The organism is Isoptericola sp. NPDC057391, assembly GCF_042668085.1.
Taxonomy (GTDB): domain Bacteria; phylum Actinomycetota; class Actinomycetes; order Actinomycetales; family Cellulomonadaceae; genus Isoptericola.
Window position 1 is genome coordinate 1 of sequence record NZ_JBHVBO010000013.1, and the last position, 50,183, is coordinate 50,183.

Below are 50,183 nucleotides of genomic sequence, written 5' to 3' on the forward strand. Positions count from 1 at the left end.
CCGGCCGGGCGTGGGGGTGGCCTCCCGCCGGGCCCCCTACCTCTGCTGTCGCCCCCGCCGCTGGCGGCCGCACGGCCGTCAGGCGACCGTCGCGTCGACGGTGACGTCGACGTTGCCCCGCGTGGCGTTCGAGTACGGGCAGACCTGGTGCGCGGCGGCGACGAGGGCGTCGGCGGTCGCCTGGTCGACGCCGCCGAGCTCGGCGTGCAGCGCGACCGCCAGCCCGAACCCGCCCTCGGGCGTCGGGTGCAGCGAGACCTCGGCCACGACCGCGGAGTCGCTCACGGCGGCCTTCTCCCGCCGCGCGACGAGCTTCAGCGCGGAGTGGAAGCAGGCGGCGTACCCCGCGGCGAAGAGTTGCTCGGGGTTCGTCGCGCCACCCGCGCCGCCCATCTCCTTGGGGATCGCGAGGTCGACGTCGAGCAGCCCGTCGTCGGAGCGTGACCGCCCGTCCCGTCCCTCGCCGGTCGCGGTGGCGACCGCCGTGTAGATCGCGCCCATGGTGGATCCTCTCGTCGAGCCTGGATAGTAGAGTTACTAGTTCGTCTACTAGATCACGCGGCGACGGTCGCCGCAAGCAAGGGCCCGGCGGAGGGCCCGGTCGTGAGAGGTTGGGCAGATGGAGACCAGCGCGCCGGAGCAGGCGGCCCCGGGGCCGGGTGGGCAGCAGGCCGAGCGGGGCCGCGGGCGCGTGCGCGAGCGGATCCTCGCGGCGGGGAGCGGGCTCTTCTACGCGGAGGGCGTCCGCGCCGTGAGCGCGGACAAGGTCATCGCCGCGGCCGGGGTGTCCAAGGTCACCTTCTACCGGCACTTCCCGACGAAGGACGACCTGGTCGTCGCCTACCTGGACGAGCTCGCGGCGGCCGAGCGGGCGCGGCTGGAGGCGATCCGGTCGCAGCACGCGGGCGACGCGGCGGCGACCCTCGCGGCGCTCGCCGACGCCCTCGGCGAGGTGGCGCGGAGCGAGCGGTTCCGCGGCTGCGCGTTCGTCAACGCCGGCGCCGAGTTCGCCGACCCTGCGCACCCGGTGCGCCGCGCGGTAGCCGACCATCGTGCCTGGTACACGGACTTCCTCGCCGGCGTCGCGCGCGACGCCGGAGCGGACGAGCCCGCGGCCGCGGCCGCCGAGCTGATGATGCTGCGCGACGGGGCGATGGTGTGCGGGGACGTCGACGACGCCCGCGTCGTGGCGCCGCGCCTCGCCGCGGGCTTCGCGGCCGTCCTGGCCGCCCACCGGGGGTGACGACCGGAGCGCTGCGCCGCCTGTGCCCAGCGGGTGCGCCGGAGGGTGCGCCGGCGGGCGTGTCGAGCAGGTTCGGAGGGACCTGAGAGAATCGGGCACCATGAGCACCGAACGCCGCGGCGGGAGCCGCCGCACCAGCCGCCCCCAGGGACCCGCCGCGCGGCGTCCGCAGCGCCAGCGCCAGGCCCCGCCCCGTCGCCCCGCCCCTCGCTCCGGCGAGCCGGACCGCGACGTGCACGTCGCCGACGGCGTCCGTCTGCAGAAGGTGCTCGCGCAGGCGGGGCTGGGCTCGCGCCGCAAGTGCGAGGAGCTCATCGCCGAGGGGCACGTCGAGGTGGACGGCGTCCTCGTCACGGAGCTCGGCCTCCGGGTCGACCCCGCCACCGCCGTCGTGCACGTCGACGGCATGCGCGTGCAGCTCGACACCTCGAAGATCACCATCGCCCTGAACAAGCCGCTCGGCGTGGTCTCCACGATGAGCGACCCGGAGGGCCGGCCCACGCTCGCCGACCTGGTCAAGGACCGGCCGGAGCGGCTGTTCCACGTCGGCCGGCTCGACGCCGACAGCGAGGGGCTGCTGCTCCTCACCAACGACGGCGAGCTCGCGAACCGGCTCGCGCACCCGCGGTACGAGATCCGCAAGACGTACCTCGTCACCGTGACGGGCGGCGAGTTCTACCCGCGTCACGCCAAGCAGCTCACCGACGGCGTCGAGCTCGAGGACGGCCTCGCGCGCGCCGACAAGGTCCGCGTGGTGGACTCCGTGCCGGGCGAGACCATGATCGAGGTGGTGCTGCACGAGGGCCGCAACCGGATCGTGCGCCGGATGCTCGACGCCGTCGGGTTCCCGGTGACGCGCCTGGTGCGGACCCGGATCGGCCCCATCGCGCTCGGTGACCTGCGGGCCGGGCGCTCGCGGGTGCTCGGGCGCACCGAGCTCGGCACCCTCATGCGCGACGTCGACATGTGACGCCGTCGCGCCCGTCCCTCGTCCCCGCAGCCAGCAGCACCGCACGTCCCGCAGTCCCGCGCGACAACCCGCGCGACAACAGAAGGTGAGCACACGTGGTCGTCATCGCCGTCGACGGTCCCTCCGGGTCCGGCAAGTCCAGCGTCTCCAAGGCGGTGGCGGCCCGGCTGGGGCTCGCCTACCTCGACACCGGCGCGATGTACCGGGCGGCGACGCTGTGGTGCGTCGACGGGGGCACGGACCTCGCAGACCGGGCCGCGGTGGCCGACGCCGTGCGCGCCATGCCGCTGGAGATGGGCCTCGACCCCGCCGCCCCGACCGTGCACCTCGGCGGTCGCGACGTGGCCGCGGCGATCCGCACCACGGAGGTCTCCACCGCCGTCTCGCAGGTGGCCACCAACCTCGACGTCCGCGCCGAGCTCCGCCGCCGGCAGCGTGCCGTGATCGAGACCGAGAGCGCCCCGGGCGGCTTCTCGGGCGGCAAGGGCATCGTCGCCGAGGGCCGCGACATCACGACCGTCGTCGCCCCCGACGCGGACGCCCGCGTGCTGCTCACCGCGAGCGAGGAGGCCCGCCTGCGCCGGCGGTCGCTCGAGGTGCACGGCGCGGCCGACGCGTCGGCCGTCGAGGCGACCCGCGACCAGGTGCTGCGCCGCGACCGCGACGACTCCACCGTCAGCCAGTTCCAGGTCGCCGCCGACGGCGTGGTCACCGTCGACTCCTCCGACCTCGACTTCGACCAGACGGTCGACGCCGTCCTCGCGGTCGTCGCCCAGGTCACCGCCTGACACCACCTCGCTCACCAGCTCACGCGCCGCCGCGCGTCACCGCGCCGGCCCGGTGACGCGGGTCTCGTTCGTGACACGCCGCTCGGCCTGGGAGAATGGTGCGCATGACCACTCCCGCCGACGGCTCCGTGCCCGCTGCCGAGCCCACCGACGAGCCCATCGCCGCGCCTGCCGAGGACGCGGGCCGCGACGCCGTCGCGGAGGTGCTGGAGTCCGACGGCGACGACGAGGCGCGCGAGCGTGCCCTGCGCGCCGGGCTCGAGGACTTCGAGCTCGACGAGGCCGACCGCGCCCTGCTGGACGCCGAGTGGGACGAGGAGGGCTTCGGCCCGGGCGAGGCACCGCTGCCGGTGCTCGCCGTCGTCGGGCGCCCGAACGTCGGCAAGTCGACGCTCGTCAACCGCATCCTCGGCCGCCGGGAGGCCGTCGTCGAGGACACGCCGGGCGTCACTCGCGACCGTGTGAGCTACCCCGGCGAGTGGTCGGGGCGCGAGTTCACGCTCGTGGACACCGGCGGCTGGGAGGTCGACGTCGCGGGCATCGAGTCGAAGGTCGCCGAGCAGGCGGAGGTCGCGGTCGAGCTGGCCGACGCCGTGATCTTCGTCGTCGACTCCACCGTGGGCGCGACGTCGACCGACGAGCGGGTCGTGGAGCTGCTGCGCCGCTCGGGCAAGCCGGTCGTGCTGTGCGCCAACAAGGTCGACGGCCCGTCGGGCGAGGCGGACGCCGCCTACCTCTGGTCGCTCGGCCTCGGCGAGCCGCACCCCGTCTCCGCCCTGCACGGCCGCGGCACCGGGGACCTGCTGGACGCGGCGATGAAGGTGCTGCCCGAGGTCTCCGAGCACGGGGAGCTGCGGCCCGCGGGCCCGCGCCGCGTGGCCCTCGTGGGCCGCCCGAACGTCGGCAAGTCCTCGCTGCTGAACAAGATCGCCGGGGCGGACCGCGTCGTCGTCGACGAGACCGCGGGCACCACGCGCGACCCGGTCGACGAGCTCGTGGAGATCAAGGGCGTGCCGTACTGGTTCGTCGACACCGCGGGCATCCGCCGCCGCGTCCACCAGACGCGGGGCGCCGACTTCTACGCGTCCCTGCGCACGCAGGCGGCGATCGAGAAGGCCGAGGTCGCCGTCGTGCTCGTCGACGCCTCGCAGCCGATGACCGAGCAGGACACCCGCGTCATCTCGCAGGCCGTCGACGCCGGTCGCGCGCTCGTCATCGCGTACAACAAGTGGGACCTCATGGACGACGACCGTCGCCCGTACCTCGAGCGCGAGATCGAGCGGGACCTCGTGCAGGTGCAGTGGGCGCCGCGCGTCAACGTCTCGGCCCGCACGGGCTGGCACACCGACAAGCTGACGCGCGCGCTCGAGACGTCGCTCGAGTCGTGGGACACCCGCATCCCGACCGGCCGCCTCAACGCCTTCCTCGGCGAGCTCGTGGCCGCCCACCCGCACCCGCTGCGCGGCGGCAAGCAGCCGCGGATCCTGTTCGGCACGCAGGCCTCGACGCGCCCGCCGCGGTTCGTCATCTTCGCCACCGGCTTCCTGGAGGCCGGCTACCGCCGCTTCATCGAGCGCCGCCTGCGCGAGACCTTCGGCTTCGAGGGCTCGCCGATCGAGATCAGCGTGCGCGTGCGGGAGAAGCGGCGCCGCTGAGCCGGTGACGAGCCGATGAGCAGCCGATGAGCCGCCCCGTGCGCGAGGCCCCCCTGGCCCGCCGTGGTCGCCTGCTGCGCCTGGGCGCGGCGCGCGACACGTCCGCGGTGCGGCACCTGGTGACGTTCCTCGTCGTCACCGTGGCGACGGTGCTCGTGACGCGGTTCCTCCTCGCGGCCTCGGGGTACCCGCAGGTGGGTGGCGGCGGCCTGCACGTGGCGCACGTCCTGTGGGGCGGCCTCGGCATGGCGCTCGCGGTGGTCGTGCTGCTCTCGTGGGTCGGCCCCGCGCTGCGGTCGCTGGGCGCCGTGCTCGGCGGCGTCGGCTTCGGCCTGTTCGTCGACGAGATCGGCAAGTTCGTCACGTCCGACAACGACTACTTCTACGAGCCGACGGCGGCGCTCATCTACGCCGTCGTCGTGGCCCTCGTGCTGCTCGTCGAGGCGTTGCACGGGCGCCGGGCGCACCACCCGGCGGAGTACCTCGCGGTGGCCACCGACCGCGCGGTCGCCGGCGTGGCGGGCGGGTTCACGGACGCCGAGCGCGAGGAGGCGCGCAGCCTCGTGGCACACGGGCGCGGGGAACCCGCCGACGAGGAGGTGGCGGCCCTCGTGGAGGCCGTGCCGCGCGACGACGTGGCCGTGCCGGACCCGGTGCGCGCCCTGGTGCGGCGCTCGTCGGCCTGGTTCGCCGAGGCGATGGAGCACCGCTGGGCGGCCACCGTCGTGGCGGTCGTCGTGCTCGGCACGGCCGCCGGGTCGCTCGTCGTGGGCGTGCGGGTGGTGACCGGCGGCGTCGACGTGCCCGGCTGGGTGGGCGCCGGGATCCTCGCCGCCGTGGCCGTCACGGTGTCGTGCGTCGCCGCGGGCGTCGTCGTCGGGCGCGGCGACCACCGCAGCGGAGCCGTGTGGGTGCGCCGCGGCGTGCTCGTGAGCCTGCTCGTGACACAGCTCCTGGCGTTCCGGGCCGTGCAGTGGGTGGCCGTCGCCGGGCTCGTCGTGGACCTCCTCGTGCTCGCGGCGCTGGGGGTCGCCCTCGGGCGGGACGACGAGCGGCGCACCGCCCGGCCGCGGACCGCGGACCGGCGTCGTGTGCGCGGGCGGGACGACCTGGGGTCGGCGGGATGATCACGCGCGACGAGCTGGACCGCCGTTCGGGCGCCTCCGCCGGGGGCGACGAACGCTGGCTCCCGCTGCTGACGCTGGCGGAGTTCTTCGACGGCAACGACGACGAGGAGTCCCTCGCTCCGAACCAGTGGGGCGACGGCCGCCTACCGCTCGCGGAGATCCGGCTCCGCCTGGAGCGCCTCGCGGCCTGGGAGGGCGTCGCGTGGGTGCGGGTCGAGCTGCACGAGGAGTCCGTCGAGGACGACGTGGACTGGATCGCCGCCGAGGCGGTCGCCGTGTGCACCGCGCTCGTCGCCGAGGAGGTCGAGGACATCGTCGGCGCGGACGAGCTCCGGTCCGACGGCGTGGTCGAGGGGTACGTGTACCCCGCCGACTGGTTCACGGACGTGCCCGACGTGCCCGAGGGCCACCGCGTGCTCTCCCTCGTGTGGGACTGACCCGGCCCGCGCCGCCACGGTCGGCACGTGAGACGTGTGCCACTCGCGCTTGCCAGGCGGTCGCGGAGCGTGGCACCGTCGGCGATGACGAGCGAATTGCTCGCGTGCTCTGGGGTCGGTGAAATTCCGAGCCGGCGGTGAAAGTCCGCGACCCGGTCACAGCCTGTGACCGGTTGACCAGGTGGAACTCCTGGACCGACGGTCAAAGTCCGGATGGGAAGCGCACGCGACGGCTCCCCGTCCGGTCCGTCCACCGGCCCCTCGCGGCCGGAACCGGCCGTCGTCCGTCGTGACGACCGCCCGTGACCGGCCGGCGCGAGCACGTCCGACCCCGCCTTCCGCCCCCGGGGTCCGCGACCGGACGACAGGGGCAGGACGGATGAGTGCCACCACGGCGGAGCGCGCCGCGATGCAGCGCGCGCTGGAGCTGGCCGCGCAGGTGCCGGCCCGCGGACCCAACCCGCGCGTCGGGTGCGTGCTCCTGGACGCCGACGGCGCGACGGTCGCCGAGGGCTTCCACCGCGGCGCGGGCACGCCGCACGCCGAGGTCGAGGCGCTGCACCGGGCGACCGGGTCCCGCGGCCCGGGCGCCGCGCGAGGCGCCACGGCCGTCGTCACCCTCGAGCCCTGCAACCACCACGGCCGCACCGGGCCGTGCGTCGACGCGCTGCTGGCCGCAGGCGTCGCGCGCGTCGTCCACGCCCAGCACGACCCCAACCCGGCCGCGTCGGGCGGCGCCGCGCGCCTGCGCGCCGCGGGCGTCGAGGTGGTCGGCGGGGTGCTGGCCGACGAGGCGCGAGCCCTCAACGCCACCTGGACGCGCGCGCTGGAGCTCGGGCGTCCCCTCGTCACCTGGAAGGTCGCCAGCACTCTCGACGGCCGCTCCGCCGCGGCCGACGGCACCTCGCGCTGGATCTCCGGCCGGGCCGCGCGGCACGACGTGCACCGCCTGCGCGCCGAGGTCGACGCCGTCGTCGTCGGCACCGGCACCGCGCTCGCGGACGACCCCGACCTCACCGTGCGCCACGCCCCGCTGACCGGCCCCCAGCCGGACCGCGTCGTCGTCGGCCTGCGGGACCTGCCCGCGTCGTCCCGGCTCGCGCGCGCGGCGGCCGCCGGCGAGGCCGTGATGCACCTGCGCACCCACGACCCGCACGAGGTGCTGGACCTGCTCTGGTACCGCGAGCACCGGCACGTGCTGCTCGAGGGCGGGCCCGCCCTGGCCGCCGCCTTCTGGCGCGCCGGGCTCGTGGACGACGTCGTCGCCTACGTCGCCCCCGTGCTGCTCGGCGTCGGTCCGAGCGCCGTCGCCGACCTCGGCATCGGCACCATCGCGGACGCCGCACGGCTCGACCTCCTCGACGTCGCCGTCCTGCCCCGGGACCCCGACGACCCCACCGACACCCCCACCGTGCGGCTCGCCCTGCGACCGCGGAAGGAGCGCTGACCATGTTCACCGGAATCGTGGAGGAGCTCGGCACCGTCGTCGACGTGCGCGAGCACGCCGACGGCGCCCGCCTCACCGTCGCGGCCGAGAGGGTGCTGGACGGCGTCCGGCTCGGCGACTCGATCGCGGTCGACGGCTGCTGCCTCACCGTCGCGGAGACCGGCGAGCGCGACGGCCGTGCCACCTGGACCGCCGACCTCATGGCCGAGACGCTGGCACGCACGAGCCTCGGCGGCCGGCGGCCCGGCGATCGGGTCAACCTCGAGCGGGCGCTCGCGGCCGACGGGCGTTTCGGCGGCCACGTCGTGCAGGGGCACGTCGACGGCGTCGGCACCGTGCTCGCGCGCACGCCGGGGACGCAGTGGGAGGTCGTGGAGATCGCGCTCCCCGGGGACCTCGCGCGGTACGTCGTGGCGCAGGGCTCGATCGCCGTCGACGGCGTGAGCCTTACCGTCGTGGACGCCCGGGACGACGCGTTCACCGTGAGCCTCATCCCCGAGACCCGGGCGCGCACGACGCTCGGCGCCAGGGCCGTGGGGGAGCGGGTCAACCTCGAGGTCGACGTGCTGAGCAAGTACGTGGAGCGGCACCTGGCGTCCGCCTCAGCGCAGCTCGCGGCGACCGGGGCCACGCGATGAGCGCCGTCGGACGGGTCGAGCGGGCGATCGCGGACGTCGGGGCCGGGCGCCCCGTCGTCGTCGCGGACGACGCCGACCGGGAGAACGAGGGCGACCTCGTCCTCGCCGCCGACGCCGCGACGCCGGAGCTCATGGGCTTCCTGGTGCGGCACACGAGCGGCCTCGTGTGCGTGGGGGTGGCGCCCGAGCAGCTGGACCGGCTCGGCCTGCCCCTCATGGTCGAGGCGAACCAGGACGCCTACCGCACGGCGTACACGGTGACGGTCGACGCCGCGTCGGGGGTTACCACCGGCATCTCGGGCGCCGACCGGGCCCGCACGGCGCGGGTGCTCGCCGACCCGGCGGCGGCACCGGCCGACCTCACCCGGCCCGGGCACGTGCTCCCGCTGCGGGCGCGCCCCGGCGGCGTCCTGGAGCGCCGCGGCCACACCGAGGCCGCCGTCGACCTCGCCCGCCTCGCCGGGCGGGGCGAGGCAGGCGTCCTCGCCGAGCTGGTGCACGACGACGGCACGATGATGCGGCTGCCCGCCCTGCGGGAGTTCGCGGCCGAGCACGGGCTCACCCTGATCAGCGTGGCCGACCTCGTCGCCTACCGGCGCGCCACCGAGGCGCTCGTCGAGCGGGTGGCCGTCGCCGCCCTGCCCACCCGGCACGGCGAGCTCACCGCCGTCGCCTACCGCGACACCCGGACGGGCGACGAGCACGTCGCCCTGGTGGCCGGGCCCCTGGAGGACCTCGCCGACCCCGCGCGCGGCCCGGTCCTCGCGCGGGTGCACTCCGAGTGCCTCACCGGCGACACGTTCGGCAGCCTGCGCTGCGACTGCGGGCCGCAGCTCGACGAGTCGCTGCGCCGGGTCGTGGCCGCCGGCCGCGGCGTCGTCGTCTACCTGCGCGGGCACGAGGGGCGGGGGATCGGCCTGGCCGCGAAGGTCGCGGCCTACGCCCTGCAGGACGCCGGACGCGACACGGTCGACGCCAACCTGGACCAGGGGCTGCCCGCCGACGCCCGTGACTACACCGCCGCCGCCCACGTGCTGCGCGACCTCGGGGTGCCGGGCGTGCGGCTGCTGACCAACAACCCCGCCAAGGTGGACGGCCTCGTCGCCGGGGGAGCGGACGTCGTCGAGCGGCTGCCCCTCGCGCTGCCCGCCCACCCGCGCACGCTCGCCTACCTGCGCACCAAGCGCGACCGCATGGGCCACGACCTGCCCCACCTGACCGACACCCCGCACGACACCCCGCGCGACACCCCGCGCGACACCCCGCACGACACCGGAGGAACGATGCACGCCCCGACCCCCCGCTCGACCCAGCCGGCCACCGCCACCGCCGGGGCCGTCCGATGAGCGGCGCCGGGGCCCCCGCCACGGCGCCCGTCGACTGCTCCGACCTGCGGGTCGCCGTCGTCGCGGCGAGCTGGCACCAGGTCGTCATGGACGGCCTGCTCGACGGCGCGCTGCGCGCGTGCGCCGACCACGCCGTCGCCGAGCCGCGCGTCGTGCGCGTGCCCGGCTCGTTCGAGCTGCCCGTGGCCGCCCAGGCGCTCGCGGCCGGCGGCTACGACGCGGTGGTCGCCCTGGGCGTCGTGATCCGGGGCGGCACCCCGCACTTCGACTACGTGTGCGCCGCCGCGACCGACGGCCTCAACCGCGTGGCGCTCGACCACACGGTGCCCGTGGGCTTCGGCCTCCTGACGTGCGACGACGAGCAGCAGGCCCTCGACCGTGCCGGGCTGGACGGCTCGCACGAGGACAAGGGCTACGAGGCGGCCGCTGCCGCGCTGGCCACCGCGCGCGTGCTCGGCGACGTCCGGGCGGCACCGGTCGCCGCTCCCCGCGCCGATGCAGGAGCAGCGTCCGACCTGGGGTAGTATTTCGGACGGCCCTGCGGGGTGGCACCGCGGTGCCACATGTGGGGTCGACGGGCTGTGGCGCAGCTTGGTAGCGCACTTGACTGGGGGTCAAGGGGTCGCAGGTTCAAATCCTGTCAGCCCGACAAAAGCCCAGGTGAGAGTTGTTTCTCGCCTGGGTAATTGTCGTTTGTGGTCGTTGTTGGGCGGCTTTTCGCCCGGAGTTTTTGGACACTAGGGCCCCACAGGTCGTGGCGATGGCGCCGGATCTGTCAGCGGCGACACCTCGAAAACCGCGGAATCTCGGGCTCTGTGCCTCGGGGGCAGGTGGGCGAGTCACGGACTTGAACCGGTGACTACCGGTCACAGGTTCAAGTCTCGTCGGAGGTGGCCAGGCAGCGCGGTCGGTGCTGCGGCGGGACGCTCCAGGAATTGGGGCCGGCGGCCAAACCCGCGTTGCTTGAAGGAGGACCGCCTGAATCCGCCTCCGCCTCTGCGGTGCCGCACGGCGACGATGCGGCGCCCGTCGGCGGGAGTAGGCGGAGTACGCGGTAGATCCCGGCTTGGTCCCTGGTCCACCGCTCATCCCTGGAGCAGGCAGCGTGCCCACCCCACATGGAGTGCGTGGCTCACGACGAGCCATCCACTCGGCCGGGAACCTCCGGCCCCATCGGGGCACAGCCCAGAGAGCGAGACCGATCGCAGATGACCACCACCCAGGTTCGCCGCATTGCCCGCCAGACCCCGCTCGCGTTCTTCCCGGACGTCGAGCCGGCAAACGAGGCGATGCTCCTCGCGCACAGCAACCGTGAGGAGGTGCTCGAGGAGCACGAGCGCGAGGCGCCGTACATGACCGTCATCCTCAGCCACAGCGCTTCTGACTACTCGGAGTCGGACGTGTGGATGATCACCGACCCTGAGCACATCAACTTCGTCCAGGCCGCGATCGTGGGGGAGTAGCGAGGAATGGGCGGGAGGCAGGCGCACTGCGTCTGCCTCCTACTACCCTGCCTGCCGGAGTGCATGGGGGGGCTCACCGTGCCGGAGCATTTTCGACCACTTGGTCCAGGACCAACTGGTGATCCCACTCCCGACCAAGGACCACTCAACTGCACCGGGGAGAAATGCCCGAACGAACGCACCCATAGAGGCACCTGCATCAACACCGACTCCAACGCGGAATGACCGCTCATCCAGGGCCCGGCGATTTCCTCGCGCTCGGGGAGGCTCAGCACAGGATCAGGAAGAGCGAACCGAACATAGCGCTTGTGCTCGGTCAGCTCGCGTCCACACGAAGGACGGGAAGAAGCCGTCATCCAGTGGATGCTAGCGCCCTGAGTCCCGCAATCGGTTTGATTGTCGTTCCATCAGGAACTGTCACCGCAGCCGCCATTCGACGGTGGATTGCCGGGCAGAGGCGATCCTCGGCAGTGCGGCGAGCGGTGGCCGGAGTAGCTCGCACCTCACGAGCACGCACCACCGATGGCCCGGTCGGTGCGATCGTCTACGCTGGCGGCGGCTTCCTCAGGACAGATCGGGCTGGGTCGACGTGCTGCGAAGGAGACGCGCGATGGACGTGCTGGTGTACGAGTCGCCGGACGAGCGCTTGACAGTCCGCCATGTACGCATCCGCGGGAGCAACGAGGAGATCGGGGAGGAACTCGGCCGTATCGCGCGGTTCCGGTACGTGGTACCGGCAGAGGACCTGCTCTTGCCCGCCGACGTGGCCGAGAGCCGCCGCGAGTGGGCCGCGAGCCGCTACCCGGAGCTGCTCGCGCGGAGGGTCGGGGTCGCGCGCGCGTTCGGGTTGGACCTGGCGGACCCGACGGTGGACGCGCTCGGTGTCGGCTACAACATGCGACTACCGTCGCCGCCTTCGATGGCGGGTTGCTCGGTGATCACGGCGCCGACCGTGGATGCCGGCATCGTGGTGCAGCGGAACTTCGACTTCGGTTTCCTCTCCTTGCCGGACGCGGTCTTCGGGCCGGACTCCTTCCCCGAGGCGCCGGCGATGCTGAGCGAGCCGTACCTCATGGAGATCCACCCCACCGACGGTGGGATGAGCGCGCTGTTCATGTGCGCCTTCGACCTCTGCAACGGGGTGATCGACGGCATGAACGAGGCGGGTCTCGTCGTCTCGATGATGCAGCTCATCGACCGGAGCGCGTCGACGTTCAGCGCACCGGACATCGGGCCGGGCCTGAACGAGCTGGAGGTGCTCCGGTTCATCCTCGACCGCTGTCGCACCGTCGCAGACGCCCGGCGTGTGTTCGAGGAGGAGAGGACCTACCTGTCGTGGATGCCGTGCCACTACATCGTCGCGGACGCCGACGGAGTCGTGATGATGGCCGAGCCTGGCGACGACGGCACGATGCAGACGGTGGTGCAGCGCGACGGCGCGATGCGGTCCACGAACCACAGCCTCCTTCGTCAGGTCCCCGAGTCGTGGGCGGACGACCCCGAGATGGGCGGCTCCCGCGACCGGCTGCAGCGTATGGACGCGCACGTCGCTGCCGACGTCGACCACCCGGTCACCGCCGCCCGTCTCGCACGGGTCGCCGACCAAGTCGCGGTCAGCACACGTTGGCCGGAGTCCGGCATGGTCGTTGGTGGGACCCTGTGGTCGGCGTCGTACCGACCACGGGATCGTGAGCTCTCGATTCGGTTCTGGTCTCGCCCCGCGGCGGACGGAACCAACCCGGACCTGTCGCCCGAGATGCGATTCCGGCTCGAACGGGCCACGTGACGATCCGCGGCCCGGGGACTCGCACCTCACGCGCACGTACCTCTACAAGTTCGTTCTAGCTGCTCAGAAGGGCGCGAGGCTGGCGGGGAGCGTGCGGTAGACGTTCTCCTGACGTAACCAGCACAGCGGCTCGGTGACGTTACTCGGCGGCTTCACGTGTCACTAGGCGCCGGCCGTCAGCCCACCGGATGGCCGTCCCAGGACCATCTCTTCCCACGCCTCCCACAGCTGGCGGACGACCACCGCTAAGGAGCCGTGCCGACGCAGCGCCACGCCGTGCGGCACAGGGGCTGCATTGAGCCGCTTGGCTGCCGGCCAGAACTTCACGCGCCGTCAGGTCTCGCCGCCGTTCGCCTCCGCCCCGCTCAACGCATGGCGGTATGGAACGAAGTCCGACAGAACCGCACGGCAGGCGGTCAAGGACCGCAGGTCGGGCGCGAGCTAGTCGCCGTCGCCGTCGCTGTTGGTAATCCCTTCTTCCTCTGCCTCCACGGTGAACGCCTGGGCAGTCTGAGGGTCGCGCATGTTCAGCGCGCGATCATCCCAAAGGTTGTTCCGCTCGCCGGCCCTGTCCTGCTGCGCCGCGGTCAGCCGCAGCATTTCCTCGGTGTCCGTCATGCTCACCCTGATGCCCCCGGCCCTCCCCGACGGCGCAGGAAGATCGCCGATAGCCCGTTGTGTGAGTGAAGCCCGCGACGCATTGTGACGATCTCGTTCGCCGGCGCCCGCCCCCCGATGATCTCCGCCGCAACTGGCGCGGTCGTCATCGCGCCGGTGGCGCGAGATTGCGGGATCGACTACCGCATTAGCGTGAGCATCCAAGACTGACCGATTCTGTGGCGCGCCAGAATCGGGTCTGGAGGTTTTAATTCACGCGTCCGCCGCGCCGGGTCAAGCGAGCGAGTGCGGCCAGTGCGGTGTGTCAGGGGCGGGCGGGTTCGGATGCCGCCGCGCTTCCGTTCGGGCCCTCTGACGGGTCTGCGAGGGTGCGCAGCGCTGCAAGATGACCCTCGAGTGCGCGACGTCCTGCGCTCGTCAGTGCCACGGAAGTCGTGCGCCGTGCGTCTGCACGCCGGGACGACGCCTGTTTCGTCGTACGCACGTAGCCGACCTCGGCGAGAGCGCGGATCGTCTTGGACAGGCTGGCGTCGGACATGCCGAGCGTGTCACGCAACGCGGCGAAATCTGCAGAGTCCACTGGACGCAGCAGGGCGCACAGTCGCAGGCGGCCCAGCGCGTGGATCGCCTCGTCGAGCCGAGATTCAGCGGGCGACATGCCCTAGCTCCGCGCGATAGACACGCTCGTAGAGCAGGCCTCCGCCGAGCATGACGACGAATGCTGCCACTACGCACGCCGGCACCCCATCGTCATGGCCGGTTTTAGCGAGGACGACCGATGTGACGAATAGGCCGAGGAAGAGGATGCCTTGCACGGCTGCGACGACGAGGCTGCGCATGCCCGCCGCGCGGCTGACTGAGAAGCCCGTGGTGCGGCGGTATGCCTCAGTGAGGAAGACCAGACCGACGCACGCCGCGGCGACCAGTGAACTCTGCGCACCGGGCGTGGCGGCGCCAGGAGAGGCCACGAACGCCGCCGTGACCAGTGACAGTGTGGGGTAATACCACCAGGGCGGCGCGAGCCGCTCGGACAGGCGACCTCGGTCGGCAGCGAGGGTACTCAGCGCCGCCCGAGCGTCCGCACCGGGCGGGCCGGCGGGGGACTCGTTTTCCATAAGGTTAAGACTTTCACTTGCCGAAGGGGAAAGCAACTTGCCCGCTCTCGACCCAGACCCGCCCGATGCTCCCAGAACCGCCCGACCCTCGGGCCGTTGCGGGCCCGGTTTCGGAGGGTTCAGAACCGGGCGTTTAGTGCGCGCGTCAGCGGGCGCGACCGTGGAGCAGCTCGATGAACTCGTCGGCCATGTCGAGCTTGCGCGCCAGTTCGGTGCGGCGCTCTTCGGCTCGGGCGACGTAGTCGGCGAGTCGGGCGCGGGCGTCGTCACGTCCGACGGCGTCGGGGTCGTCTAGTCGGTCGACGACATCGAGCACTTCGGGGTCGACCGGGCCGTGCAGGACGGAGCCGTCCTCGTGCTCCTCGACGACGTATCGGCTGGTGTCGACGTTGGCGAAGTGCAGCGTGGGAGCGCGCATGGCGCGAGCGAGGCAGTCGGCGGTGAGGGCGACGAGCTCGGGCTGGTCGGGGACGATTCCGACGACCAGGGGGCAGCCGGTGAAGTCCACCATGCGTTTGACGGGGGGCTGAGGCACAGGTTTCATGGCGGGTCTCCTGACGCGGGCCCGCACGGGCCTGGCCGTCTGTGTGAGGCGAGACAGGAACCATCAGCCGTGCTCGGCGGTTCGGGTGCGAAGCAGCACCAGATGCGCTACGCCCATGGGCGCGCCGCCCGGACGGAGAGCCGGACTACTACGAGGGGGCGGGAGGGTGACCTGGGCGTTGGCCCACCCTGATGACACGGTGCGGATCCCAACCGAGCCGACCACGAAGCGCGTCGGCGACATGCCCGACCACGCCCCGGCCATGCCAAGGTGCTCGGGATCATCTCGAGCACCGACCGCTCCGAGCCCAGACCGGGGCGCGTGAGCCTCCCCGTTCCCAAGTCGGGGGCGAGTATCTCGACGTGCAACCCTTGGGCTCGGGTTCGCCATCCGGCTCCGATGATGAATGTGGCGCTGCCCTTCAGCCGCTTGCCGGCGTTGCGGTCTGGGGCAGATCGGTGTTGGGCGGGGGGACGGGTGCGGCGAGGAACTCGGTGAGTTCGTCGGCGGAGGGGAAGGTGGCTCCGGGCCGGCGGAAGCGCTCGAGGAGCCATTCCGCAAGTTCGCGTACTGGGATGTTGAGGTGGTTCGATGCGGTGCGAAGGTGCTCGAACGCTCGTTCTGCGGGGATGTCCAGGCCGACCATGAGCACGCCTTTGGCCTGCTCGATTGATGCTCGGGTCGCGGCGGACGCTCGGATTGCGGCGGTGGCCTCGCGCTGTGCGACCTCGCGGCTGGCATCGGTGACATCGACGAAGTATCCGAACAGTTCGACGATCTTGCCCGTGGTGGGGTCTGGCCGGCCTTGGCCGGTGACTGCCACGGTTCGGACGTGGCCGTGCGCGTCGAGGATGCGGTGGACGGAGCTGAAGGGTTCTCCGGTTTCCGCTGTGGCTTTCAGGGCGTCGTCGACCCGCTGTCGGTCCTCGGGGTGCTTGTGCGCGAGGGTCAGCTCGGTGGTGGGCACGATCTCGCCGGGCGCGAAGCCGTGCATCCGGTAGATCTCGTCCGACCACTCCCACCTTCCGGTCGTCAGGTCGAGTCGATACCGTCCGACCGGAAGCTGGGTACCGGGGGCGAGGGCGGCTTCTAGAGCATCCGCGGAGGGCGGTCTCTCGTTCACGGATTCTCCAGTCTCACGCGCGGACACTGCCGCCACTGTCCACCCGAAGTAGGAAAAGGGCCACTTCGCAGCCGCCGCCGCGCAGACTGGGGTCACGGCGCGCACACTTCAAGGGCGGTGCCGCACCCCCCGCCTTGGTGCGGTACCGCACCAACTCCGCCCGTCCGCACGGTCCCACCGGCGGCGTTGCTCGTGTGGAGCGTGTGCTCAAGGGCAGCGTTACCCACCCTCCCATCGCGTCGCGATCCACGACCGTGCGCGATGCGGGCAAAGTTCGTCCTGGCTCGGTGGGGGCTAGGTAGAACCGACCCCCGAGCAGGCCCAGCCAAGGAGACACACCCGGCACGCTCGATCAGCGAGATGACTGACGTCGGGCGCGAATTAAGGGCGGCCGCTCACGTGACCAGATCAGGACGGGTAGCGGTCCCGAGTGGCGCGAGCGAGGCAAGGTCTCCGCGGCACTAGCATTCGCTCGTGAACGCGGATTCCGAGTGGCTCGTTGATGCGACGTCGCACAGCGATGTCGGCCGCCTCGCACGCGCGTTCGCGTGGGAGGGCACCCCGCTTGGTGGCGCGAGCGAGTGGCCGCACGCCCTGCGTAACGCGGTGCGCCTGTGCTTCTCCACGCGTTTTCCGGTCATGCTCGTGTGGGGGCCGGATCTGACGATGATCTACAACGACGCCTACCGAGACCTGCTCGGCACCAAGCATCCCGCGGCCCTCGGTGCGCCGATCCAGAAGGTCTGGTCGGAAGTCTGGGACGACGTCGCCCCGCTGTTCGACACGGTCCTCACCACAGGGCAGGCGACGTGGAGCGAGCACCTGCCCCTGGTCATGAACCGCTCCGGCTTTGCCGAGGAGACGTACTTCACCTTCTCCTACAGCCCACTCCTGGACGACCAGGGCCGCATCGCCGGGCTGCTGGACATCGTGACCGAGACCACCGGAGACGTGGTCAACCATCGGCGCCTGGCCACGATCGGTGACCTCCAGGCCGCCCTGCCCACCAGATTCACCGGCCTGCGCGCCTTCGCCGAGCCATGCATCGAGGTGTTCGCAAGCAGCGCGGACATCGCCCGCGCCGCGTTCTACGACATCGACGCTCCGCACCCCCAGCTGCTGATCCAAACCGGCACAGCCCCCGAGACGACGGAACAGGCTCTCGTCGAACGAGCCCTGGCAACCAGACAACGCCTGGTCGCCGACGGGCTCGTCGTCAAGCCGCTACGAGACACCAGCCGCCGCGGCGTCGTGGGCGTCCTGGTACTTCGCGCCGCCGCAGGGCGGCCCTGGGATGACGGCTATGCCCGCTACCTTTCTGGCCTTGCGACCACGATCGGGGCCGCACTGCGCGACGCCGTACGGCTGCGCACCACCTTGGACACGCTGCGCCAGCGAGCCGAACGGTCCGAAGAAGAGACCGCCCAAGCGCGAAAGCTCGCTCTCGCCTTGCAACGGGCAATCATGACCGAACCGCCGCAGCCCGACGATCTCGAGCTTGCCGTGCACTACCAACCCGCCGCCCTGGATCGAGACATCGGCGGCGACTGGTACGACGCATTTATGACCCAGGACGGTGCCACGACGCTCGTTATCGGCGACGTCGTGGGCCACGACCTGACTGCCGCCGCGGCGATGGGCCAACTGCGCGGGCTCGTGCGCGCCATCGGCTTCGACAGCGACCATCCTCCCGCCCGGCTTCTTGAACGGGTCGACGCCGCCATCGATGGGCTCGCGCTAGGCGAGCACGCCGTGGCGACCGCAATCGTCGCTCGGATCGAACAACGCGAGGAGCAACGCGCTACCGGGGTGCGGACGCTGCGGTGGTCCAGCGCCGGCCACCTACCACCGATTCTCATCCGCTCCGATGGCTCGGTCGAGATCTTGACGCTGCGCAACGACCTGCCGTTGGGGCTACGCCTCGCCGCAACCCGCCGCGAGCACACGGTCGACCTTTGCGCCGAAGACACACTGGTCCTGTACACCGACGGTCTCGTCGAACGACGAGGCCACAACCTGCGCGACGACGTCGACGCACTCGCACAAGCCCTCCAAGGCGCCTCCCGGCAGAGCCTCGACGACGTCATCAGCACCGCCCTGTCACTCCTGAACACCAGCGAGGGAGAAGACGACGTCGCCATCGTGGCCCTGCGTACCCGACCACAACACGTCGCCGCGCAATCGCCAGTCGAGGCAGCGAGCCCGGTCGCGCGCGCCTAGGTGTGGTGCTCGGCGCCAGCCCCGGGCGCGTCACGACGTACGCATGGGCGTCGTGGTGGGTTGCGGATTCCCTCTCGCGACTGCGGGAGGTCAACTGCACCCTCAGGGGCGCTGACTAGGAGCGATGCAACCTCCTGCGTACACCGCCTGCAACGTGTCCCAGGGTCGTGCACGGGAGGGCGCTCGGGAGCAATCTGCGTTGTCTGTCGGCAGCGCGAGTGGTGAACAGGACGACTCCGCGAGTGGGATAGACATCCGACCGGGCCGCGCGCAGGCTGAAGGCATGCGCGAGCCCGTCAGCACGTCCATGGCTCCTGGCTCTCCGTTCTTCTCCCAGGCGGTCAAGGCCGGTCCGTTCGTCATCGTCTCGGGGCTGGTGGGTGTCGATGTCTCGACGGGCGCCCTTGCCGGCCCGACGATCCAGGAGCAGACCCACCAGGCGTTGACCAACTGTCGAGAGGTCCTCCATGCGGCCGGCGTGACGCTCGACGACGTCGTCGAGGTGGGAGTGCTGCTGGTGGACCCGGACGACTTCGCCGGGATGAACGAGGAGTACGCGCGGTGGTTCCCGGACGATCCTCCGGCCCGGTACGCGGCCAAGCTCGGTGCTGTGATCCCTGGGGTCCTCGTCTCGATACGCATGATGGCGGTCGTGACCGGACAGTGACAGCTCGGCGTCAGCAGCCTCCCCCCGTTGATTCTCGTCGTTCGAACGGACCCAGGCCACGGCGTGCGGGAGAGGTCTGCCGTGGAGCGACATGCCGTCTCCATCTCGCGGGAGAGTCCCAGGATTCCCAGGGTTGAAGTGGAGGGAGCGTTCGTAGCGTCGCGGCGTGAGAGACGAGCCGCGTGCGCTGCGCATGGGCAAAATGCGTAGGCCGGTAGCGGGTGAAATTAGGAAGACTCGGACGACAATCGCTCCGGCTTGTTGCCAGCGGCAACGCTTCAGCGGCGGTTGTGAGCGCGCTGTCGCGTCAGGTTTCGTCGCTCCTGCTGCCGCGCGAGGAGGTGCCCTTCGTGGTGCAGTGCTGGCACATCACCGGTAGCGCAAGGGGACAACGAGAGACCGGTCGCAGACCTGTTCCTTCCGGCAGAGCGAAAGCAGGCCGTGGTGACGCACGATGCGCTTCGTGTGGACGGATGGTGGAGGGTGTCGACGATCGCGCGCTGTGACGTGCGAGCGGTCCGCGGGGATGTCCCCGGCCGACCGACCTAGTCTGACCGAGTCGTCGTCGAACACGTGGGCGGCGAACTGCGACTGCCTCGGTACGCCGAACCGCCGGCCGAGGTGATTCGACGCCTGCAAGAGTGGTCCGAGGTCGGCGAGCGTCCCGGTGCCCCCCCGGCGGAGGACGCTAATGCCTGAATCGAGGCCCGCCCTCCTGGAGCCGATTCAGTGGGAAGCTCACGGTCCGGGTCCGCGGTACCGCTCGTGATGGCTGGGCTCCGGAATCAACTCGTGTGACGCGAGGTGACTGGCGCGCGACGCGTTACCTTCGGCAGTGGTGCGTTGGTGGGTTGAGACCGCCACCGTTCTGTCGCGCCCGGGCCGCGTACAGGGCGCGCCGTCGACACGCCGCTCAGAAATCTCGTTCAAGGTCCGCGCCGGCTCAGGATCTCCGGGAGGTGTTTCGCTGCGGCTGCTGCCGCGGATGCTTGCTGCCGGGCGCAGGCTACGTGGATCTTCAGGGCGGCTGCACGGACGTGTGCCAGCCGGCGTGTGGCGAGATGCCTCGAGACGGCGGACGGCCCGGACGTCAGGCTGAGGCGTGGATGGCGGCCATGCCGGGCGCGCGTCCGGCCTCGATGTGGGCGTAGACCCTGGACTCGGCGAGGCGTTCGTTTCCGGAGCAGATCGCGTCCACGATCGTTTCGTGCTCGGCGCAGGCGAGGGACTGGTCGTTCTGGCTGGTGAGGTGGAACATCCAGGTGAGCCTGCCGGCTACGGCCTGCATGAGTGAGGACAGGATTCCGTTGTCGGCGATGTCGACGAGGGTCTGGTGGAGCTGCGCGTGGGTGGTCGCGAATTCGAGTGACTGGGGTGAGCGCATGGCCTCTCGTGTGGCGCGCACCTGGGTGTCGAGTTGGTCGCGGATTGCCGCGTCGTGCTGGGCGCGCCGGGCAGCAAGGATGGCCGCGCGGACCTCGAGAGCGAGTCTGGCGTCGAAGAGTTCGTCCACGAGGGCGCTGTTCCAGACAGTGACTTGTGCACCGCGTCGCGGGAGGTGCTGCACGAAACCGTCTGTCGCGAGACGTGGCAGCGCCTCGCGCACGGGGATCCGGGAGACCTGCATCTCCTCGGCGATCTCGTTCTCGATCAGACGGTGCCCTTGGGGGTAGTGACCCGCGATGATGCGGCTGCGTAGCTCGTCATACAACATGCCCGACAGGCGCTGCTTCGTTCCGGGCGGAGATGTGGTGGTCACTGTCAGATCCTCTGCTGCCCTCGGCGCGACCCGCACCTCGATGGCAGGGCTCTCGGTGTGCGCCACCTTAGCGATGTCGACCCGCCCTGGCCGCGGATCTTGGCTGATGTATTCAAAGTATACGAGGAAGGCTGCTCGGATGCCCGCAGGCCCCACGGCGCTGTCAAGAAGGTTGCGCCCTGGGCCGCGAATGTATACATTCCTCGCCAGAAGGTATACCGATCGATCGGGAGTCGTGCACAGTCGCGCGACCCGGGACGCACCTCCGGATCGACGGCACTGGCTGTATCGGTGGGACACGAGCACCGTGCCCGCCGAGGGCGCACGACGACGTCGCGCCCGGTGCCTGTGCCGACCGCACCCGCTGACGAAAGATCACGAGGAATCCCATGAGCACCAACACCACGGTGACGCGACCCGGCCGGCTGCGCTGGGCCGTCATCGGGCTCGCCGCCGGCGCGTCATGCCTTGCCATCATGGACACAGCCATCCTTGGTGTGGCTATGCCCACCATCTCCACCGATCTAGGCCTTGACGCGGCCCAAACCGGCATCCTGTTCAGCGGGTTCGCGCTGAGCATGGCCGTCTTTCAGCTCCCTGCCGGGGTGATGGTCGACAAGTACGGAGCCCGCCGCATGCTCGGGTTCGGTGCGCTGCTGTGGTCGCTTGCCACGGCTGCCGCGGGCATGGCTAAGGGGCTGAGCACGCTGATCGTCTCTCGCATCCTGCTCGGGCTGGGGCAGGCACCGCAGCAGCAGGCGTGCGTCAAGGTCGTCAGCGAATGGATGCCGCTGCGGGAACGAGCGCTGGCCTCGGGGTTGTATGACACCGGGGGAGCGGTCGGGTCCGCACTTGCCTTCCCTCTTGCGGCGGCGCTGATCGCGCTCTCCGGCTGGCGATCCGCCTTCGTCGTATGCGGTGGACTTGGCATCATCTGGGCGCTGGTGTGGCTGCAGTTCTACCGCAAGCCCCAGGACCATCCGCGAATCGGCGCAGCCGAGCTGGCGATGCTCGAGAACGACGACGCACGCAACCGCCCCGACGAGCCCGCGGTGGCGCTGGCGGCGTTCTTCACCCAGCGCAAGGTCTGGGGCCTGATCCTCGCGTTCCTCACCCGCGGCTTCTCCATGGCGTTTTTCCTCACCTGGCTTCCCACCTACCTGGTCGACACCTACGGGTTCTCGCTGCTGAAGACCGGCACGCTGTCGGCGCTGCCGATCGTGGCAGGGGTCATCGGCAACCTCGTCGGCGGCTTCTTCACCGACTGGCTCGTGCGACGTGGCCACAGCCTCGACTACTCCCGCAAGGTCACCATGGTCCTGGGCATCGTGTCGGCCATGGCGATGGCTCCCGCAGCCTTCGTGGACAACGCGATCCTCGCCGTAGCACTGCTGGCCCTGGCCAACTTCGGCACCCAGTTCGCCTCAGGTGCCATGTGGTCCCTGCCCGCCGACCTCGCACCCAACGAGGCCTCGGTGGGCCGGCTGGCCGGCATCCAGAACGGCGCCCTGTGGCTCGGCTCCTTCCTCAGCCCGCTCTTTGTCGGTTTCGTCGTCAAGGCGGCAGGCGGCAACTTTACAGTGCCGCTCCTGGTGGGCGGGCTGATGGGAGTGCTCACCCTGGTCGCGATCTTCTGGATCGTCGGCCGGATCGAGCCGCTGCGCATCGGCCGCCCGGCGAACCTCGAGGAGGTTGGCCGATGACATCGACAACGCCTGTCACCGCACCCATCACCCCTCCGTGGGCCGACGCGGACGACTCACCCCGTATCACCGACGTACGCACCTTCATCACCGCGCCTGAAGGACTCAACCTCGTCGTCGTCCAGGTGGACACCGACACCCCCGGCCTACAAGGACTCGGCTGCGCCACCTTCACGTTCCGCGCAAAGGCCGTAGAGACCGTCGTGCAGGACTACCTCGCACCACGGGTGATCGGTCGCAGCGTGCGCGACGTCACCGATATCTTCCGCAGCCTTGAACTCGGCCCCTACTGGCGCGGAGGACCCATCGAGAACAGTGCGCTGAGCGGCATCGACATGGCCCTGTGGGACATCAAGGGCAAGCTCGCGAACATGCCCGTCTGGTCGCTCCTGGGCGGCCTCACCCGCGCCCACCTGCCCACCTACATATCCGTGTTCGCGCCCGACCTGCCCACGATCGTCGAGCGGGTGGGCCTCGCGCGCGAGCGCGGCCACACCCGGGTACGCCCGATGGTGCAGGGACCCGACCATGGCCGACCCCAGGCATCGGGACGCGAGTACATCGCGGCCACCGTCCGCACCCTAGAACTACTGGAGCGTGAGCTCGGCGACGGACAGGAGTACGTCGTCGACGTCCACGGACGGCTGGAACCTCAAGAGACCATCGAACTCGCCCGAGCACTCGAGCCATTCGACCTCGTCTATCTCGAGGACCCCTTCCCACCAGAGCACCTCGGCTGGCTGGCCACCCTGCGCGACCACACCACCCACCCGATCGCCATCGGTGAGGTCTTCACCACGGTCGACCAGTACCTACCTGGCCTGGCCTCCCGCAGCATCGACGTAGTCCGCAGCCACCTGTCGATGATCGGCGGGTTCACGCCGGCGATCGGGCTCGCCCACCTCGCGGCCCACTTCGGCGCCCAGATCGCCTGGCACGGGCCGTCGGACCTCAGCCCAGTGGGACATGCTGCCAACGCCGCTCTTGGCTTCGCCAGCCCCAACCTGCGCATCCATGAGCACCACGAACCGTCCGAGGCGGTCAGGGAGATATTCAGGGGCGCGCCTTCGGCTGCTAACGGAGTGATTGAGCCGTCTATCGCACCGGGTTGGGGCGTCGAGTTCGACGCACATGTCGCCGCCAAGTACCCCGCGATCGAACCCTCCCGCACCTCCGTCCTGGAGGCCCATCGAGACAGCGCGGGGTCCATCCGACGCCCATAGGCGAGAGGAAGCAGAGGCGAAGCGACTGCGGACCCGGACCCCCGCGCCCTCACTGGAGCACCCCGCCCGGTGAGGGCGAGGGCCGCGGGATCCCGTGAACGCCTGTTTCTCCGGTGACGCCTTCGAGCTCGAGTTGCTCGATGAGACTTGAGCGCGCGAACGATGTCGTGGCCGTGAAGCCGGCGACGCGCTCTCCGAGGCGGCACACCGCGGCACGACGACGATCGTCGAGGCCGGGCACAGTCTCCGCCCCTGCACCATCAGCATCGCGGAGCGCTGCGGTTGCGCGCCGCCGACGGCGAGAGCGCGGCGGGCAGGCAGTTTGCGCTCTCCGTCGATCACGTCGCCCTTGTGCTTCGAGTGCGCCGCCCCGGGCCGCGCACGAGCGTCTGCTCGCAGCCGAGGTCGTGCGGCCCGCGGGACCTTCATCTCGATGGTTGTCGTCCAGGTCCGGCTGTCGGGAGGGGTGGGCGCAGGCCGGGTCGGGGCCTGCTGTGAGTGCCCCAGTTTTTTCACCCGCTACGGTCATTGACCTCGCATCGAGCATCCAGTTTGATCGCCGCAGGCTTGAGTGATCGAGGTAACTGATCGCTCGGGCGCCTACTCGGTCAGCTGAACACATGGCGGTGTCGTGCGCGGATTCGGATGGTTCCCCAGAGTTGTGGTCGGTCGCCGTGCCGAGCCCAGCAAGTCGGTAGCGGGGGGCCTCGCGATGGGCGTGGTCCTGTCGATTGTGGGTGTTGCCGCCGTGGTCCCGGCGGCGTCGAGCGCCGCAGAGGCTCCGACCGGCACGGCGGCAAGCAATCAGGTCGAGACGGGCGAGGAGCTGCCCGGACCAGGTGACGATGTCGCTACCGGGACGGCGATGCCTGGAACGGCGCCGGATGAGGTGGTGGGCGGTCGTTCCGTGGCGGAAGAGGCCGCGTTGTCGCGCGCGAGTGAGACTGGCAAGCCGGTCGAGGTCGTGGAGGACCGTGGCGAGTCGCACGAGGTGTGGGCGCTTGCCACCGGCGCCTTGGAACGTCGTGAGTTCGTCGTTCCGAGATGGGCGCGTGGTGATGGCGGCTGGGTGCGCGTGGATACCACACTGGCAGCGGCTTCGGACGGTGTCGTGACACCGGCGGCGAGCACGGTGGACGTGGAATTCTCGGGTGGTGGTGAGACTGCTCCGCTCGTCCGGCTGACCAGAGATGCTCGCGTCATGGAGTGGACATGGCCAGGGGCCTTGCCCGCGCCAGCTCTGAATGGAGACACCGCGACCTACGCCGATGTCATCGACGGCGTGGATCTGCAGATGACAGCGACAGAGCGTGGGTTCGCCTCGTTCTTGGTCGTCAAGACGGCGGAAGCTGCTGCGTCGCCCGAGCTGGAGGAAATCCGGTTCGACCTGGACACCGAAGGGTTGGACGTGAGCGTGGCCCAGGACGGCGGGCTCACGGCGCTTGACCAGGGCTCCGATGCCGTGGTGTTCGAGGCACCGCCCGCGGCGATGTGGGAGCAGGGCGGGCAAGCAGCCGAGCCCTCCGGTGGGGGAGGCGACGGCGCGGCGCGTGTCGCCGGCACGACGGCCGAACCGGAGCGGGGGCCTGCGGTGGCCGATGAAGGCGCTGTCGCGCCGGTCGAGGTGACCGTTTCTGCGGACCAGGACGAGTTGACTCTGGTACCTGACCAGGCATTGCTCCAGGACCCGGAGACGACGTTCCCCGTGGTCATCGATCCACGAGTCGCGACCCCGGGCAGGACGGCGTGGACGGCGACCAACAAGTCCTACCCGTCGACGTCCTACTGGCAGTTCCGTGGTGATGCCGACGAAGGGCTCGGGACCTGTGAGGGGTGGGCTGGTTGCGCGGGCGGCTCGACGTACCGGCTCTTCTACCAGTTCGACGTTTCGACGTTCAAGGGCAAGGGCATCAGTTCTGCGAAGTTCCGTGTGGAGAACACGCACTCGGCTCAATGCACCGCGAGAACTGTGCACCTCTACCACACCAAGGGCATCAATTCGTCAACGACGTGGAACACGCAGGCGGCAACCGGCTTCTTCAAGAAACTAGTTACATCGAAATCCTTCAGCTACGGGGGGAACCAAGACCCGTGCAAGTCACCCGGAGTAGCGGAATTCTCCGTCACGTCCTTGATCGAGCAGGGCGCGGCAGCAGGGTGGAACACCGTGGCGCTGGGGTTGCGGGCTGACTCGGAAACGGACAAATACCACTGGAAGCGGTTCTCCAAGAACGCCTACCTGCAGGTGGTGTACAACTCGGTGCCGCGACAGGTGAAGACGTCGGCTCTTGCTCTAAAGTATGGCGGTGAGTGTTCCGACACAACTCTTGCGAGTCCCGTGAGAATTCGCACGGCGGAATCGAACTTGATGGGCGTCCACACAGGAGCGGCCACGGACCCAGATGGTGAAGCCATCCGGGTGCAGTTCCGCGTGACGAGCTCCGACGGAAGTGTGGACACGACCCTATCTACTCCGTGGAAGAAAAGCGGATCATACTTCTCGATGAATATGCCGAAGGTGCCTGCGAACGTGCGGATCGGCTGGATCGTGCGGGTACAGGATCGGCAGCTTGACGGTGAGGGCGTATCTTCCTCGGGCCCCTGGTCGAGCCCAGGATGCTATTTCGTGGTCGACACGAGCATGCCGAAGGCGCCGGTCATCACGTCGGACAACAACGAGTACCCGGAGCCTGATCCGTCGGACCCTGAGGACATGCCCCACGGTGGCGCTGGCGAGTATGGCTGGTTCACCATCGACTCGTCGTCATCGGACGTCGTCCGGTACGAGTATCAGTTCTCGGGCGGAAGCATCGTGAAAAAGGCCGGCGGCCAAGTTCGAGTGGCGTACCTACCCCAAGACCCCGGCGACCACCGCCTCACGGCAACGGCGTTCGACGCTGCCGGGAACAAGGCGACCTCGACCTACGACTTCCGCGTCGACTACGGGCGGGACCCGGTGGGAAACTGGACGTTCGACGATCCGGTCGATGGTGAGCAGGCACCCACCGGATTTACGCTCGCGGGCAATGCTCAGGTGGTCGATCCGGGACGAGACCGCGCCGCCGAGGGGAACGCGCTCAGACTGGACGGCTCAGGCGACTGGGCGCAGAGCAGTGGTGGGTCGGTCAGCACCGCGGGGCACTTCTCCGTCGAAGCCTGGGCGAAGGTCGACTCCTTGCCCACCAGTCCGGCGATGGTGGCCTCACGGGGTGGGTCCAGTCAGCTGGGCTTCATGCTCTACCTGTCGTCCGCCCAGGACCGTTGGGTGTTCGGCCAGGACAAATCAGACGCCCCAGGGTCGGTGGGGTCGAAGGTAATCTCTCAGGTCCCTGTCACCCTCGGAAAATGGACACACCTGCTCGGGGTCGTCGACGCATACCGCAAGACCATGCAGCTCTACGTGAACGGCGTGCCCACAACCGAGGTCGCCATGCCTGAAAGATGGGCGGCGACCGGCGACACGTATATTGGTGCCGCCAAATACGGAACGAGTGCACCATCCCTTCCTTTCAAGGGAGACATCGACAGCGTACGGAGCTACAACCGCATCGTGACCGCCACCGAGGCCAGTGCGCTAGCAACCCGCATCCCGCAGGTGGGGGCGCGGTGGACTTTCGAAGAGGCTGACACGACTGGAGCCTCCATCCTTAACGCAGTGCGTGACGAATCTGGTGAGGCATTGCCGCCTTCTTTGGCGTTGGGTGCCGGTGCGGTTCGGTCCTCCGCTCCCGGCGCTGCGAGCGTGGACGACTACGGGCTGGTGTTGGACGGGAAGGACGACTACGCGGCAACCGACCTCGATACTGTTCCGATCGCGGTTGACGAGTCGTTCACGATTGCCGGATGGATGCGCGCGACCGGCGACTCTCTCGCAAGTAAGCGCACGGTCTTGGCGCTGACCGGCGATGTCGAGGAGTCGGTCCAGCTTCGTTACATCCCGAATGGCAAGACCGATGAACTTGCGGGCGGCGACTGGATGCTGGTGCTTCGCGAGCAGAACGCGACGGGAGCGGAGTATCACGACGTGCGGATCGATGCAGGGTTCGCCTCCGACTGGCACCACTTCGCGATCGTCTACGACGCCCCGAGGCAAGTGGCGCGGCTCTATATCGACGGCGCGCTGAGTGAGGATGGTGGCAGCACGGACCCGGGAGCTACCGCATTTTCGCAGGTGCGACGCCTGAGCCTCGGTCGTGGTCTTTCTGCGGGGTCCTGGGTCGAGTATTGGCCCGGCGGCATGGATGACGTGTGGCTGTTCCGTGGCGCGCTGAATCAGACGCAGGTCAAGTCGCTCTATACGGCACCGTCCGGGATGGAGACCGTCGTGCCGGGAGCCGCGGGATGAGTTCGCGAGCTCGGACTGAACCCAATTACTTCGATTCGGGGGACGCGATGTTGCGCAGGCGCAAGGACAACGAGCGAAGGCTGGGCGGACGCGTTCTTCGGGGGACCAGAGCCTCACGCTCGAGGCTGGCGCCGGCGTTCGTCGTCGTGAGTGCCCTCCTGGCGACCTGCCTAGTTGCGGGGCCGTCTGTGGCAGATGATGCCGTCGCGACGCCTGAGGTTCCTGATCCGGGAGTCAGTGTGTCGGGCAAGGCCGCTGGAAAGCTGGCACCCACGGGCATCCCTCCCGCGCCGAAGGTCACGCGGCCGCCGTCGGTAGAGCCAGGTGGCGGAAGTCGGCTCGTTGCTGTCGCGGAAGCAAAGGCCCAGAACCAAGGCACTGGCCTGGTCGATGTGGGCGGGCTACCGCTGGGTCTCCAGCAGTCCAAGGGCACGCCGGATGTGGATCTTTCCGACCTCAAGGTTGATGTCCACCCGGCGGAGACTGACCAGCATGGCGGTGTGCTCGTCGCTCTGTCAGCGGTCGGGGCGGAGAAGGTTGACGCGCGCGCATCGGACGACAAGGCTGCCGAGAGCAACGCAGTCGTCGACGTCACGATCGACTACTCGCAGTTCGCGGGGCGGTACGGGGGCTCCTACGGGGACCGGCTGACGGTGGTGCAGGTGGCGGACTGCGCGCTGGAGTCTCCGCAGAAGGCACCCTGTGTCGCCCAGAGCGACGTTGGTGCGCTCAATCGCACCGGCGAGGACCTCCTGCTGGCCAAGGGCGTGACCGTCGGGGCGCAAGGGGCGCCCACGGTGCTGATGGTCACTGCTGGGGTGTCCGGAGACTCGGGGTCGTTCGGCGCGAGCAGCCTGTCACCGTCGAACACCTGGTCCACCGATCTGCGGTCCGGAAGCTTCGCCTGGAACTACCCGCTGAGCGCGCCGGACGTGCCGGGCAGTTTCACGCCGAATCTCGGGATCTCGTACTCGTCAGGTGGTATCGACGGGCGTACTAGTTCGACGAACAACCAGGCCTCCCAGGTCGGCGACGGTTTCGATCTTTGGCCCGGTTTCATCGAGCGCAAGTACAAGTCGTGCGGGCTGGACGAGGTGAAGAACGACGCGGGCCGGCCCATCGGGGACCTGTGTTGGGACTACGACAACGCGTTCATCTCGTTCAACGGTGTCGCGGGTGAGCTGGTCCCGTCGGGTACCGACACGTGGCGGTTGCAAAAGGACGACGGCACCAAGATCGAACGCTTGCGCAGCACAGCGCGCGGCAACAGCGACAACGACGGCGAGTACTGGAAGGTCACCACACCGAACGGCACACAGTACTTCTTCGGCTATAACCGGCTCCCAGGTTGGCAGTCCGGCGACGCGGTGACCGCCTCGACCTGGACCGTCCCGGTCGTGGGTGACGACGCCGGCGATGAATGCCATGCGGCGACACGCAAGGCGTCGTTGTGCCGCCAGGCGTGGCGATGGAACCTCGACTACGCCGTCGACGCCGCCGGGAACAAGATCACTTACCACTATGCGGCGGAACGGAACCAGTACGGGCAGCTCGGTGACCCCGCGACCGACAACGTCTATCACCGCGGTGGCACACTGACCCGGGTCGACTACGGCCTGCGTGGCGCGGACCTGGTCGGCGCGGGCGCGGCACAACCGCTGGGGCGGGTGAGCTTCACTTCCGCGGAACGGTGTCTCGCCTCAGGTGGTGTCCAGTGCACCAACATCGCTACGCAGCCGTCTGGATGGTTCGACACCCCGTGGGACCTCAACTGCAACGCGGGCGCGACCTGCGACCAGGGCCGGACGTCGCCGTCGTTCTGGACGCGCAAGATGCTGACCAAGATCACCACCCAGGTGTTCGCCGACACCGGGTCGGGTGCCGCGTGGCAGAACGTCGACTCGTGGACGCTGGGTCACCGGTGGGGCATTGCCGACTCGGACTATCAGCTCCTGCTGACGTCGATCACTCGCACCGGGCACACGGGGACGACCGCGATCGCGATGCCGGCCGTGACGTTCGGGTACGACGAGATGGCCAACCGGATGGACTCGGACGGGGACGGCCAGGAGCCGTTCTACAAGTCGCGCCTAACCGTGATCGCGGACGAGGTTGGCGGCCAGGTGGACGTGACCTACTCGCCCGAAGCCTGTAGTCCGTCGTCACTGCCCTCGCCGCAGACGAACACCACGCGCTGCTTTCCCCAGATGCGCAAGCCGGGGCCGAACCTTGACCCGGTGACCGACTGGTTCAACAAGTACGTCGTGACCGAGGTCGTCACGACAGACCGCACCGAGACGTCGCCGGATCAGGTGACCAGGTATGAGTACCTCGGCGGTGCGGCGTGGCACTTCGACGAGTCCACGGGCATGGTGCCCGAGGAAGAGAAGACCTGGTCGGACTGGCGAGGGTATGGGCAGGTTCGCACCACCACCGGTAGCGCTAAGCAACAGCTGACGCAGTCAGATGCGTGGTTCCTGCGCGGCATGCCGGGTCAGAAGGCCAAGCTGGAATCTGACGAGGGTGCCGAGATCGTGGACGCGGAGCAGTACGCCGGGTTCACCTACAAGACCGCGACCTACAGCGCGCCGGACGGCGCCGTGGTCTCCAGGACGGTGAACCGGCCCTGGTGGCACCAGACCGCGATCAGGGAACGGTCCTGGGGCGACCTGAGGTCCGGGTTCAGCGGCACGAGCCACACCAAGTCATGGACATCGTTGGGTACGGGCGGAGCCCCGTGGCGGACCACCGAGAAGTACCAGACATACGACAAGGTGGCAGGCAGGATCACCAAGGTCGACGACCGTGGCGACACAGCCCTCGCCACGGACGACAAGTGTGTGAGTACGAGTTACGCCAGCAACACGAGCAAGAACATCCTCGGGCTGCACGCTCGGCAGCAGACATGGGGCGTAGCCTGCTCAGCCACCCCGAACCGCACGGGCGGGGACGTGATCTCCGACGTCCGGTACGCGTATGACGGTGCCGGATATGACACTGCTCCGACCATCGGACGCATCACCGGTGCGGCAGACCTCGCAGGTTACGAGGGGACCACGGCTCGGTACGTCGAGGCGGCAACCACATACGACACCTACGGAAGGCCCACGAGCGTTACCGACGTCGCGGCGGACGTCCACCTGACGTCAAGCGGCGTGCTGTCGCGCACCGCGCGGGCGGACGGACGGAAGACGACCACCGCCTACACGCCAGCGACGGGTTTCGCGAAGCAAATCGTTGAGACCAGCCCCCAGGCGAAGCCCGGCACGGCATCGTCGGCGTTGACCACGACCACGCTGCTGGACCCGCGGCGGGGCGCTCCCACGCGGGTGACCGACACCAACGGCAAGGCGACCAACGTCACCTACGACGCGCTCGGCCGCACGTCAAAGGTCTGGCTGGCCGACCGGGTCGTCACGCAGACGCCGTCGATGCAGTACACCTACAAGGTCACCGGGAAGGCGGCCCCGGCCGTGGGCACCACGACGCTGAACAGCAACGGGGACCCGCGCACGTCCTGGACGTTGTACGACGGGCTGCTGCGCCCGGTCCAGACGCAGGCTCCGGGGCAGGACGGCGGGATGATCCTCGCCGACGCCATGTACGACTCCCGCGGGCTGGTCTCACGGACCTACAACCCGTACTACACCACTAGTGCGTCCGCAGGGGTGCTGTTCGACCCCTACGACAGTGCGGTGGTCGACGGGCAGGTGCGCACGAGCTACGACGGCCTCGGCCGGCCCGTGCTGTCGAAGCTGATGCGCAACGACGGCGATGGCGGGGAAGTCATGTCCACCACCCGCACGATCTATCGCGGGGACCGCACGACAGTGATTCCGCCACATGGTGGCACCGCGACCACGACTCTGGTCGACGCCCGGGGCCGCACCACCGAGCTGCGCCAACACCATGACCGCGCGACCGCCGCCCCGGCCGATACGACCGGCTTCGACACGACGAAGTACACCTACACCGGGCGCGACGAACTCAAGACCGTGGTCGACCCGGCGGGCAACCGGTGGGAGTACGGCTATGACCAGCGTGGCAGGCAGGTCAGCACCAAGGACCCAGACGCGGGGACCACGACCTCCACCTACGACGACTTCGGTCAGGTCACCTCGACGACCGATGATGCCGGACAGACCCTCGTCACCACCTACGACGGGCTCGGCCGTCGCACGGGCCTGCGCGCCGACTCCGCGACCGGGGCGCTACGTGCGTCATGGACGTATGACACCTTGCCGGGAGCCAAGGGCCAGCTCACCTCGTCGACCCGGCACGAGGGCGGCGCGCAGTACAGCACCCAGGTGCTCGAGTACGACCGGCTCTACCGGGCGACCCGCACGCGAGTGGTGATCCCGGCCGTCGAGGGCAAGCTCGCGGGCAACTACACGACGGTCACCTCATACGGTCCCGACGGCTCGATCTCTGGCCTGGGCCTGCCCGCTGCCGGCGCGCTGCCCGGCCAGACGGCGGCATACGACATCGACCCGGACACCGGATGGGTGCTCGGCATGATCGGCCCGGAGGGGATCTCCTCCACCTCAGCGTATGACAACGTGGGCCGTCTGACGCACATGGAGATGCACGGTGACGCCGGTGAGCTGATCACCGCGACCTACGCGTTCGACCGCACCACGGACCGATTGACGGATTACCGGGCGGACCGCCTTCTGCAGCCTGGTATCGATCGGTCGGAGACGTACACCTATGACGAGGCCGGCAACGTGCTGTCGTTGGCCGACGTGTCCCGAACCGGCACGGACGTGCAGTGCTACGACTACGACCATCTGCGACGACTGACCGAGGCGTGGACCCAGAAGTCGACGGGCTGTGCCGACGACGGCGCCGCGGCGAAGGCAGCAGGTTCGCTCGGCGGGCCCGCGCCGTACTGGCAGGAATGGACCTACGACAAGGCGGGCTCCCGCCTCGCCGAGACCCAGCACGGCATCGCCGGGACCAGCGTCCCCGGGGATATCAAGCGCTCCTACCAGTACGGGACCACACAGCCGCACACCGTCACCGGAGTCACCCAGGACGTCGCAGCGTCCGGAACCAACCCGGCCGTCAAGTCCCAAGAGACGTACACCTACGACAAGGCCGGTCAGACCACCACTCGGCAGATCAACGGTGACACCCAGACCCTGACCTGGTCGCCCGAAGGCCGCGTCCAGGACGTGACCAACGCCGACGACAGCGGCGTGGAGTACGTGTACGACGCGGACGGCAACCGGCTGCTCGCGCGCACGAACCGCGGTGCGGGTACGGAAACGACGCTGTACCTGGGGCACACCGAGGTCACCGTGAACAGTGCAGCGCCCACGGTCGCGAAGGCGACCCGGTACATCGACGTCGGCGGTGGCCACACGGCGGTCGTGGACGACGATCGCACGGTCTCGTTCGTGCTCGCGGACCACCAGGGCACGGGACAACTGTCGATCCGGGCGGACACGATGACGTTGTCGCAGCGGCGTACGACGCCGTTCGGCGCGGACCGCGGCTCGTCGCCGGCGCAGTGGGCGGGGTCGCGCAGCTTCGTGGGCGGGTATGACGACCGTGAAACCACGGGGCTGGTCTCACTCGGTGCCCGGGAGTACGACCCTGCTTTGGGCAGGTTCGTCTCGCTTGATCCGGTGATGGATCTGACCGATCCGCAGCAGATCCACGGGTACTCGTACGCGAACAACAACCCGGTCACGTGGTCGGACCCGACCGGGCTGAAGCCGGACGATTGCGCCTGGCAGACGTGCAAGACCACCAGCGGCGGCGGCTGGACCAGCACGAACCCGACCAGCGAACACGTCGACAACGACTACCAGGACGGCGACCCGTCGGACGACTGCCACAGCGGGTGCATTCCGGCAGGGAGCCTCGGCGGGTCGGGCTCTTCCTCTGGCGGGGGTGGTTCGGCGACGAACACGGGCTCAACCGGCGCGGCGACGTCGGCCCCGGCGGAGAGCGAGACCGCTCGGGCACAGCGCATTCTCGACCGCAGCGTGACGGATGTGGCACTCGAGCTCGGCTGGGAGGCGTTGAAGGACTTCGTCGGCTGGAACGACCTGGTCGGCTGCCTGGAGAAGGACCTGGGCGCATGTGGCGTGCTCGCGCTGGGCATCGTCCCGGTGGGCAAGGGGCTGAAGGCGATCAAGGCCCTGTACAAGGTGATCGACGGCGCGATCAGCTTCTACAAGGAGGTCAAGTGGGCGCGAGGGGTGATCTCACGGGCGAGATCGACGTCCACGGTCGGCGGGGCATGCTCGATCAACAGCTTCGTACCCGGCACTCTGGTACTCCTCGCGGATGGCACAACGAAACCCATCGAGGATGTCCAGCTCGGCGACCAGGTCCTCGCCACCGACGAGACCACCGGTACGAGCGAACCCCAAGCTGTCGTCGCGCTGATCACAGGGGAGGGTGACAAGGACCTTGTCACCCTGACCGTGACCGACGCACATGGCGACACCGGGTCTGTCACAGCGACCGACGGTCACCCGTTCTGGGTACCCGACATGGATGAGTGGGTCGACGCCGGCGACCTTGAGCCCGGGCAGTGGCTGCAAACCTCCGCTGGTACCCACGTCCAACTCACGTCCGTTGATATCAGCCGCGAACGCGCCAAGGTCCACAACCTCACCATCTCAGGAACGCACACGTATCATGTGGTTGCAGGCGTTGCGACGCTGCTCAATCACAACTCAGGCGGCGCGGCATCGTGCGCACGAGGAGTAGCCGGCGAAGATGAGTGGTCGGCGATTACCGGAATCCACAAGAACCGGGAGGTGGTCCAGATCAACGGACGGAGCAGAATTCCGGACGGACTGGACCTGAGCAGGGGCGAAGTGCATGAAGTCAAGAACGTAGCGCGACAGCACCTATCGACTCAATTGAAGGACGACCTGGCGCTGGTTGGTCCTGCGGGCAGACTGCATCTATGGGTTCGCTCGGACACTCGCCTCTACTCCACCATCACCGCACATCCGCAGATCACGATCCATAGAATGACGAATCTTCCATGACAATAAGCCAATCGAAATGGACCGCTCATTATCGGCGTGATTCGGAGAGGGTTCTAGCCGAACTAGATTCATTGGGCGTGAATGCAATCGATCTGGATAAGATTCCCGTTGGCGCCGACAACGCATTGCGGATCGCACCGGCATTATTGCGCCATGCGATGACTACGACCCATCCGGGGGTTGCGCAGGTGCTGTTAGAGCGAGCATCTGTTGCTGCGGCAAGTGATGTAGTCATACCGCAGTTGGCAACCTTCATTTATCGAGTCCCAAAGGCATATTTCGCGCCCGAGTCGAGTATCGAAGAGCGGGAATTCTATGCCGCAAGAGTGCGCATGTTCACTGGTAGCATGCTCGGGCGCCTCGTATGTCCAGAATGGGCAGATCTGTACTACACGCTTGCAAAGGACGCCGATCTGGGCGCGGATCGCTTTAATATCATTCTGAACCTCGAGAAGACCAAGCGCCACGACACGGGCGAAGTGCTCCTTCGTGCACTCGATGACGACACAGTTCGGAACTTTGCCGCGCAAGCATTAGGTGCCTTGAGATATTCGCCGGCGCGTGAAAGGCTCGAATCCTTGAGTAGAAACGGGGACCCCGATCTCCGCCGGGCGGCTCATTCAGCGCTAATGCAAATGTGATCGGCCGTGCATGGAATGGGCCATTGAACTGTCAAGCGATCCAGATCACAAATCCGCTCGACGAAGTCGATGCATCCTCAAACTGCTCCTTAAGTACATTATAGTGGTGCGCGAGGTATGCCCTGCCCATGTCCGGCGCAGTCAGAACGTCTAAAGCGTAGACCTCCTGATTGGTCAGGCTGTCAAGATCAATGGACGTCATAGCCTCATCAAAATCCAGCCGTGACAATTGGAGGGTCACCTGCCGGGCTGTATCGGGCTCAATGACCTGAGGCTGACCGTAGCCCCAATCGCCGGCGCTCGGCAGCGGATAGTCTCCGCGAATCGCGGCCGGGTTCACTCCCACTTGTTCGAGAATCAATTCCAGAATCTGCCATGACTTGTCGATGTCGAATATTCGATCCCCTGCGTCGTCTGCCTCCTCGATACTCAAAGCCAGGTCGTATGCCCATTCGGGATCCGATATCGCCTGCCGGAGTTCGGCGGGGCCCAGTTTGAGGTAGTTCATGATCATACTCATTGCGATATGGTAGCGGACCTCCAGTGTTGTATCCGGTCTTGGCCGGTATGCGGTCTTGCCGCAGTGGCGCGCGACGCTGTTCGGTGCGGACTGTGGCCTCGCCACCGCGTTGTGCGAGTCGCGCAGCTTCGTGGGCGGCTATGAAGACCGTGATCCCACCGGTGGGGATCGTCTCGATACGAAGAGTGCAGCGGGTGTCTGGATGAGGCAGGGAATTATCAACGCATTCTCAGCCGGCCAGGCGCTGGTGCGAATAGGGAGTCGCGCGTGAGGGTGAGGATGCGGCATGCAGTTGGGTTCTTGCGTCGAACGGTGAGTTGGCTGCGTACAGGGTTTCCTCGGGTTTTGGATAATGAGAGCAGTGGAGATATTTGCCTAGAGTCGGCCGGTATTCCTAGGGAGAATTGCGAGGGCGACCCGTTCGTCGAGGGTGGACGATGATCGCACGGCGACGATGAACGATGAGCGCACCGTCCCAGCTGTGGCGCGGACTTGCCCCCCGCTCGACAGGCTCGCGATCACCTACCGGGCGGCCGACGTCTTGTGCGCTTGTACTGTCTGGGCACGGGCAGGACGGCAGCGAGCTAGGGTGTCGGCGCTGTGAACGGGCCAGCGGGGAATCCGAGCCGGAGCATTCCCTCGGAAGTGGACATCACGATGATCTCATCCCCAGGGGCGAACACTCTGTCTTCCCCAGGGGGATGCCTGCGACGAACCAAACGGGGCCCGCAGCGAAGTCGAGACGAAGAGCGACCGGCAGCTTGATCGCCCGGGCATGCTCCACTTCCCGCGCGTCCGAGGAACGAGCAGTGCCCACCTCGAGCCGCTCCCATTAGATGTCTACGGCGAGGATCTGTTGGCCAGCTCGCGATCTCCACTGCGGGTGATCTGTGACCGCCCAGCGCTCCGGGCCGTTGTCGCTCAAGATGAGGAAGTCCTTCATCGGCTGGCTGAAGACCTCGACGCCGTAAGGGTAGAACGAGCTCGTCCACGGCACTGAAACAGGACCCGCACTCGTCCATACCTCAACGCCCATCACGGCGTGATGCCAGTCGCCGTAGTCTCACTCCCGCGGCTCGTCGCCCAAGCTGTGGATGTCCCAGTACGCGACGTCGTCGACACGAAGCCCGACCATGCGTGTGGTCTTCCGGTCGAAATCGCTCCTCGCGCTCACGAGACGAACGATGCCGCATGCCCGCCCGCGAAATGGGAGCCGCGCCCTAGTTGGTGCTCGACGAGCAACTCCAGGGCGTGAGTACCACGCTCCGGGTCGCTTGTGTCGGACGTCCTACGCTTTGACTCATGCAGAGGGCGTGGACGTCACCGCCAGTGCTGGCGGCAGACCTGGGCATCACTCGCCAGGGCGTGCGGGCCTGGCTCAAACGGCACGGCTACCAGAAGGACCCAGACGGCCGCTACCGGATCGACGCGGCCACCGAAGCGCACATGCGCGACTACTTCGCGGCGCGTAAGACCCCGCCGCCGCCAGGTCCGTGCAGCGTGGAGGGGTGCGACCGTCAGCGGATGAGCCGACGCGCTGTGCTGTGCGATCTGCACCACCAACGGATGTACCGGTACGGGACGCTGGAGCGTCCATTGCCGGGGGAGAACAACCGGAGGAAGACGCACTGCCCGAAGGGGCACCCTTACACACCCGAGAACACCTACAAGTACTCCGATGGCCGGCGTCGCTGCCGCCGCTGCCGGCTCGATCAGGTGGCGGCCGCGCGTCGTGCGCGGCGGGCCGCGCGGGACTGAGCTACTCCTCGTCGACCTCGGGCGTGACCTGGCCCTTGGCGATGGCCTCTCGCGCGGCGGCGTACTGCCGCTCGATGTACTCCTCGAGCTTCGCGCGCTCGATGCGCCACACGCGCTTCGGCCCGACCTGGATCGCGGGCACCTCGCCCGTCTTGAGCAAGGTGTACACCGCGGTCTCGGTGATCGCCAGCTCGTCGGCGACGTTCTTCACGGACAGGAAGCGGGGCGAAGTCGTCATGCCCCATATCCTCCCGTGCCGGAGCAGCCTTCGGCGCCGAGAACGCGCACCTCAGGAGCACGCACGTTGCTAGTAGTTTTGGACCGGGGCCTAGTCGGCCTTCGGCGTCTCGTCATTGATCGGGCTGCGGAGCGGCTCGCCGCTCCGATCTAGGAGCTCGACCAGGGTGAGCCTGTCGGGTTAGGGGTCGATTCAGCGATGGTGGCTGGGTCCGGTGTGGGGTCTCGAATCGGCCGGCGATGGGGCAGTCGTCGCCGACGTGCACAACCGAACCCGGGTCGTCGGTGGTGTTTTCGACGTCGAGGCGCGCGTCTGTTCGCCTGGATGCCTCAGATGTACTCCGTGCAGTAATGGTGGGTCAGGCCCACGGGCGGGCTGTCCGTGCCGACCCATCCCTCGGAATCGGAGTTTGTCAGAACTGCGCAGGTGAAGTGGTGGACCTGGCTGCGCTTCTTGCCCCGTCCGGCCGGCCGGTACACGAAGGTGCCCAGCGCGCCGAACACGCGTTCGGCCTCGCGCCGTGCCGCAACTGCGGCATCAGTTCGCTCACGGTCCTGCGCCGCGTGAACGGCCGCGGCGACCTCGGCCTGGTGGCGACGCGCGGTGACGTCGGCGAGCCTTTCATCCAGGGACTTGACCGGGTGGCACAGCGGGCAGGCACTGGAATAGGGCGGGAACTTCTCGAACCCCTCCCACTCGGATGGGACGAACACGCTGGTGCGGATGAACGCGCACTCTGCCAAGTGGACGGGCGCGTCGGGTACGCCACGTCGACGCAGGAAGTTGCCCATGCTCGCAGGGTCGATTCGCACCGTTCCCGACTCGACATCGGCTCGCTTCATGTCCCGCACTGCCTGCAGCAGCGCGCGTCCCCGGGACTCCTCGGACAGCTCGAGGCGCTCCATGCATTGTGCGCACACCACCATCGTGTGCAGGCGTTCCCGCTCGCGAGCGTTGGTTCGTCGACCGGGCATCCGCTCTCCACACAACGCGATGGAGGGGTGTTCGCCCAGGATGTGTGCCCAGGACGTCGGCCACCGGTAGGTGTACTCGTGCAGCTGGTCCAACACAAGGTCATCAACCTTGACCGCGCCGGGCGTCCAACGGATCTCCATGAGACTGTGCCTCGCGATGTCCGCGATCGGGACGCACCGGTGCAGCGTGAGGTACGGGCGGCCGACTATGTCAGCTGCGGCCATCATGTCGCCCGGCAGCGCACCCTTGCCTCGCATCGGGTACCAGTGCTCGGACAGTGCCCCTGTGTCGCCCTCGACTGGCTCAATCGCCACCGCGTTGAACGCCCGCCGGGACCCGTTGAAGATCGGCAGCTGGACCACGTCGTTCCCGCACTGGTGACAAGGCAGCCTCGTGACCTTCACAGCGCAAATTCTATTGGGGGCCGCCCACACACGAGGAACAGCCGCGCGACACGGGAACTTGCGGCGTGCGGTCGGGGTCTCACCCGCGCACTCCCGTGGCTGGTCGATGCGAAGGCGCAGGCTCGCGTTCGCGGCCAGCCCCGATCCTCCGGGGGAGTGCGTAGGCTTGGGGCGCCGGAACGACTTGTCTGAAGACCTGACGGTGCATTCGGGCGGGCCACCGTCGCGGCAGGCATGCCGAGGCGAGCGGTTGAGCGTGTCGTCGCCGCGTGTACTGGTGCTGCCAGGTGGCGTCAGTTCTTCAGCTTGGCGAGGCGCTGCCCGAGCTTGGTCGATGCGCGTTGCTCGACGGGAACGAACGCAAGCCAGCGTTCTAGTACTGCGGCTTCTCTTTCCGGTTGGCGAAGCTTGCGATGGATGATCGCCGCTTGCTCGGTGTACCAAGGTGCGGGTGTGGAGCCAGCGCGGTCGCCCTCGGCACCTTGGATCGCTGCGTAGCAGAGTTCCAGCGCTTCCTCGAGCCGATTGTCGCGCTTGAGTTGCTTGATGGGTTCGACGAGTTCCAGGTAGTGAACGCCGCTGACCATCCCCGCTTCGAAGGTCTTTGCGCGGTCACCGCCACCCGCCAGCGCCTCGGCAACCATCTCGCGTCGGGCGAGATGCACGCTGGTGCGCTTGTCCTGCGGTGTCATCGGAGGCAGGTTCTCTGCGGTGTACTGCCACCGAGGAGGCAGATCCTCCCCGAGCCATACCCACGCCTCGACGCGAGCAGTCTCGCCCTCAACGAGGTACGCCAGTTGCAGCGGCACCGCGCGCGCTGTTCGCTCGTCGAGCAGCAGGGAGCCTGCGGCGCCAGCGGGAAGGTAGCCGATTCGTTCGCCTTCCACGAGCACCGCGACAGCATTCGGATCCGAGGCGTTGCTCGGCTCGCGTTCGAGTACTCCTGCCTCTTCGAGTAGCCCGCGCCCGGCGAGGCCTCGTCGGCGAACGAGTCCGTGCGCCGCCTCGGCGCAGAAGGTGGTCGTACCGGCAAGCTTGACCAGAGGGGCCCCGGAGAGCCTGATCGTGAGCGTTGGGCGTTGCGTCGGCGACGATGGGTTCGCGGGTGTGGTGCGGAGTGCACCAGCGGTGCGCGGGCTACGACGTCTGCCAAGCCATTCCCTAAGACTCACGGGTGGATGATCTCACAGCGGAAGATTCCGGGGGACCCGTGCTTGGGCCCTGGCCTGGCGTCTGGCGGCCGACTGGCCCGTTCAACCACGATGGGAAACTTCTGCGTCGACCTGGAACTCACCCCAGGTTGACCAATTACGCCGAGTCGACACGTCGGACGCCAGAGCCAACTTGGTCGAACCGCCACGTCCATCCGGGACCAACAGACGCCGAATCTCATGCTGCCGGGAGAGCGGCGGCCGCGGCCGCGATCTTGGCAGCGACGGCGTCGATGGACTCTTCTGCGGTGCTGAGCCCGGAATGGGATGCCAGCATCGGACTAACGTCGTTGAGCTCGTCGAAGGTCACCCCGTGCAGGACAGGGATGACGCGACGGGTGCTCAGGAGCACCGCCAATTCCTTCTCGGCAACCCCCTCGGCCTCGAGGCTGTCGAGGAGCGCCGGCGTGACGAGTACGATCCCGACCCGGGAATTTCGGAGTCCCTTGTCAATCTCGCGGATCATGAGCGAGCCAAGAGGAAGATCCTCCTCGCTGAACCACACCGTGGAGCCGTTGGACTTCAGGGCTCCGTAGAGTTCAGCGGCACTGCTTTTGCGGTCGGGCCAGGCATGACAAAGGAATAGATCGCGGCGGTCGGGGTGCGTACTTGCCTGCTCCGCGGCCTTCTCGGCAAAAGGCGCGATGGTGCGCCACTCGATGGCGCTGTACGGCACCGTTCTGCCGGCCCTTGTGCGACGTGAGGCGCCGCTGTAGCTGGACCCGGACCCACCCGACCGGTGCGTCGACCCGACAGACGGCGGTCGTGGTAAGTACGAGTAGTACGAGGGGCTGGAGCGCCGCCTGCCGCCGCGGCACGCAGGGCACCGCGCCGCTGCTGCTGAGGACCGGTGACCGTAGATGGGAGCTGTGCACTGCGCCATGTGGCGAGCGTACGGCGTACCTGTGCCACCTGGGCCCGCTCTGGAGAGCACTGACCCGACCATGGCACGGCCCTTGACCAAGGGGCGTATTCTGTGTAATACAGCCGGGAGGCACGTCGTCATACGGAGGCGTGGATGCCCCAGTTCTACATCAGCGCCGTCGCGTTTGATCCCGATAACGACCACCCGCTCGACAAGGGCCTCACCGAGGCCGACTACTGGCACATGCTGACCGGCACGCGGGTGCAGGCATCCCCAAACCCCGGGGGCGCGGACTGGCGGACCGAGCAGACCGCCCTGGACGGCTCCCGATGGCTCGTCCTCTTTGACTACGACCAAGGAACAGCTGTCCCCGTTACAGCATGGAAGGTGAAGTGATGACGACCAAGCAGCGTGACCCGTCCACCCTCACCGATGCCGACCTGCCCTCGATGACCCGCGCCGAGCGCGCCGCCTACTACGAGGCGAACGCGCACCGGCTCGATGAGCTCTTCGACGACAGTCGGAAGGTGGCTTTCGAGCCCGACCCCAAGGGCTCTGACCTCATCGTGTCCGTGCGGCTCAAGCACGGCGAGGCTGACACCCTTACCGCGGCTGCCCGGGAGGCCGGTAAGCCGCTGTCTGTGTATCTGCGGGAGTCCGCGCTCACGGCTGCTACCGGAGGCGCACCCGCGCATCGGGACCTGCGCCTGGAAGACCTTGACCCCGAGGACGTCGAGAAGGTGAAGGCGTGGGCGCTCGTGTCCATGGTGAAGTCGTCCGGCCTCACCGGTGTGGAGCGTGCCTTCGCGTCGTTCGCGCCTACAGGCGTGCTGCCTAAGCTTCCGCTCCCAGACGCGTTCAGCGTTTCCTTTGCGGGACCGTCGACGGGCGTCGAGGAGGGGCGCCACCTCCAGGCCGTCGTAAGAGAGAAGGGGCGCACCCGAGCGGTGACCACGAGGGAGGCCGCCGAAATCGTGGCGGAGGGGGCGGCTGGCGCCTATGCGGTGTTTAGGTCGCCTAAGGTTCGACGTGCCCGCCGGGCTCTCAAGCAGGAGCGCTGGATCGAGGTGAAGGATGTTGTCGCCCGCAAACAGGGCAGCAACGCGTGAAGGACGCGTAGTGTGCCGCCCGCTCGGGCGGGGCGACTTCTGGCTCGGATTTCATGGTTGTCAGTCGGACCGCGACGCGTGACCGGATCCGAGTGCGAGATTTCAGAGTTTCGTGCCTCGTGCCTGGGCTACCGTCTCCCGACCAGTTGTGTGGCTCGCACGGCTCATCGCACTCAGATCTCTGCGTCCACCAGCAGGTCGAGCGTCGCTTCCGGTCCGTCGAGGGTGGCGCGCCATGCGGTGTCCTGGGCTCGCGGTCGATCATGAGCTTCGCGGATGTTCTCGCCGCGGACGGTTGCCCAGATCGCTGTGCTGGTAACGCGGGCTGCCTGGGAGTTGGCGAACCCTCGGACTGAGGCGACCACGTCCGGGTTCGCCGGCCCACCGTGCGCGGCGGCATCCCTGCATCGCCTGAGGCGATCGACCCCCGCGTCGTAGTTCCTCGTGAGCTCGTCGATCCACTGCCCAGCGGACGACGTTGTGAGCAGGCGGCGTTGCAGTGTTCGCAGTCGACGTGCGCCTGGCGCGTGCAGTGGCAACGCGTCGCAGATCGCCGGCAGCCGGCGCAGCGCCAGATCGAATCGGAGACGCAGCCGTCCGGTGCGTTCCCCAGGAATGCTCTCGTAGAGGTCGTCAACGACCGCGACCTCGGGCACGTCACGGAGATCCCAAACTTCTGTCGGCTCGCGGTACGCGTCGATGAGTTCGTCCAGCAGTACTTCCCGAGCCCAGGTTGGCCCAAGTTGTTCCGTCAAGTGGACGCTCCAGTGCGATGCGTGCGCCATGCTGGCGACGAGCTCGATGACCTGCACGTCCACGAGCAGTGCTGCCCTGTTCGCGTCGTTGCCGGCGTTGAGGCGAACGGTACGTGCCGTGGTGAGCAGTTCCAGCAGTAAGTCTGTGATCGCGGGAACGTGGGGTGCGAGATCGGCCGCGACCTCGTTGAGCGTCTCGCTCGTCCAGAACTGACCGTGCTCCGACTGGTCGATCGATCGGTGAACTGGGAGGCGATGCAACACCTCGCCGTCGACGACGAGGACGCCACCAGCCATCGGCCGCCAATGAGTGCCCAGATCGTGGAACGCGGCGAGGTCGATGAGGCTCTCGGCAATCTGGTGCGCCCGCTGCAATGGAGCAACGAGTGGTCCCTCACCGAGATCGACGCGCACCCAGACCCAGTCCTCGAGATCGTCGTTGAACGCGGTGACGTCGAGCGCCCGCTGAAGCAGTTGCGGATTATCCAGCAGCTCAGCCGGGAGACGGTCCCGAAGATGGGCCAACGCCTCGCCTGCCGCGCTCGCGCTGAGCACCGAAGAGAGCGTCGGGCCGTCGAAGAAGGTGACACCTCCGATGGGCAATATCCAGTCGGGTGTGCGGCAGTGTGCACGTTCGAAGCACACCCATGCGACCTGAGTCCGCAGGGCAACGGGGAGACACAGGAGGTCACGGCACAAGGCGAGGCGGTCGGCCTCGGGCAAGTGGGCGGCTTCGTTGGGTCGCCGTCCGGATCTGACTGGGCCTCCCGAGACGGCCGCACGTGCAGACTCCACCCAGAGCGCGTCGTCGGACAGGACGCCGGCGAGCCGGGAGGACTCGGTGCTGAGGGCGCGCCCGCCGCACCGCAATGCTGCGTCCAGGTTGAACCTCAGGGACTCCACTGCCTCGTGACTACAGGCCGGGTCCACCAGCGCGGCGTGTAGGTCGTCGAACGCGGCGACCGCTGCGGCTGGAGCTTCCAGCTCGCGTATGACCGACGCGAGCGCATGACCGCAGTCGGCTCGCCACTGCGAGCTTGCTCCAGGCTCGGGATCTAGCAACAACGAACGTACGACGCCAAGGTCGGGGACCTTCGACCGCAAGCCGGGCCCGACGGTGTCGATCGCGTGGATCACGTCCTTGGCGAGGGAAGACCATGGGCGCTTGTGGTGCCGGCCGACGTACGGACGCGGGTCGTCGATCCAGGCGCGAAGCTCCAGCAGCATCGGGTGCAGGCTCGGGGCCATCAAGCCTGGGCGTCGCTCGCGATCACGTCCGATCCCTTGCAGGAGCCAGGCGAGTTCCGTGACTGGCGTGAACACACTCCACATTGTGCCTGCGGGCGGGACGTCACCATGTCGCGTCGGCACGTGGATCTGCGAAGGCCCCTGAATCAGCGGTCCAAGGACGACCGCCGGCCCTGAGGTGTTCGGTCAAGTACCGGGCGGTGGATCAGGCGACGAGTCAGTTGCACATTGGGGTTATGGCTACCAACACCACCACGCCGGAGCGGCTGTGGTCCATCGACGACCTGGCGGGCTTCCTCGTCGTGCCAGTGAACACGATCCATCGTTGGCGCAAGTTTGGCGAGGGTCCTAGGTCGTTCAAGGTGGGCAGGCATGTCCGCTTCCGGCCCGCTGACGTCACTGACTGGCTCGAGGCGCAAGCGCAGGTGCCGACGCAGAAGGTCGAGCCTTCACACAGGCCCGCGGCTCGCGGGTCCATCAAGGACGACGAAGCGTTCTGGGCCAACTGACCACCAGACGCAGGACGCGTTCGTCCCTACCGAACAGGTCTCGGGACGGTGGAAGGACAGGGTCATGGCTACGGGCAGACCCAGCACGAAGGTCGGGCAGTACGGCCACATCAGCTTCACTCACCGGGCCAACAGAACCGTGGTGGCTTCGGTGCACATTCGAGACAGCGATGGTGTCGCGCGCAGGGTGCGTGCCACCGCGCGCACGGAGGCGCTGGCCGACAGGAAGCTCAAGGAGAGGATCGCGTCACGGTCTGAGGGCGTCGTCGCCGGCGACCTGACGCGTGAGTCGTACTTCATGTCTGCTGCGCGTGTGTGGCTCGAACAGGCCCAGACGGATGCGCAAAGCGGTGGGCGACGCCGTCCGCAGACCGTGGCTCGTTACGAGCGGATCTTGCGGGCGCAGGCGGTACCGCGGCTCGGGCGGCTCCGGCTTGGGGAGATGACGGTGCCGCGCATCGAGCAGGCCATGTACGAGATCGTCGCAGAGGGGCATCACCGCAAGGCGCAGTTGCTCCGTGAGACGGTCTGCCAGGTCTTGGACATGTGCGTGCGCATGGACGTGATCCGCGACAACACGGCGCGCAAGACCCACAAGCCCGCCATCCCCAACCAGAAGAAGCCTCGGGCCTTGTCGGTGGGGGAGGTCCGGGAGGTCCGGGAGGCTGTACGACTGTGGCGCAACGATGGCAAGGAGTACCTAGGCCCGCGTCCTGACGGCAAGTTGCCCGTGTGCGTGGACGTGATGCTCGGCTCGGGTATCCGGATCGGGGAGGCGCTGGCCTTGCGGTGGGGCGACTTTGCGCACCTGGCAGGGCAGCCCTACATCACTGTGGCGGCGACGATGGTCGAACTCGAAGGCAAGGTCGTCTACCAGCCCATGACGAAGTCGCGGTCGGGCCAGCGCCGGATCACGCTGCCCGGCTTCGCGACCCGGGCCCTGTTGTCGATCCGGCCGGAGAACGCTGACCCGCAGGACTTCGTGTTCGCATCACGCAGCGGCAAGCCGATCCAGCCGGGCAACATGCGCCGGTCCCTCCACAAGGCCCTTGAGGCGTACGGGATGAACCCCGCGCTGGTTCACCCGCACCTCTTCCGTTCGACGGTGGGCACGGCGATCGCGCACGGCGGGTTCTCGGTGTCCGACGCGTCCAAGGTGCTCGGCCACTCAGCCTCGGCCGTGACCGAGAAGTACTACATCGAGGAACTGAGAAACACCCCGGACGTTACCGCCGCGCTCGACGCGCTGGTGGGGGAGCGGACCTACGCCTCCCCGTCCCCGACGGGACCCGGACCTGTGGCCCGTCAGTTCCCGCCGCTCGCCGTGGGTGGGCAGGTCGCCTGAGTCTCGTCAGGCCGCAGGAGGACCGAACCGGTCGGACCGGGTACTCCTGCGTTCACCCCTTACCCAGAGTCGACCATGCCTTGGACTTGGCGGGCTTGCTGAAGCCGTAGCTCGCACGCGTTGTCCCCGCCTTGGACAGCGCGGACTTGGAGGGCTTCGACGACTTGCCCATCCAGTCCAGCCCCACTCGGTTGCCAGATATGCGGTGCCGTCAGCACAGCACCGACCACCGACCACCGACAAGGCGCACCCGTCTGGAGCATCTACGCGCGATGAGCAACCAAGGTCACGCAGCGGCGTCCAGGTCGCCTCGGGGAGACGACGACGACGTTGCTCTGGGGGGTACGAGGATTGCCCAGTGCGGCAACGAGTTCAGCGACGACCCGTTGGCGCCACGGCTCGACGCGTTCTATCCCGCCGGATCACGAGCCGACGGGCGATCCTCTGCCCCGCGAACCCTGGAACCAGGGCGAACGGCGCGCCAAACTCTGGAACAATCCCGGCGTGGGTACTGAGCCTTCTTCCGATGTCGAGCGCCTCTACGACGCCGCTAGGTTCCATGCGCACGCCGCGATGTCGCTCGGAGGTACAGGGCTGAGTGAGCACGCCTCGCTCGACCTGGCGACCCGATGCGGCAGCGTTGTTGAACTTCTCGCAAAAGCGGTCCTGGCCGCATGCGACGCGAGGCTTCTGACCAAGAACGATGCTCACCATCACTTGCTTGACCTCGCATTGAATGCGAGAGGTCAGTCGCCAGCTGTCGCAGCGGCGACGAAGCTTAAGACGAGCGTAGACGCCAGCATCGCGGTGAGAGTCGCAGCGCGGATAGACCAACGCCTGATCGATACTACGGCGCGCGCCGACCGTGTGCTGCGGGCGCGGAACGCAGCCGTGCACATGGCGATTCCACTGACGGCCACCCAGTGCACAGCTCTTCTCGACGATATGGCGGTCGTCGCGTCGTCAACCGTCGCGGTCCTCCGGCGAACCCCCGCCGACTTCTGGGCGGATCACCTGTCGGCTGCGACCGCAAGAGTGGCGACGAGCACCACGAAGGTCCGGGCGGTCGCGGAGGGCAAGGTCGCGAAGGCGGGGGATGCGTTTCGTCGTTTGCGTGCGCAGGTTGGGGACCAAGCGTGGGATGGGGTGCTGACAGTGCTTAGACGTCGTCCGGCGCACGCCAGCGACGTCGAAGCCTCGATGCAGTGCCCTGCTTGCTTGGACGACGCGCAGGTGAGCTGGACAGCTGAAGCTGACGCAGATTGGAGCGATGGCGAGATCGTCATGTATGGCTATTGGGCCTTGGACGGCCTGAGTTGCCCGGTCTGCGGTCTGGAGTTGGATGGCGAGGAACTGGAAGCCATTGACTTGCCCGATCTTCCGGACCCCGGCGACGCTGCAGCAGAGATGGACGACCATTTCGATGACTGGCGGGAGTACGCGGACTGATTGGCCGAGGCCCCGCCGGAGGTTCCTGCTAGTCAGGGCGATAGGTGGACCGCCATTCGACATAGCGCGGGTTATCGGATCCGAACGTGTGCGAGTTGCATCTGATGCAAGAACCCGCACCTCGCGACGAGATCCGCGTCTGTTCAGGTCGGGGCGCCTGCCGCCCTGTCGTGGCGTGGCCAGAGATCTCCTAGTCCTTGCCGGATCGCCGCAGTTCACCGCGGGTTTCGTGCATCTGATGCAGGATTCCTCGGAAGGACGGCCGTCGTTCAGGCAGGAAGCTGGTCCAAGACCAACTGGTGATCCCACTCGCGACCAAGGACGGCCGAGAGCAGCTCATCGCTGCTGCCTACGCACCACGGAGACACATCAGGATCGAGGACGGCAAGCTCTACAGGTGCCGCCAACATCCCCCACGGCTCGACAGCGTTCGCGAGTCGACCGCTGAGCCGCAATTCCGCATACTCCGGCTTCCACCAGACCTTCGCGGCGTGCTGGAGATCATTGGGATGCACCCCGACCCAGACGCCGAATCGAACGGAATACCCGCCAGTCAACTGCACGGGGAGTAGTGCCCGAACGAACGCACCCATCGAGGGCACCTGCATCATGACCGACTCCGAAGCGGAGGGACCGCTCATCCAGAACCCGTCGGTCTCTTCGCGCTCGGGGAGGTTCAGCACAGGATCGGGAAGTGAGAACCGAACGTCGCGCTCATGCGCGGTCAGTTCGCGTCCGCACGAGGGACAGGTAGAAGCCGTCATCCAGCGGATGCTAGCGCCTTGAGCCCCCGCAATCTGGCGGATCCTCGTCCCATCAGGTTCGGTCACGACACCCCTGGACCGCCACTCAGACGGGAGGAACTCGCACGTCACGAGCACGCGCCTCTACCAGCTGTGCGGGTGGTCGCCCGAGCAGGTGCAGCGGCCATCACCTCTCCTGGGTCCACCAGGAAAGGAAACTGATCAAGGCGGCGGCGAGCATCGTGGCCTGGACGAAGTTGCGGAAGCTGACGACCCTAGTTCCGGTCACACCGTGGGCAACGGCATGCCGCGCGAACGACGTCGACCTGGCCCTCTCCTCGCGCGTGTACATCGGCCGGTACGCGAACCAGATCGGGCGGAAGACCATCGCCGTTCCGAGGTCTAGCTCGTCGAAGTGATCCATCACGGGCTGCTTCTTCGTAGGCTTGTGGCGCACGATGTCAGCGCGGCTCTCGATTTCGTCACGCATGAGGGTGTCCAAGATGCTCGCCACGTGCGAGAGCGCGGGCCCCACAAAACCTGCCCGTTCTGCGGAGATGGCCTGTTCGAGCTCGCGGGCCAGCGGCGCGTACCGACCACCAACCGCGTAGGCAGCAACTTGCGCACAGTCATCGATGATCACGCGTCCTCGCCTCCCGAGGACTTCGCGCCGCGCGCCGTAGGTCGGTGCAGCGACGAGCTGCTGCACGATCTTGGGGTTCGGGATCGCCCACAGCGTGATGCCCTCATCAGCAAGCCGGCTCAGATCGGCCACCGTGACGTCCACGTCGTGGAGGTTCTGAGGCAGGAGCTGGCGCCGTCGCCGCTCGACCATCTCCTTGAACCCATCGAGCCACGCGGGGCGTGCCAGACCCCCTAGTCCTTGAATGCCATGGAGGTATCGAGAGATCCCCTCCTGGGCCGACGACGCGGCGTAGAACCGGCCCAAGACTGACTGTGCTTGCTGGTTCAGTCCGGCCGCGGCGAGGGCGCTGAGCTTCGTGGACTGCAGGCCGCGGTCGAGTCCGGCCGCCGCGAGGGCGCTGAGCTTCGTGGACTGCAGGCCGCGGTCGAGTCCGGCCGCGGCGAGGGCGCTGAGCTTCGTGGACTGCAGGCCGCGGTCGAGTCCGGCCGCGGCGAGGGCGCTGAGCTTCGTGGACTGCAGGCCGCGGTCGAGTCC

The 50,183-nt window shown here is 68.3% G+C and carries 40 protein-coding genes, 1 tRNA gene and 1 riboswitch; of the genes, 26 read left to right on the forward strand and 15 right to left on the reverse strand.

The features are described from left to right. Positions 1-78: 78 nt before the first annotated feature. A complete protein-coding gene (locus ACFUVW_RS03485; RefSeq protein WP_430569959.1) occupies positions 79-501 on the reverse strand; it encodes an organic hydroperoxide resistance protein in 423 nt (140 codons plus the stop codon). Between the two features lie 118 nt (positions 502-619). Between ACFUVW_RS03485 and ACFUVW_RS03490 the strand changes: the two genes are divergently transcribed. The 13 genes from ACFUVW_RS03490 (at position 620) to ACFUVW_RS03550 (ending at position 12,900) form a co-directional block, all read left to right on the forward strand. Continuing rightward, the gene (locus ACFUVW_RS03490; RefSeq protein ID WP_430569960.1) at positions 620-1,243 is read left to right on the forward strand and encodes a TetR/AcrR family transcriptional regulator; all 624 of its coding nucleotides are present in this window, start codon (positions 620-622) and stop codon (positions 1,241-1,243) included. A gap of 100 nt (positions 1,244-1,343) precedes the next feature. Next, positions 1,344-2,213, forward strand: a complete 870-nt coding sequence (locus ACFUVW_RS03495) for a pseudouridine synthase (RefSeq protein WP_430569961.1) — start codon at positions 1,344-1,346, stop codon at positions 2,211-2,213. A 95-nt stretch (positions 2,214-2,308) separates the two neighbouring features. After that, positions 2,309-3,001 (forward strand): (d)CMP kinase, encoded by a 693-nt coding sequence (gene cmk, locus ACFUVW_RS03500; protein ID WP_430569962.1) that lies wholly within the window; start codon positions 2,309-2,311, stop codon positions 2,999-3,001. A 104-nt stretch (positions 3,002-3,105) separates the two neighbouring features. Next, positions 3,106-4,656: a ribosome biogenesis GTPase Der gene (gene der, locus ACFUVW_RS03505; RefSeq protein ID WP_430569963.1), complete on the forward strand. Its 1,551-nt coding sequence runs from the start codon at positions 3,106-3,108 to the stop codon at positions 4,654-4,656. A 26-nt stretch (positions 4,657-4,682) separates the two neighbouring features. Continuing rightward, complete coding sequence (locus ACFUVW_RS03510) at positions 4,683-5,783, forward strand: hypothetical protein (RefSeq protein ID WP_430569964.1); 1,101 nt, start codon at positions 4,683-4,685, stop codon at positions 5,781-5,783. Continuing rightward, positions 5,780-6,220 carry a hypothetical protein gene (locus tag ACFUVW_RS03515; RefSeq protein WP_430569965.1) on the forward strand — a complete coding sequence of 147 codons (441 nt, stop codon included), beginning with the start codon at positions 5,780-5,782 and terminating at the stop codon, positions 6,218-6,220. Before ACFUVW_RS03510 ends, ACFUVW_RS03515 begins: the two co-directional genes overlap by 4 nt. A gap of 100 nt (positions 6,221-6,320) precedes the next feature. After that, positions 6,321-6,450, forward strand: a riboswitch (FMN riboswitch). Positions 6,451-6,599: 149 nt separating this feature from the next. Beyond that, a complete protein-coding gene (ribD, locus tag ACFUVW_RS03520; RefSeq protein ID WP_430569966.1) occupies positions 6,600-7,667 on the forward strand; it encodes a bifunctional diaminohydroxyphosphoribosylaminopyrimidine deaminase/5-amino-6-(5-phosphoribosylamino)uracil reductase RibD in 1,068 nt (355 codons plus the stop codon). A 2-nt stretch (positions 7,668-7,669) separates the two neighbouring features. Then, positions 7,670-8,305 carry a riboflavin synthase gene (locus ACFUVW_RS03525; RefSeq protein WP_430569967.1) on the forward strand — a complete coding sequence of 212 codons (636 nt, stop codon included), beginning with the start codon at positions 7,670-7,672 and terminating at the stop codon, positions 8,303-8,305. Next, entirely contained in the window at positions 8,302-9,651 is a 1,350-nt protein-coding gene (locus ACFUVW_RS03530) for a bifunctional 3,4-dihydroxy-2-butanone-4-phosphate synthase/GTP cyclohydrolase II (protein ID WP_430569968.1), read from the forward strand. The genes ACFUVW_RS03525 and ACFUVW_RS03530 overlap by 4 nt, the downstream gene beginning before the upstream one ends. Next, on the forward strand, positions 9,648-10,175 hold the full coding sequence (gene ribH, locus ACFUVW_RS03535; RefSeq protein ID WP_430569969.1) for a 6,7-dimethyl-8-ribityllumazine synthase: 528 nt from the start codon (positions 9,648-9,650) through the stop codon (positions 10,173-10,175). The genes ACFUVW_RS03530 and ribH overlap by 4 nt, the downstream gene beginning before the upstream one ends. A 51-nt stretch (positions 10,176-10,226) precedes the next feature. After that, positions 10,227-10,300 (forward strand) — tRNA-Pro (locus ACFUVW_RS03540). A 559-nt stretch (positions 10,301-10,859) separates the two neighbouring features. Beyond that, positions 10,860-11,114 (forward strand): hypothetical protein, encoded by a 255-nt coding sequence (locus ACFUVW_RS03545; RefSeq protein ID WP_430569970.1) that lies wholly within the window; start codon positions 10,860-10,862, stop codon positions 11,112-11,114. A 610-nt stretch (positions 11,115-11,724) separates the two neighbouring features. Then, the gene (locus ACFUVW_RS03550; protein ID WP_430569971.1) at positions 11,725-12,900 is read left to right on the forward strand and encodes a C45 family autoproteolytic acyltransferase/hydolase; all 1,176 of its coding nucleotides are present in this window, start codon (positions 11,725-11,727) and stop codon (positions 12,898-12,900) included. Positions 12,901-13,341: 441 nt separating this feature from the next. Here ACFUVW_RS03550 and ACFUVW_RS03555 read toward each other — a convergent pair whose 3' ends face one another. The 5 genes from ACFUVW_RS03555 to ACFUVW_RS03575 form a co-directional block, all read right to left on the reverse strand. Next, positions 13,342-13,518: a hypothetical protein gene (locus ACFUVW_RS03555; RefSeq protein ID WP_430569972.1), complete on the reverse strand. Its 177-nt coding sequence runs from the start codon at positions 13,516-13,518 to the stop codon at positions 13,342-13,344. A gap of 304 nt (positions 13,519-13,822) precedes the next feature. Further along, on the reverse strand, positions 13,823-14,176 hold the full coding sequence (locus tag ACFUVW_RS03560; RefSeq protein ID WP_430569973.1) for a transcriptional regulator: 354 nt from the start codon (positions 14,174-14,176) through the stop codon (positions 13,823-13,825). Next, on the reverse strand, positions 14,163-14,633 hold the full coding sequence (locus ACFUVW_RS03565; protein WP_430569974.1) for a hypothetical protein: 471 nt from the start codon (positions 14,631-14,633) through the stop codon (positions 14,163-14,165). Before ACFUVW_RS03565 ends, ACFUVW_RS03560 begins: the two co-directional genes overlap by 14 nt. A 145-nt stretch (positions 14,634-14,778) precedes the next feature. Then, entirely contained in the window at positions 14,779-15,144 is a 366-nt protein-coding gene (locus tag ACFUVW_RS03570) for a hypothetical protein (protein ID WP_430569975.1), read from the reverse strand. Between the two features lie 454 nt (positions 15,145-15,598). Next, the gene (locus ACFUVW_RS03575) at positions 15,599-16,300 is read right to left on the reverse strand and encodes a PAS and ANTAR domain-containing protein (protein WP_430569976.1); all 702 of its coding nucleotides are present in this window, start codon (positions 16,298-16,300) and stop codon (positions 15,599-15,601) included. A 474-nt stretch (positions 16,301-16,774) separates the two neighbouring features. Between ACFUVW_RS03575 and ACFUVW_RS03580 the strand changes: the two genes are divergently transcribed. Next, entirely contained in the window at positions 16,775-18,520 is a 1,746-nt protein-coding gene (locus tag ACFUVW_RS03580; RefSeq protein WP_430569977.1) for a SpoIIE family protein phosphatase, read from the forward strand. A gap of 283 nt (positions 18,521-18,803) precedes the next feature. Then, positions 18,804-19,187 (forward strand): RidA family protein, encoded by a 384-nt coding sequence (locus tag ACFUVW_RS03585; RefSeq protein ID WP_430569978.1) that lies wholly within the window; start codon positions 18,804-18,806, stop codon positions 19,185-19,187. Between the two features lie 1,090 nt (positions 19,188-20,277). Here the strand turns inward: ACFUVW_RS03585 and ACFUVW_RS03590 are convergent. Next, the gene (locus ACFUVW_RS03590; RefSeq protein WP_430569979.1) at positions 20,278-20,946 is read right to left on the reverse strand and encodes a GntR family transcriptional regulator; all 669 of its coding nucleotides are present in this window, start codon (positions 20,944-20,946) and stop codon (positions 20,278-20,280) included. 389 nt (positions 20,947-21,335) lie between these two features. On the opposite strand from ACFUVW_RS03590, the gene ACFUVW_RS03595 reads away from it, so the two are divergent. The 5 genes from ACFUVW_RS03595 to ACFUVW_RS03615 all read left to right on the forward strand — a co-directional run bounded on the left by ACFUVW_RS03595 (position 21,336) and on the right by ACFUVW_RS03615 (position 35,874). Further along, a complete protein-coding gene (locus tag ACFUVW_RS03595; RefSeq protein ID WP_430569980.1) occupies positions 21,336-22,649 on the forward strand; it encodes an MFS transporter in 1,314 nt (437 codons plus the stop codon). Further along, the gene (locus tag ACFUVW_RS03600; protein WP_430569981.1) at positions 22,646-23,872 is read left to right on the forward strand and encodes an enolase C-terminal domain-like protein; all 1,227 of its coding nucleotides are present in this window, start codon (positions 22,646-22,648) and stop codon (positions 23,870-23,872) included. The genes ACFUVW_RS03595 and ACFUVW_RS03600 overlap by 4 nt, the downstream gene beginning before the upstream one ends. A 712-nt stretch (positions 23,873-24,584) precedes the next feature. Further along, positions 24,585-28,217 carry a LamG-like jellyroll fold domain-containing protein gene (locus tag ACFUVW_RS03605; RefSeq protein ID WP_430569982.1) on the forward strand — a complete coding sequence of 1,211 codons (3,633 nt, stop codon included), beginning with the start codon at positions 24,585-24,587 and terminating at the stop codon, positions 28,215-28,217. Positions 28,218-28,405: 188 nt separating this feature from the next. Next, positions 28,406-35,233: a polymorphic toxin-type HINT domain-containing protein gene (locus tag ACFUVW_RS03610; protein ID WP_430569983.1), complete on the forward strand. Its 6,828-nt coding sequence runs from the start codon at positions 28,406-28,408 to the stop codon at positions 35,231-35,233. A 77-nt stretch (positions 35,234-35,310) separates the two neighbouring features. After that, complete coding sequence (locus ACFUVW_RS03615; protein ID WP_430569984.1) at positions 35,311-35,874, forward strand: HEAT repeat domain-containing protein; 564 nt, start codon at positions 35,311-35,313, stop codon at positions 35,872-35,874. Between the two features lie 31 nt (positions 35,875-35,905). Here the strand turns inward: ACFUVW_RS03615 and ACFUVW_RS03620 are convergent, their stop codons facing one another. Next, entirely contained in the window at positions 35,906-36,394 is a 489-nt protein-coding gene (locus ACFUVW_RS03620; protein WP_430569985.1) for a DUF1877 family protein, read from the reverse strand. 1,302 nt (positions 36,395-37,696) lie between these two features. On the opposite strand from ACFUVW_RS03620, the gene ACFUVW_RS03625 reads away from it, so the two are divergent. Continuing rightward, the gene (locus tag ACFUVW_RS03625) at positions 37,697-38,152 is read left to right on the forward strand and encodes a hypothetical protein (RefSeq protein WP_430569986.1); all 456 of its coding nucleotides are present in this window, start codon (positions 37,697-37,699) and stop codon (positions 38,150-38,152) included. Position 38,153: 1 nt separating this feature from the next. Here the strand turns inward: ACFUVW_RS03625 and ACFUVW_RS03630 are convergent, their stop codons facing one another. The 4 genes from ACFUVW_RS03630 to ACFUVW_RS03645 all read right to left on the reverse strand — a co-directional run bounded on the left by ACFUVW_RS03630 (position 38,154) and on the right by ACFUVW_RS03645 (position 41,656). Continuing rightward, complete coding sequence (locus ACFUVW_RS03630) at positions 38,154-38,390, reverse strand: helix-turn-helix domain-containing protein (RefSeq protein ID WP_430569987.1); 237 nt, start codon at positions 38,388-38,390, stop codon at positions 38,154-38,156. A gap of 329 nt (positions 38,391-38,719) precedes the next feature. Next, positions 38,720-39,769 carry a hypothetical protein gene (locus tag ACFUVW_RS03635; RefSeq protein WP_430569988.1) on the reverse strand — a complete coding sequence of 350 codons (1,050 nt, stop codon included), beginning with the start codon at positions 39,767-39,769 and terminating at the stop codon, positions 38,720-38,722. 293 nt (positions 39,770-40,062) lie between these two features. Continuing rightward, entirely contained in the window at positions 40,063-40,941 is an 879-nt protein-coding gene (locus ACFUVW_RS03640) for an HIRAN domain-containing protein (protein ID WP_430569989.1), read from the reverse strand. A 217-nt stretch (positions 40,942-41,158) separates the two neighbouring features. Next, positions 41,159-41,656: a toll/interleukin-1 receptor domain-containing protein gene (locus ACFUVW_RS03645; protein WP_430569990.1), complete on the reverse strand. Its 498-nt coding sequence runs from the start codon at positions 41,654-41,656 to the stop codon at positions 41,159-41,161. Between the two features lie 342 nt (positions 41,657-41,998). Between ACFUVW_RS03645 and ACFUVW_RS03650 the strand changes: the two genes are divergently transcribed. Continuing rightward, the gene (locus ACFUVW_RS03650; RefSeq protein ID WP_430569991.1) at positions 41,999-42,241 is read left to right on the forward strand and encodes a hypothetical protein; all 243 of its coding nucleotides are present in this window, start codon (positions 41,999-42,001) and stop codon (positions 42,239-42,241) included. Beyond that, positions 42,241-42,954, forward strand: a complete 714-nt coding sequence (locus tag ACFUVW_RS03655) for a hypothetical protein (RefSeq protein ID WP_430569992.1) — start codon at positions 42,241-42,243, stop codon at positions 42,952-42,954. The genes ACFUVW_RS03650 and ACFUVW_RS03655 overlap by 1 nt, the downstream gene beginning before the upstream one ends. A 173-nt stretch (positions 42,955-43,127) precedes the next feature. Here the strand turns inward: ACFUVW_RS03655 and ACFUVW_RS03660 are convergent, their stop codons facing one another. Next, a complete protein-coding gene (locus ACFUVW_RS03660) occupies positions 43,128-44,936 on the reverse strand; it encodes a hypothetical protein (protein WP_430569993.1) in 1,809 nt (602 codons plus the stop codon). A gap of 257 nt (positions 44,937-45,193) precedes the next feature. Between ACFUVW_RS03660 and ACFUVW_RS03665 the strand changes: the two genes are divergently transcribed. The 3 genes from ACFUVW_RS03665 to ACFUVW_RS03675 all read left to right on the forward strand — a co-directional run bounded on the left by ACFUVW_RS03665 (position 45,194) and on the right by ACFUVW_RS03675 (position 48,260). After that, positions 45,194-45,466 carry a helix-turn-helix transcriptional regulator gene (locus ACFUVW_RS03665; RefSeq protein ID WP_430569994.1) on the forward strand — a complete coding sequence of 91 codons (273 nt, stop codon included), beginning with the start codon at positions 45,194-45,196 and terminating at the stop codon, positions 45,464-45,466. Positions 45,467-45,530: 64 nt separating this feature from the next. Next, complete coding sequence (locus ACFUVW_RS03670) at positions 45,531-46,811, forward strand: tyrosine-type recombinase/integrase (protein ID WP_430569995.1); 1,281 nt, start codon at positions 45,531-45,533, stop codon at positions 46,809-46,811. A gap of 504 nt (positions 46,812-47,315) precedes the next feature. Continuing rightward, positions 47,316-48,260, forward strand: coding sequence for a hypothetical protein (locus tag ACFUVW_RS03675; protein ID WP_430569996.1), 945 nt, complete (start codon positions 47,316-47,318; stop codon positions 48,258-48,260). Positions 48,261-48,529: 269 nt separating this feature from the next. On the opposite strand, the gene ACFUVW_RS03680 is transcribed toward ACFUVW_RS03675, so the two are convergent. Both ACFUVW_RS03680 and ACFUVW_RS03685 read right to left on the reverse strand, forming a co-directional pair. After that, entirely contained in the window at positions 48,530-49,024 is a 495-nt protein-coding gene (locus ACFUVW_RS03680) for a DUF2199 domain-containing protein (protein WP_430569997.1), read from the reverse strand. Positions 49,025-49,190: 166 nt separating this feature from the next. Next, the coding region (locus tag ACFUVW_RS03685; RefSeq protein ID WP_430569998.1) for a hypothetical protein at positions 49,191-50,183 on the reverse strand (993 nt) is incomplete at its 5' end.

Coding starts and splice junctions, on each gene's coding strand:
- ACFUVW_RS03485 (WP_430569959.1), bottom strand. CDS start 501: ATGGGCGCGATCTACACGGCGGTCGCCACCGCGACCGGCGAGGGACGG.
- ACFUVW_RS03490 (WP_430569960.1), top strand. CDS start 620: ATGGAGACCAGCGCGCCGGAGCAGGCGGCCCCGGGGCCGGGTGGGCAG.
- ACFUVW_RS03495 (WP_430569961.1), top strand. CDS start 1,344: ATGAGCACCGAACGCCGCGGCGGGAGCCGCCGCACCAGCCGCCCCCAG.
- der (WP_430569963.1), top strand. CDS start 3,106: ATGACCACTCCCGCCGACGGCTCCGTGCCCGCTGCCGAGCCCACCGAC.
- ACFUVW_RS03510 (WP_430569964.1), top strand. CDS start 4,683: ATGAGCCGCCCCGTGCGCGAGGCCCCCCTGGCCCGCCGTGGTCGCCTG.
- ACFUVW_RS03515 (WP_430569965.1), top strand. CDS start 5,780: ATGATCACGCGCGACGAGCTGGACCGCCGTTCGGGCGCCTCCGCCGGG.
- ribD (WP_430569966.1), top strand. CDS start 6,600: ATGAGTGCCACCACGGCGGAGCGCGCCGCGATGCAGCGCGCGCTGGAG.
- ACFUVW_RS03525 (WP_430569967.1), top strand. CDS start 7,670: ATGTTCACCGGAATCGTGGAGGAGCTCGGCACCGTCGTCGACGTGCGC.
- ACFUVW_RS03530 (WP_430569968.1), top strand. CDS start 8,302: ATGAGCGCCGTCGGACGGGTCGAGCGGGCGATCGCGGACGTCGGGGCC.
- ribH (WP_430569969.1), top strand. CDS start 9,648: ATGAGCGGCGCCGGGGCCCCCGCCACGGCGCCCGTCGACTGCTCCGAC.
- ACFUVW_RS03545 (WP_430569970.1), top strand. CDS start 10,860: ATGACCACCACCCAGGTTCGCCGCATTGCCCGCCAGACCCCGCTCGCG.
- ACFUVW_RS03550 (WP_430569971.1), top strand. CDS start 11,725: ATGGACGTGCTGGTGTACGAGTCGCCGGACGAGCGCTTGACAGTCCGC.
- ACFUVW_RS03555 (WP_430569972.1), bottom strand. CDS start 13,518: ATGACGGACACCGAGGAAATGCTGCGGCTGACCGCGGCGCAGCAGGAC.
- ACFUVW_RS03560 (WP_430569973.1), bottom strand. CDS start 14,176: ATGTCGCCCGCTGAATCTCGGCTCGACGAGGCGATCCACGCGCTGGGC.
- ACFUVW_RS03565 (WP_430569974.1), bottom strand. CDS start 14,633: ATGGAAAACGAGTCCCCCGCCGGCCCGCCCGGTGCGGACGCTCGGGCG.
- ACFUVW_RS03570 (WP_430569975.1), bottom strand. CDS start 15,144: ATGGTGGACTTCACCGGCTGCCCCCTGGTCGTCGGAATCGTCCCCGAC.
- ACFUVW_RS03585 (WP_430569978.1), top strand. CDS start 18,804: ATGCGCGAGCCCGTCAGCACGTCCATGGCTCCTGGCTCTCCGTTCTTC.
- ACFUVW_RS03595 (WP_430569980.1), top strand. CDS start 21,336: ATGAGCACCAACACCACGGTGACGCGACCCGGCCGGCTGCGCTGGGCC.
- ACFUVW_RS03600 (WP_430569981.1), top strand. CDS start 22,646: ATGACATCGACAACGCCTGTCACCGCACCCATCACCCCTCCGTGGGCC.
- ACFUVW_RS03605 (WP_430569982.1), top strand. CDS start 24,585: ATGGGCGTGGTCCTGTCGATTGTGGGTGTTGCCGCCGTGGTCCCGGCG.
- ACFUVW_RS03620 (WP_430569985.1), bottom strand. CDS start 36,394: ATGAGTATGATCATGAACTACCTCAAACTGGGCCCCGCCGAACTCCGG.
- ACFUVW_RS03625 (WP_430569986.1), top strand. CDS start 37,697: ATGCAGAGGGCGTGGACGTCACCGCCAGTGCTGGCGGCAGACCTGGGC.
- ACFUVW_RS03630 (WP_430569987.1), bottom strand. CDS start 38,390: ATGACGACTTCGCCCCGCTTCCTGTCCGTGAAGAACGTCGCCGACGAG.
- ACFUVW_RS03650 (WP_430569991.1), top strand. CDS start 41,999: ATGCCCCAGTTCTACATCAGCGCCGTCGCGTTTGATCCCGATAACGAC.
- ACFUVW_RS03655 (WP_430569992.1), top strand. CDS start 42,241: ATGACGACCAAGCAGCGTGACCCGTCCACCCTCACCGATGCCGACCTG.
- ACFUVW_RS03660 (WP_430569993.1), bottom strand. CDS start 44,936: ATGCTGCTGGAGCTTCGCGCCTGGATCGACGACCCGCGTCCGTACGTC.
- ACFUVW_RS03665 (WP_430569994.1), top strand. CDS start 45,194: ATGGCTACCAACACCACCACGCCGGAGCGGCTGTGGTCCATCGACGAC.
- ACFUVW_RS03670 (WP_430569995.1), top strand. CDS start 45,531: ATGGCTACGGGCAGACCCAGCACGAAGGTCGGGCAGTACGGCCACATC.
- ACFUVW_RS03680 (WP_430569997.1), bottom strand. CDS start 49,024: ATGACGGCTTCTACCTGTCCCTCGTGCGGACGCGAACTGACCGCGCAT.